The organism is Methylobacterium sp. C1 (genome assembly GCF_001854385.1).
In the GTDB taxonomy this organism is placed as follows: domain Bacteria; phylum Pseudomonadota; class Alphaproteobacteria; order Rhizobiales; family Beijerinckiaceae; genus Methylobacterium; species Methylobacterium radiotolerans.
The window spans coordinates 3,314,410-3,370,234 of sequence record NZ_CP017640.1 but is presented as its reverse complement, the minus strand read 5'-3'; the positions used below and the strand labels follow the sequence as shown (position 1 = coordinate 3,370,234).

Below are 55,825 nucleotides of genomic sequence, written 5' to 3'. Positions count from 1 at the left end.
CCGAGGCGGAGATCCTCGAGCGCGGATTGCTGACGCGCGCGCAGTGGCGGACCGTGTCCGAGGCGGCCCTGGCGCTGTTCGCGCGCGGGACGGCCCTGGCGGCGGAGCGCGGCCTGATCCTGGCCGACACGAAGTACGAGTTCGGAACGGATCCGGAAGGCCGGATCGTCCTCGCCGACGAGATCCACACGCCGGACAGCAGCCGGTACTGGTTCGCCCAGAGCTATCCCGAGCGCTTCGCCGCGGGTTCGGCCCCGGAGAGCTTCGACAAGGACTTCGTGCGCAACTGGGTCGTCGCCCGCTGCGACCCCTATAAGGACCCGATCCCGGAGATTCCGGCCGAGGTCGTCTTGGAGACCGCCGCGGTCTACATCCGCGCCTACGAGACGATCACCGGCGCGCGCTTCGTCCTGCCGGACCCGGCGGAGGATCCCCTGGAGCGGATCCGGCGCAACATCGCCGCCTACCTCGCGGCCTAGCTGCGATACGCGGAGAGGGGTGCGGCGCCCGGCGCCGCACCCGGTCGAGCGTGTCAGGCCGCGACGGCGATCGGGGCCGGCGACGGCGCGTCCATGGCGCGCAGGTAGACGTCGAGGAGCGTCTCCTGCTCGTCGCGCTCGTCCTTGTCCTGCTTGCGGATCTTCAGGATCTCCTTGAGCACCTTCACGTCGAGACCCTCGCCCTTGGCCTCGGCGAAGACCTCCTTCTTGGCCTCCATCAGGTCCTTGATCTCCTCCTCCAGCCGTTCCACGCGCTCGATGATCGAGCGGATGCGGTCGCCCGCGACGCCCACGGTGTCGGTCATGTCGGTCATGCAGTCCCTCGTCGGATGACGGCGGCACCCTCGCCGCGACACGGTAAGCGGCGGGTTAAGGCTGGGCCGGAGCCCGGACCCGGCCCTGGATCCAGCCGACGATCGCGTCCGCCACCGCGTCGCTGTTCGATTCCAGCATCATCATGTGGCCGTTGCCGCGGATGCCGTGCTCGGCGAGCGCCAGCCGGTCCGGTCGCGCCCCGGCCTGGGTCAGGAAGGCCGCCGTGCAATCGTCCATGGTGGCCCGGAACGAGGCCTCGGCGGTGACGATCACCGCCGGGACCCGGGCGAGGTTCGGCAACCGGCGCGCGGGCTCGGCCTGGAGCCAGCAGCGGATCTTGTCGGGCGCGGCGGCGCTCTCCGCCTGGACGACCGTCAGGTCGGCCGGACCGCTCACCGGCGGCTCGAAGTGCAGCGGCACCCGGGTGATGCCGTAGGGCCGCGCCCGGGACTCGCCGACGCGCTCGTACCACTCCGCACCGCCCTTGAAGCGGATGTCGTAGAAGGTCGGTCCGTTGGGCTCGACGGCCACGTGCGCCTTCACGAGGTCGGGCCGCTGATCGGAGACCGCCCAGCCGAAGACACCCGCCTGCGAGTGCGTCAGCAGGATCGCGGGGCCGATCGTCTCGAGCAGCACGATCAGCGCCGGATCGACCAGTTCCTCGCTCTTCAGCGCGCTGGCGATGTAGGGCACCTGGGAGAGGTAGAACTGGTCGAAGGCGGCGTTGCCGCGGACTCCCGCGCCGCCCGGCCACTGCGTGTGAAGCTTCGCCTGCGGGTAGAGCGCGAAGCGCTCCTGGCCGGTGAACACCGTCTCCAGATCCTCGGCGGGCAGGCGGGCGTAGGGACCGTAGGTGTCCGGGTCGCCGCCCGAGCGGCCGCGGCCGACCTGGTCGACGACGTAGACAGCGAAGCCCTTCGCGGCGAAACGGTCGGCCCAGCCCGGGCGCCCGTCCGGGGTGCCGAGGAAGTTGGTCCCGGTCTGCGCGGTGCCGTGCACCAGGACGATCGGGTAGGGCTGCGTCACCCGCTCCGGGGCGCGGTACTCCACGAACATCTGCCCGGACGCCGTCGTCTTGCCGCCCGCCGTGGCGTAGCGGCCGCCGACGAAGAGGTAGCCCGCGGGCCGCGTCGGCCTGAACGGCGCGTCGGCGGTTCCCGGCTCGGCGGCCCCGGAGCGCGCTGCGGTCGCGAGACAGAGCAGGGCCAGCGCCCCGACGGCGGCCTTCCTGAACATGGCGTCCTCCCGCGAGCGTCTGGCGCGCCCGGCGGGAGCCATATCAGCGTGAAAGGCCGGCCCGGTCCAGCCGGGCGGCCCTCGTTCAGGCGTGGGCGAGACGGGGCTTCTTGCCCAGCGCCTCCTCGACGGTGCCGGCGCCGTCGAGATAGCCGTGGACCTTGGGGTTCGGCATGATCAGAGAGGCCACGAAGGCGACCGCCATAAGGACAGTCACGTACCAGAAGAACGTGCTCTCCATGCCGTTGTCCTTGAACCACAGGGCGACGAACTCGGCGGTGCCGCCGAAGGTGGCGTTGGCGACCGCGTAGGACAGGCCGACGCCGAGGGCGCGGACGTTGGTGGGGAACAGCTCCGCTTTCACGATGCCGCTGATGCCCGTGTAGAACGACACCACCGCGAGGCCGAGGGAGATCAGCGCGAAGGCGAGGTAGGGGTCCTTGTTGGTTCCGAGAGCCGTCATCAGCGGCACCACCATGAGCGTGCCGAGGCCGCTGTAGAGCAGCATGTTGGCCTTCCGGCCGATCCTGTCGGAGAGCGCGCCGAAGAGCGGCTGGATGATCATGTAGACGAACAGCACCGCCGTCATCGTCTGCGACGCCGAGGTCTTCGGCATGCCGGCGGTGTTGACGAGGTACTTCTGCATGTACGTCGTGAAGGTGTAGAAGCTCAGGGAGCCGCCGGCCGTGTAGGCGACCACGACCAGGAACGCCCGCCAGTGCTTGGCCAGCGCCGAGAAGGTGCCGGCGGTCTCCTTGTCGCTGCTGTCCTTCGTCTCGGCCAGCGAGCGCCGCAGATAGAGCGCGACGACCGCCAGCGCGGCGCCGATGAAGAACGGGATGCGCCAGCCCCACGCGGTGAGTTCCTGACCGGTCATCACCGTCTGCAGCAGCACCAGGACCAGCGAGGCGAGGAGCTGGCCGCCGATCAGCGTGACGTACTGGAACGAGGCGAAGAAGCCGCGCCGGCCCTTGATCGCCACCTCGCTCATGTAGGTGGCCGAAGTGCCGTACTCGCCGCCGACCGACAGGCCCTGGAGCATGCGGGCGAGGAGCAGCAGCACGGGCGCCAGCGTGCCGACATGCTCGTAGGTCGGCAGGATGCCGATCAGCAGCGAGCCGAAGCACATCATCAGCACCGAGATGACCATCGAGGTCCGGCGGCCGACCCGGTCGGCGATGCGCCCGAACAGCCATCCGCCGATCGGGCGCATGAAGAAGCCCACCGCGAAGATGCCGGCGGTCTGCAGGAGCTGGCTGGTGGAATCGCCCTTCGGGAAGAAGGCCGGCGCGAAGTAGAGCGCGAAGAACGCGTAGCAGTAGAAGTCGTACCACTCGACGAGATTGCCCGAGGACGATCCGACGATCGCCCAGATCCGGCGCTTCCGGTCCGCAGCATCATCGAGGGCACTCGGTGCGATACCGATCGTATCGTCTCGAGAGGCGGACATGGCGTCTCCGTGGATCAATCTTGATGCCGGCCGAAACCGGTCTCTTCTTCGTGCGGCGCGACGTTACAGGTGACGCGCCTGATCGCAAGACCGTGATCCGACTTAGCCGAGGACAGCGCGGGCGCGTGTCACCGGCCGCGCGTCCACAGTGCCGCGGGACGGAACGGTTCGCCCCGAGGCCCCGTTGCGGCCCGGCGTGGGCGTCGATGGCGCTCCGACCACCCCAGGAGGAGAAGCCATGAAGCGGATTCTGAGAGACACGGTCGCGGCGGCCCTCGTCGTCGCCGGAGCGGCGACGGCGTTCGCGCAGGGCGGCCCGGGCGGCGCGGACCGCGGCGGCGGCGCGCGCGGGTCCCGTGGCGGCGGCCGGTGCGGCGCCGCGCGGCCGGTGGCGGTGCGGGCGGTGCGGGCGGCGCATGCGGGGGCGCGGCGGCGGGGGCGGGGCGATGCGCGCCCGCGGCGGGCGAGGGTGCGCCGCGCGCGCGCGAGCGGGCCCGCCGCGCGTACGAGGGCCGGCCGTCGCGGGCGCGCGCCGAGCGCAACGGACCGGCGGACCGGGGCGGCCGCGCGCAATCCCCGGCCGGCGATCGCGGGACCGGGGCGAGCGGGGTGGCGCGAGCCCGGCCCGGTCCGAGCGCGGCAACCGCGCGCGCGGCCGGTCCCGCGCGCGGCGATCGCGGTCCGGCCGCGGAACGGGGTGGCCGCGCCGGCGCCCGCGACCGCGGCGCCGTCCGCGGCGCTGTCGGCCGCCTCGATACCCGTCAGCGGACCGAGTTCCGCAGCTCGATCACGCGCCTGGGCGTCTCGCCGCTCCGGGACGTGGCCTTCGGTCTGGCGGTGGGCACGGCGATCCCGCGCTCGATCACCCTCCACCGGCTGCCGCCGGCGATCATCGAGCTGGTGCCGGAATACGAAGGTTACGACTTCATCCTCGTGCGGGACGATATCGTGATCATCGATCCCGACACCTACGAGATCGTGGACGTGATCCCGGCCTGAGCGGGCGGTCACAGGAAGATCGGTGCGCCGGGCGGATCCTCTGCCCGGTGCCCTCTACCGCCCGCCGTCCAGGAGCTTCGACACCACGCGCGCCGTGTAGTCGACCATCGGCACGATCCGCGCGTAGTTGAGCCGGGTCGGACCGATCACGCCGACGACGCCGACGATCTTCTGCGAACCGTCGCGGAACGGCGCCGCGATCAGCGAGGAGCCCGACAGCGAGAACAGCTTGTTCTCCGAGCCGATGAAGATCCGCACGCCCTCGCCGCCCTCGGCGCGGGACAGGAGATCGATCACGTCCTTCTGGGTCTCCAGATCGTTGAACAGCAGGCGGATGCGCTCGAGGTCCTCGACCGCGCGCAGGTCGTCGAGCAGGTTGGCCTGCCCGCGCACGATCAGCTGGCGCGCCTCCGACGGGCCGACCGGCGTGGCGAGCCCGGCATCGACGAGGCGCTCGGTGATCGCGTCGAGCTCCCGCTTCATCGCCTTGCGACCGGCCTCGATCTCGGCGCGGAGCGTGCCGAGCGTGCGGCCCTGCAGGCGCGCGTTCAGGAAGTTCGTCGCCTCCTGGAGCGCGCCGGCCGGCAGGCCCGGCGGCAGGTCCACGAGGCGGTTCTCCACCGAGCCGTCGTCCGAGACGAGGATGACGAGGGCCCGGGCCGGATCGAGGCGCACGAACTCGATGTGCTTCAGGTTGACGTTCGCCTTCGTGGTCAGGACGACCCCGGCGCCCCGGGAGACCCCGGACAGCATGGTCGAGGCCTCGGCCAGGGCCGAGTCGAACGTGTGGCCCGAGGCGGCGGCGCGCATCTGCGCCTCGATCCGCGCCTGCTCGTCCTGGCTGACGTCGCCGAGCTCGAGCATCGCGTCGACGAAGAAGCGCAGGCCCAATTCCGTGGGCAGGCGGCCGGCGGACGTGTGCGGGGCGAAGATCAGGCCGGAATGCTCCAGATCCGCCATGACGTTGCGGATCGAGGCCGGCGACAGCGCCATCGGGAGGATGCGCGCCAGGTTCCGGGACCCGACCGGCTCGCCGGTGGTGAGATAGCTCTCGACGATCTGCCGGAAGATCTCCCGGGCACGCTCGTTGAGGGCGGCGAGCGCCTGCATGGACTGGCCGTTCGGGAAGTTGGGACTGGGGTGTGTCACGAGGTCATCCTGTGGTCCGATCATGTCCAACCGTCCCGCGCGGATCAATCCGCACGGCGATGCTTGCCCGTGGTTGCGCGGCGGCCTAAGAGCGCGGCCCTCGACACTCTCGACAGAAGGGGCCCGCGATGCGGCCTTCCAAGCGTGCCGCCGACGAGTTGCGGCCCGTGAGCCTGGAGCGCGCGGTCTCGCGCTACGCCGAGGGCTCGTGCCTCGTAAGTTTCGGCAACACCCGGGTGCTCTGCACCGCGTCCCTGGAAGAGCGCGCGCCGCCGTGGCTGCGCGGTTCCGGCAAGGGCTGGGTCACGGCCGAGTACGCCATGCTCCCGCGTGCGACGCACGAACGCACCCGCCGCGAGGTCGGTTCCGGGAAACCGTCGGGCCGGACCCAGGAGATCCAGCGGCTGATCGGCCGGTCGCTGCGCGCCGTCACCAACCTGCCGGCCATGGGCGAGCGCCAGATCACGATCGACTGCGACGTGATCCAGGCCGACGGCGGCACACGGACGGCCGCGATCACGGGCGCCTGGGTGGCGCTGCACGATTGCTTCGCCTGGATGCGGACGCGCTCGATCATCTCCGTCGATCCGCTGCGCGACCACGTCGCCGCCGTCTCGTGCGGCCTGTACAAGGGCACGCCGGTTCTCGACCTCGACTACGCCGAGGATTCGGCGGCCGAGACCGACGCCAACTTCGTGCTCACGGGCCGGGGCGGCATCGTCGAGGTGCAGGGCACCGCCGAGATGGAGCCCTTCACGCAGGAACAGCTCCTCGAACTCCTCGGACTCGCCCGCGCCGGCACGGAGCGGCTGGTCGCCCTGCAGAAGGAGGCCATCGCGTGAGCCGCCGTCTGACCGGGAAGGTGGTGATCGCCACGCACAATGCCGGCAAACTCACCGAGATGCGCGAGCTGCTCGCGCCGTTCGGGATCGAGGCGGTGTCGGCGGGCGAACTCGGCCTGCCCGAGCCCGACGAGACCGGCACCCTGTTCGCCGAGAACGCGGCCATCAAGGCGCAAGCTGCGGCCGAGGCCACCGGACTGCCGGCCTTCGCCGACGATTCCGGCCTGTGCGTCGACGCCCTCGACGGGGCGCCGGGCATCTTCTCGGCCCGCTGGGCCGGCCCGACCAAGGACTTCGCCGGCGCGATGGCGCGGATCTTCGCCGAACTCGACCGGCGCGGCGCGGCCGACCGCCGGGCGCACTTCGTGTCCGCCCTGGTGCTGGCCTGGCCGGACGGACACACCGAGCTGTTCGAGGGACGGGTGTTCGGCGACCTCGTCGCCGCGAAGGGCTCCGCGGGCTTCGGCTACGACCCGATCTTCCGGCCGGACGGCCACGACCGCACCTTCGGCGAGATGACCGCCGAGGAGAAGCACGGCGTCGACTGGCAGAAGGGGCGGGGCCTGTCCCACCGCGCCCGCGCCTTCGTCGAGCTGAGCCGCGCCTGCCTCGCGCCCGGCGCCTGATTTGCCAAACGGGGCGCGGGCGCTCACATCCCCGCCATCATGTCATCGACCGGCCCGGACCATCCGACCCGCGACGCGGGCTTCGGGATCTACCTGCACTGGCCCTTCTGCGCCGCGAAGTGCCCGTACTGCGACTTCAACAGCCACGTCCGCCGCGCGGGCGTGGACGAGCCCCGCTTCCTCGCCGCCTTCCGCGCCGAGATCGCCCACAATGCCGCCCGCACGCCGGGCCGCACCGTCACCAGCATCTTCCTCGGCGGCGGCACGCCCTCGCTGATGCAGCCCGCGACCGTGGCCGGCCTGCTCGACGCGGTCGCGGCCCACTGGGCGGTCGCGCCGGACGCGGAAGTGACCCTCGAGGCCAACCCGTCGAGTGTCGAGGCCGGCCGCTTCCACGGCTACCGCGCGGCCGGGGTCAACCGTGTGTCGCTCGGCATCCAGGCCCTCGACGATGCCTCGCTGCGGACCCTGGGGCGCCTGCACGACACGGCACAGGCCCTGGACGCGATCGCCCTGGCGCAGTCGGCCTTCGCGCGGACCTCCTTCGACCTGATCTACGCGCGGCCCGGCCAGACGCCGGCGCTGTGGCGGGCGGAGCTCGCCGAGGCGCTCGCGCGGGCCGCGGAGCACCTCTCGCTCTACCAGCTCACCATCGAGCCCGGGACACCGTTCCACGGGCTCGCCGCCGCCGGCAAGCTGGTGACGCCGGACGACGAGGTCGGCCGCGCCCTCTACGACGTCACCCAGGATCTCTGCGCGAGGGCCGGCCTTCCGGCCTACGAGATCTCGAACCACGCGCGGCCCGGCGCCGAATCGCGGCACAACCTGCTCTACTGGCGCTACGGCGAGTACGCCGGCATCGGTCCGGGCGCCCACGGGCGGCTCGTGACGCCCGGGGGCCGGCTCGGAACCGTGACGGAGCGATCGCCCGAGGCGTGGCTCGCCCGGGTCGAGGCCGAGGGCCACGGGATCGTCGAGACCGAGATCCTCACCGCAGCCGATCAGGCCGACGAGTTCCTGGTGATGGGCCTGCGCCTGCGCGAGGGGATCGATCCCGACACCTACGCGGCCCTCAAGGGACGGCCGCTGAACGGCAACCGGATCGGCATGCTGATCGGGGACGGCCTGCTGGAGCGGCTGCCCGGCGGCCGCATCGCCGCCACGGCGCGGGGCGCGCCGGTGCTGAACGCGCTGGTCGCCGAACTCGCCGCCTGATCAGATCGCGGGCTTCGCGAGGACCCGGGGCGCGGGGCTGACGGGCGTCGCGGCGTTGTTGCGGATCTCGTAGACCGCGAGGGACCGGTCGCTCTGACCGTCCGGCCGGAACCGGAACGTCCCGTCGACGCCGGCGAAGCCCAGGCTGTTGGTCAGGGTGGCCTCGGCGAAGCGCTGCGAGCCGTACCGCCGCGACAGGGCCGCCGCGAGGAGCACCGCGTCGTAGGCGAGGGAGGCCACCCGGGGCGGGACGGTGCCGAACCGCGCCTGGTAGCGCGCGCTGAAATTCGAGAAGCCGACGCGGTCCGGCGAGGCGAAGCGGCCGCCCTGCAGGGCGGGCAGCGCGAAGAGTGACGGCTCGTTCCAGAGGGCAGTGCCGAGGGGGCGCACCCGGGCCGGCGAGAAGCCCGCCTTCGTCAGCGCGGCCGCCACGGTCGGCATCGCGTCGGCGGTCTCCGGGATGAACAGCGCGTCGGCGGTGGCGCCGGGCCCGGCGATCACCCGCGCGAGCCGCTCCACCGCCGGGACGGGCGCGCCCGCCGGGTAGCGCTCCACGGCGGCGACCCGCGCGCCCTTCCGGGCGACGACCTCCCGGAACTCCGCCTCGACCGCGTTGCCGTAGGCCGTCTCCGGGATCAGCGCCGCGAAGGACCGCTTCCCGCCGGCGACCGCGTCCTCGATGACGCGGTCCACCTCCGGCTGCGGCAGGAAGCTCAGCAGGTAGACGCCCGGGTTCGCCACGGTCGCGTCCGTGGAGAAGCCGATCACCGGCTTGCCGGCGGTCCTGGCGACGGCGGCGGCGGCCTGGACGCTGCCGGCGAAGAGCGGGCCGAGGACGATCTCGGCGCCCTGGCGCAGCGCTTCCTGGGTCGCCTCCCGGGCGCCGTCCGGACTGCCCCGGTCGTCCTCGACGAGGAGCGTCAGGTCGGGCTGCTGGGCCTCGTCGTAGGCGAGCTGCGCCGCGTCGCGCATGGCGGCACCCACCGTCGAACCCTGGCCGGTCAGCGGCAGCACCAGGGCCACCTTCACCGAACCCGCGCCGATGCGCCCGCCGCCGCCAGCGGCCGGCATCGGCGCCGGCGTGGGCGCGGGGCCCGGCGCGCCCGGCACGGCGGCCGGCGGGGTCAGCTCGGCCTGCGGCCCGGTCGCGCGCCGGGCGAGGTCGCTGCCGATGCAGCCACCGAGCGACAGCAGGACGGCGCAGAGCGCGGCGGTCGGGGCGGTGACACGCACGAGACGGTCCCGCGCGCTTGTCGGGCGCGCCATGGCGCGTACTCCTTCGGGCAGGCTCCGCAGCCTGACCGGCACGATCCCAAATGTAAACGCGGCGGCCCGGACTTGCCCCCGGTCGCGCGGCCCCGCCGCGACGAGAGGCGGCGGGTGTGGCAAGATCGCCGGCGATGACCCGCAGATTCGACGACCCGGGGCCCGCCGCCTCGACCCGAGCTCCGTCACAGAAGCTCGCCCCCGACCGGCCGCGCAGCACGACCTTCACGGCCTTCGGGCTCGCGAGCGAGACAGAGCCCCTGTCCCCGGGCCTGCACATCGTGGCGACCCCGATCGGGAACCTGCGCGACATCACCATCCGGGCGCTGGCCACCCTGGCGGCGGCCGACGCGGTCCTGGCCGAGGACACCCGCGTCACCCGGAACCTGCTGGCGCATTACGGGATCACGACGCCGCTCCTGGCCTATCACGAGCATTCCAACGACGCGGTGCGCGAGCGGATGGTGGCGCGGCTGCGCGCCGGCGAGGCCCTGGCGCTGGTCTCGGATGCCGGGACCCCGCTCGTCTCGGATCCCGGCTACAAGCTGGTCCAGGCCGCCATCGAGGCCGGGATCGCCATCACGCCCGTCCCGGGGCCATCCGCGGTGATGACGGCGCTGGTCGCGGCGGGCCTGCCGACCGATCGCTTCTTCTTCGAGGGCTTCCTGCCGCAGAAGGCCGGAGCGCGGCGCAACCGCCTCGAGGCGCTGCTCCAGGTTCCCGGCACGCTGGTCCTGTTCGAGTCGCCGCATCGCCTGCCCGACATGCTGGCGGACGCCGCCGCGGTGCTCGGTTCGGAGCGGCCCGCCGCCGTGACCCGCGAGCTGACCAAGCTCTACGAAACCATCCGGCGCGATACGCTGGGCAGCCTGAGCGCGCGCTTCGCCCAGGAAGGACCGCCGAAGGGGGAGATCGTGGTGATCATCGGTGCGGCGACGGCGCCGGAGCGGACCGCGGACACGGACGCCGCCCTCGACGCCCTGATCCTGGCGGCCCTGGAGCGGCACTCGATCAAGGATGCCGCCAGCCTCGTGTCCGACGAGACCGGGCAGCCGCGGCGCCTCGTCTACGCGCGCGCCCTGGCGCTGGCGCGGGACCCGGGATGACCGGGGCTCTGCCGGACGGGGCCGGCCGGCGCCGCGCCGCCTATCGGCTCGGCCACCGGGCCGAGTGGTTGGCGCTCGCCGCGCTGATGCTGAAAGGCTACTGGCCGATCGGGCGGCGCGTCAGCGTCGCGGGCGGCGAGATCGATCTCGTCGTCCGGCGCTGGAACACCGTCGTCTTCGTGGAGGTGAAGGCGCGAGCGAAGCGCGACGATGCCCGGGAGGCGATCGACGGCGCCAAGCAGCGGCGATTCTCCCGCGCGGTCCGGGCCTGGATCGGTCGCAATGCCTGGTGCGCCGGAGCGACGTTCCGGGCCGACGCCGTGTTCGTCGGGCATCGGGCCTGGCCCGCCCATGTCGAGCGGGTCTTCACGATCGAGGGGCTCTGACGCGGGGACCTCAGCCTGCCTGCGCGAACGCCCCGCTCTCAGTCGCGGGCCGCGCGGATCGCCCCGATCAGGGTGCGCTTCAGGTCGGCCTGGCTGAACGGCTTCTGGACCACGGGCCTGTCGCGGAACGGCTCGCGGATGCCGGCGCCGCCGTAGCCGGTCGAGAAGACCAGCGGCAGATCGCGCTTGGCGATGGCCTCGGCCACCGGGTAGATCGGCTCGCCCGCCACGTTCACGTCGAGAATGGCGACCTCGAACGCCTCCTGCGACGCCATCTCGAGCGCCGAGGAGAGACGCGCGGCCGGCCCGACCACGGCACAGCCGAAATCGAGGAGCATGTCCTCCAGCAGCATCGAGATCGCGGCCTCGTCCTCGACGACGAGAACACGGACGCCGTTGAGGACGTCGTCGTTGGGGTCAGCAATCACGCCGGGCCGTCTTCCCTTCGAATGCCCCCGTCGCCGGGGATCTTGCCATGCGGTTGGTCAGGCCTTGCGCACCGCGTGAGCAGCGTCCGGAAGGGTGAACGCGGCCCGAGGGTCAGCCCGCGAGACAACCTGAGGCGTCGCCCGTAATGCGCAATGTGTCAAGCGTTCCTGGCCCGTTCCGACACCCAGACCGGGCGGTATGTTAACCGATGATACATTTTTGTGCTGACGGCGCCGCGAGGGCGGCTTGGGGCCGCGCCGCGCAGCACCTCAGTCGTCCTTGAAGCTGACCTTGGCACCTCGTGTCACATGCGCGGCGAGGTCGCGGGCATTCCAGTTCGTCAGGCGGATGCAGCCGTGAGACTCGGTCTTCCCGACCTTCTCGGGCTCAGGCGTCCCGTGGATCCCGTAGCTCGGAATCGCCAGATCGATCCAGACCAGGCCGACCGGATTGTTGGGCCCCGACTGGATGGTGAACTTGTGCTGCGCTTTCACGCCCTTGAAAGCGTATTTCGGGTTGTAGGTGTAGTTGGGGTCGAACGCGACGCCCTTCACCTTGGTCTCGCCGCTCGGTGCCGGCTTCTCGGAACTGCCGATCGACGCGGGATAGTAGGCCAGGAGCTTTCCGTCGGCGCCGAACGCGCGAACGTCGCGGCTCGTCTTGTCCACCTCGATGCGCTCGACCTTCGGCTCCTGCGGCAGATCCTTGGCCTTCGGTTTGTCCGTCCCCATCGGCTCGACCGCCGCCACCGCGATGGTGGTGCCGGCCTTGTCGAGGGGCTTGCCGGGATTAAGCGCGCTGACGAGGTCGCGGCTCATGTGGAACCGCTCGGCCAGCATCTCGCGGGGGTTGGTGTAGCCCAGCGTCTTGAGCTCGGCCTGCTCCTCCATCTTGGGCGGGATCCGCTCGACATAGGGGCCCGCGGCGTCGCTCTCGGTGAGCGTGTAGTCCGTGACCGCGGGCTTATCGCTGGTCGCCTGGAGCTTGTCCCAGATCTCGGGCGTCAGATCCTCGCTGGCGGGCAATCCCTGAGCCACCGCGAAGGCCGAGAGGGCGTGCCGGTAGTTGTCGCCTTTCCGACCGTCGATCGCGCCGGGATAGAAATGCGCGCGATCGAGCAGCACCTGGGCTTTGACGATCAGCGGATCGGCCTTCTCATCGGACGACTTGGCCCGACGCTTCTTCGCGTCCGGCTTCGCGCCCTCGGTCTTCCCGGCGCCCGTCTGTGACAGGGTCGCGGCGTTCACCGCCTCGGCGGTCAGCGCCGGCGGCTCGGCCGTCTCGGCCTTCTGGCCTTTCCCGGTCCGCGCCGTCGCGCCGTGCGCGGCCAGACAACTCGCCAGCAGTGCCGCGCTGACCGACAGCCAAGGTTTCGGGATCATCGTCGTCGTCATTCCGGGGAGCGGAGGCGCTCCCGAGCCGAGAAATGCCGGATCTGCGGGAACGTTCCACGCGGCTCTACTGGCACAAGCGGTGACCGGCGTTGCGCTCGCGCTCGTCGAGATGGAAATGATTGGCGTGGGCGGCGTTCGATCCCGGGCCGAGGACGGTGCGGAAGAAGCCGCACGCCTTGGCGCGCACCGCGCCGAGGAACTGTGCCTCTTCGGAACCGTCCGGCATCGCCTTCACGGGGATATTCGCGCGTCCCGCGAAGGCGAAGCCCATGATGTCGGCGGCGTTGGCGAAGGCGTGCTCGCTGAGCTTGGCGTCGACGTCGTGGTTCTGCCCGCGGCAGACATAGGAGCCGCCGAGCTCGAGCGCGGTCACCGGATGCTTCAGCGTCCGCTCGGCCTCAACCTGAACCTCGGTGACCCAGCGCGCCAGCGCCTCGGCGGTCCGGCAAGTCAGCGTGGCGCCCTGCGGCAGGGCCACGCCGTCGGCGAACTTCGTCACCTTGAGCGGCAGCGGCGCGGTGCACTGGCCTTCTGAGATCGGCGGCAGCGGCTCGAAGTCGACGCCGAGGCGCTTGAGGCGCGTCCGGCAGGCGCTGTCGTCCGGCGGCGTCACCTTGAGGGCCAGGGCGGCCGCGCCCGACAGCTCCGGCGGCCGCTCGGGCGGTGCCGGCGGCGGTGACGGGATCTCCGGCTTGGCGGCCTCTCTGGCGGCGTCCTTGCCGGCGTCCTTCCCGGCGTCCTTCCCGGTTTCCTGAGCGGCGTCCGAGGGCTTCTCGCGGCCGGTCTCCCTCGACGGCTCCCGGACCGGTTCCTTGCTCGGCTCAGCCACGGCCGGTTTCAGCTCCGGCGGCCGCGCGGGCGGCGTCGGCGGCGCCGGATCGGCGACGGGCGGCTTCAGCGCCTCGGGACGCTCCGGCGGCAGGGGCGGGGGCGTCGGCACGGTGGCCGCCGGCGCCTCGATGGCGCGGGCCGGCGATACCGGGAAGGCGAGCCCTGCGGCGAGGGCACCGCCCGCGAGAACCAGCGCGGGTCGGAGGGTCGATAGGCTGCGTCCCGGCATGGGGCCTCGAAGCGTGGGCATTGGCCTCTACAACGAGCGAGACGTCATTCGGATCGCCCGGACCCGGTTGACGGCCGCGCCGATCGGACCACTGTCTTCCGGATCGCGCCGGCACACCCCATGTCGGCGCACCGGCGGCGCAGACGAACGCGCTGTCGCGTGGACGTAGATTTGAGGACTGCATGTCGGACGCAGCTGATGCCGGGCTCCCGAGCCTGCCGCAGGACAATCCCTTCCGCGAAGCGCAGTGGAGCACCCCGCACGGCCTGCCGCCGTTCGATCGGATCCGGCCGGAGCACTACGGACCCGCGTTCGAGGCCGCGCTCGCCGCGCACGATTCCGAGATCCGCGCCATCGCCGGCCAGACCGCGCCGGCCACCTTCGCCAACACCGTCGCGGCGATGGAGCGGGCCGGCCTCGCCCTCGAGCGCGTCGCCGGCGTGTTCTACAATCTGACCGGCAGCCACACCAACCCGGAGTTGCAGGCCATCGAGCGGGAGATCGGGCCCAAACTCGCCCGGCACGGGAGCGCCATCTACCTCAACCCCGAGCTCTGGGCCCGGATCTCGGCGATCGACGCCGGGGGGCTCGGTGCGGAGGAGCGGCGGGTCCTCGACCGGTACCGGATCCGCTTCCGCCGGTCGGGGGCGGATCTCGGGCCCGAGGACAAGGCCCGCATCGCCGAGATCGCGGCGCGCATGTCGGAGCTCGGGACGACGTTCAGTCAGAACCTCCTGGCCGACGAGAGCAGCTTCATCCTGCCGCTGCAGGGCGAGGAGGACCTGGCCGGCCTGCCGCCGTTCCTGCGGGCCGCGACCGAGAGCGCCGCGAGGGAGCGCGGCCTCGACGGGCACGTCGTCACCCTGTCCCGCTCGCTGATCGAGCCGTTCCTGGTCTGCTCGACGCGGCGCGACCTGCGCGAGCGCGCCTACGCGGCCTGGACCCGGCGCGGCGAGAACGGCGGCGCGACCGATAACCGCGCGATCATCGCGGAGATCATCCGGCTGCGCGCCGAGCGCGCGCGGCTCCTCGGCTTCGAGAGCTTCGCGCATTTCGCCCTCGACGACACGATGGCGGCGAGCCCAGACGCGGCGACCGGGCTGCTGCGGGACGTGTGGACGCCGGCCCGCGCGCGGGCGGCGGAGGAGCGTGATCGCCTCCAGGCCACGATCCAGGCAGAGGGCCACAACTTCGCCCTGCAGGCGCACGATTGGCGGCACTACGCCGAGAAGGTGCGGCGCGCCGAGCACGACCTCGACGAGAGCGAGATCAAGGCGTACCTGCCCCTCGAGCGGATGATCCAGGCGGCGTTCGACACGGCCGCCCGGCTGTTCGGCTTGACCTTCACGGAACTCTCCGACGTGCCGCGCTACCATCCCGATGTCCGGGTCTGGCGGGTCGGCAATCCCGACGGGTCCGAGGTCGGCCTGTTCCTGGGGGACTATTTCGCCCGCGCCTCGAAGCGGTCCGGCGCCTGGATGAGCGCCTTCCGCTCGCAGGAGCGCCTCAACGGGCCGATCACGCCGATCATCGTCAACGTCATGAACTTCGCCAAGGCGCCCGACGGCGAGGCGACGCTGCTGTCCTTCGATGACGCCCGCACCCTGTTCCACGAGTTCGGCCACGCCCTGCACGGGCTGCTCTCGGACGTGACCTACCCGCTCCTGTCCGGGACGGCGGTGTCGCGCGACTTCGTCGAGCTGCCCTCGCAGCTCTACGAGCACTGGCTCGAGCAACCGGAGGTCCTGCGCGCCCACGCGCGCCACCATCGCACGGGCGAGCCCATGCCCGACGCCCTGCTCAGGAAGCTGCTCGCCGCGCGGACCTTCAATCAGGGCTTCGCCACGGTGGAGTACACCGCCTCGGCGATCGTCGACATGACGCTGCACCTCTCGGCGGAGGGCGAGGGCGGTCTCGACGTGCCCGCCTTCGAGGCCGAGGCCCTGCGGCGGATCAGCATGCCGGCCGAGATCAGCATGCGGCACCGCACGCCGCACTTCGCCCACATCTTCTCGGGGGACGGCTACGCCGCCGGATACTACAGCTACCTCTGGTCGGAAGTGCTGGACGCGGACGCCTTCGACGCGTTCCGCGAGGCCGGCGACATCTTCGATCCGGCGACGGCGAAGCGGCTGCGGACCTTCGTGTACGGGGCCGGCAACCTGCGCGATCCGCGCGAGGCCTACACGGCCTTCCGCGGGCGGATGCCGAGCATCGAGCCGCTGCTGAAGAAGCGCGGGCTGGCGGCCTGAGCCGTCAGACCGCGGTAAGGGTTTCGTAAACAAACGTCCTTAACGAACGCTTGCAGCGCGAGGCCGCGTGCGGAGTTCGGGGCGATGACGAAGATCGAAGCCAAGCAGGCCGGGTCCCCGGGGGTCTCTCCGGCCGAACTGCTCAGGGCCGCGGTGACCGGCAAGACCGAGGCCGCGGCAGCCGCGAACGAGACCGCGGCCTCGCCCGCCGCCGCGAGATTCACGATGGCGTCGCTGTCGCGCCTCGATCCGAAACGGTTCGCGGTCCCGGGCGCGACCCTGGCGATCGGTGTCCTCCTGGGCGGGGGCGTGATGGCGCTCTCCCGCCCGGCCTCCGTCCGGCCCGACGCGCTCGCGGCCCTGGAGACGACGCTCGATGCCGGCCGCACCGAGACCGTGCGCCTCGCCGCCGATATCGCGCAGCTCCACACCGTGCTCGCCGACCTGCGCGCCTCGACCGACGGCGCGCGGAAGGAGGCGGCGAGCCGGAGCACCGCTCTCGGCGAGCGCCTGGCGCAGGTCGACAAGAGCCTGAACGGCAAGATCTCGGCCCTCGGCGAGCGGCTCGAGCAGGTCGAGCGCGACCATAACACCCGCCTCAGCGGCCTCGCCGCGCAGCTCGACCGCCGCGCCGCCGCGAAGGCGGAGCCGACCCAGACCGGGAGCATCGGGGAGCCCGCCCGCGCCGTCGAGGCGAAGCCCGAGGTCAAGGTCGCGGACGCCAAGGTGAGCGAGCCCAAGCCGAAGCCGGCCGCGTCCGACAAGCCGCCGGTGATCGAGGGCTGGGCCCTCCGCGACGTCTACGAGGGCACCGCGATCCTGGAGAACCGTCGGCGCCGCCTCGTCGAGGTCGCCCCCGGCGACGTCATCCCCGGCGTCGGCCGCGTCGAGGGCGTCGAGCGCCACGGACGGGAATGGGTGGTGGTGACCCGGCAGGGCCTCGTCACCGCGCAGGCCTGGTAGGCGTCGGCGCGACGGGCCGAGCCTCTCAGCGGCCCGTGAACCCGGTCGGCGCCAGCTCGCCGGGCGCGATCGGGAAGCGCGGCTCGATCGTCATCGGGTCGGCCAGGGCCGCCGCGCGCTCCGCCCGCCTGCGACCGTGCCTCAGGGCCCGGGTCTGCGCCGCGCGGGTCGGGTGCAGAATGGCAGCGAGCAGGGACTGCCCTTCGAACTCGCTGTCCAGGTTCTTGGCTTCGAAGACGGGCATGGCCGGCCTGCTTGAGTGCGGTACCGGACACTGCCAAAGGCGTCGATCCGGGCCACATCCCCAATAACGGGGATCGCGTGGACAGGTTCCGTCAAGCTTTCGCCTCGAAACCTCTTTTTTACTCTTCGTCCAGGCGTCACCCGAATGCAGTGCGGCCGCGCACACCGATCCGCGGTCAGACGAACTGGTTCAGCCCGGGGATGGAGCCGATGATCGGGCCCATCGCGTCCTCGCCGACCTTCTCGCGGCCGAAGGCGAACAGCTCCTGGCCGAGGGGCTGCATCTGACCCATCGGCACGCCGGCGGCCATCAGCTTCTGGCCGAGCGCCATGACGCCGCCGCCGCCCATCATGCCGCCGAGCATGCCCATCAGGCCGCCGCCGCCGCTCTCGCCGGCGTTCGACTCGGCGATCAGCGCCTCGGAACCCGGCAGGGCCGCCAGCAGCTGGCCGACCTCGGCGGCAGGACCTTCCTTCTGCAGGAAGGCCAGGATGTGCCCGATGGCGGTCTGAGCGGTCGCGGCGTCGAGCCCGGTGCGGGTGGTGACGCGGGCGAGCAGTTCTTCCATGGTGATGATCTCTTCGGAACGCTTCCAGACGTCCTTCGACTCTGGGGCGTCGGAAATCAAGCGCGCGGCATCGCTCCCCGGGAAAACTCCCCGGCTTCGCGCGGGCGATCGCGCGCGGGCCGAGGCCGGGCGCGGGGAGGCAGCGGCGACCGGTTACAGCGGGCACGGTGCCGCAGTGAGCGATCTCGCCAAGGATCGCCCCATCCGGTAGACCCTGGGCCAGTCTTGAACCGTTCCAGGCCACCGGGCCGGGTTAGCCAGGGAGTTGCCAGACCATGCGGGTCGGCCTGTTCGTGCCGTGCTACGTCGACGCCTTCGAGCCCGAGGTCGGGATCGCCACCCTCGAGCTCCTCGAGCGCCTGGGCTGCACGGTCGAGTATCCGTTCGACCAGACCTGCTGCGGGCAGCCGATGACCAATACCGGCTGCCACGCCGAGGCCGCCGCGACCGAGGCGCTGTTCGTCAAGAACTTCTCCGGCTTCGACTACGTCGTCGCCCCGTCGGGCTCCTGCGTCCACCAGGTACGGGAGCACCTGACGGCGATCCCCCAGACCGACGAGGTCAGCCACGTCCGCGCCAGCACCTACGAGCTCGTGGAGTTCCTGCACGACGTGCTGAAGGTCGAGGACCTGCCCTGGGCGAACTTCCCGCACAAGGTCGCCTATCACACCAACTGCAACGCCCTGCGCGGCATCCATCACGCGCGGCCGACCGAGCTGGTGAAGCCCGACTTCTCGAAGCCCCTCGACCTGCTGCGCCTCGTGAAGGGCGTCGAGCTCGTCGATCTCGCCCGGCCGGACGAGTGCTGCGGCTTCGGCGGCACCTTCTCGGTGTTCGAGCCGGCCGTCTCGGCCAAGATGGGCTACGACAAGGTCGCGGATCAGAACCGGGCCGGGGCGGACTACGTCGTGTCGGCCGATTCCTCCTGCCTGATGCACCAGAAGGGCTGCGCCGAGCGTCTGGGATTGCCGCTCAAGTACATCCACATCGCGCAGGTGCTGAACGGAGCCGCCGCATGAGCGTCGAGGATCTCAACCCGCGCGAGCGCGAAGGCGTCATCCACCCGGAGGTGCGGGCCGGCCACGACGAGAGCGAGCGGGCGCCGGACGGCCGGCGTCTCCAGCACGCGGAGGCCGCCTCGAAGCCGATCCGCGCGCCGCAGACCCGGGAGCCGCAGCCGCGCGGCGCGAAGATCCGGGGCGATCGCCCGATCAACCAGTCCGAGGCCGCCGAGCGTTTCCTCGCGGCGCCGCTGCACCAGGCGGCCCACGACGAGCGCCTGTGGGACCTGCGCAAGAAGCGCGACGCCTCCGCGCACGGGATCCCGGAATGGGAGGAGCTGCGCGAGCTCGCCTCGCAGATCAAGACCCACACGCTGAGCCATCTCGACCGGTATCTCGAGCAGTTCGAGGCGGCCGCGAAGGCCAACGGCGTCCACGTGCACTGGGCGAAGGACGGCGCCGATCACAATCGGATCGTGCTGGAGATCCTGCGGAGCCACGGCGCCAGGACGCTGGTGAAGTCGAAGTCGATGCTCACCGAGGAGTGCGGCTTCCGCCACCACATGGCGGCCAACGGCATCGAGGTCATCGAGACGGATCTCGGCGAGCGGATCCAGCAGCTCGACAACGAGGAGCCGAGCCACGTCGTGGCGCCGGCCGTCCACAAGACGCGGATGGACGTGGCCGAGGTCTTCGCCAAGACGCTCGGCACCGATCCGGACAACGACGACGCGCACTACCTCGCCGAGAGCCAGCGCGAGACCACGCGGCCCTACATCCTCAAGGCCGATGCCGGCATGACGGGATGCAATTTCGCGATCGCCGAGACGGGCACGGTCGTGACCTGCACCAACGAGGGCAATGCCGACCTCTCCGGCAACGTGCCGCCGCTGCAGATCCACTCCATCGGCATCGAGAAGATCATCCCGAAGGTCGAGCATCTCGGCGTGTTCATCCGCCTGCTGTCGCGCTCGGCACTGGGCTCGCCGATCACCCAGTACACCTCGCACTTCCGCGCGCCCCGCGCGGGCACCGAGATGCACATGGTGCTGGTCGACAACGGCCGATCCGAGCGCCTCGGCATGGAGGAGTTCTGGACCTCCTTGAAATGCATCCGCTGCGGCGCCTGCATGAACACCTGCCCGGTCTACAGGCGGTCCGGCGGGCTCTCCTACGGGGCGACCTATTCGGGGCCGATCGGGCTGATCATCGATCCGACCTTCAACAAGCGGAAATACTCGACGCTGCCGTTCTCCTCGACGATGAACGGCTCCTGCACCAACGTCTGCCCGGTGAAGATCAACATCCACGAACAGATCTTCGCGTGGCGGAAGGTGCTGGTCGAGGAGCACCAGATCCCGGCGCTCAAGCAGGGCATGATGAAGGCCGCGGGCGCCGTGCTCTCGCGCCCGGCCGCCTATCGGGCGGCGATCGGCGCGGCGGATTCCGCGCTGAAGGTCCTGCCGCGCTTCGCGGTCTACAACCCGCTCAACACCTGGGGGAAGAAGCGCGAGATGCCCGACGCGCCGCGCCAGACCTTCCACGCCTGGTACAAGCAGAACCGCATGAAGGACACCGGTCGATGAGCGCCCGCGACGCGATCCTCGACGGCATCCGCAGGAACCGGCCGGCCGGCGACTTCCCGCTGCCGGAGGTGCCGCTGTTCACACCGCTCGTCGGCGACGACCTCGTGGCGGAGTTCGGCGAGCGGCTGAAGCGCATGGGCGGACGCGTGGCCGAGCCCGGTGCCGGCGACGTGTTCGCGGGCGTGCGCGAGCGCCTCGACGCCGCCAAGGTCGTCGCCTCCGCGGTCCCCGAGCTGACCGGAAACCGCGATCTGCGGGGCGTGCGCGCGCCCGAGGAGGTCGAGGACGTCGACGTGGCGGTGGTCCGGGCGGTGTTCGGCATCGCCGAGACCGGCTCGGTGCTGTTCACCCAGGATGAGTTGATCGTCAACGCGGTCGGCTACCTCGCGCAGCACCTCGTCGTGCTGCTCGATCCGGCCGACATCGTGCCGAACGTGCAGGCGGCCTACCGCCGGCCGGAATTCGGCCGCTCGGCCTACGCGGTGCTGCATACCGGCCCGTCGGCGACCGCCGACATCGAGGGGGTCCTGATCCACGGCGCGCAGGGCGTCCGCTCGCTGACGGTGCTGCTGCTCCCGAGGGATGCCGCCGAGCGCGGCTAAGACCGGCTCCGTCGCCGCGGCCGTCCTCGCGAGCGGAGCGAAGCAATCCAGGGATGCGCCACGGCCGGCGATGTCGCGCTGCCCTGGGTCGCTTCGCTGCGCTCGCGATGACGGCGGCGCCGCCCGCCCGACGCGGCACCTGTGTCTTGCCCGCATCGCCCCGATCGAACGGCCATCGAGCCGGAACCGACGATCGGGCGCGCCCCTTGCTTGGACGACGGACGGGCCGTCATCCGGCAAGGAGATCCGATGCGCTACACCCTCGGTTGCAGCCTGTCCTACAACATCCTCTCGGATACCACCTTCATCTTCAATCTCGAGGTGGCGAAGCTGAAGAGCGTCGAGATCCTGAGCGAGAGCCTGGTCCTGACGCCGAACCTCAAGCGCGATCTCTACACGACCCCTGACCTCCAGAACCGCTATCTGGCGGTCAACGTGCCGACCGGTCAGTTCGCGCTGGAGTACAACGCCGAGGTCGACCTCACGGTGCATCGGGCCGACCCGGCGACCATCAACGAGACGCCCATCGGACAACTGCCCCTCGACATCCTGCCGTTCCTGCTCCCGAGCCGGTTCGTCTCCTCGGACCGGCTGACGCCCTTCGCGCTGGCCGAATTCGGCGCTCTGCCCAAGGGCCACGCGCGCGTGAACCAGATCTGCAACTGGATCCACGACCACATCGCCTACCAGCCCGGCACCAGCGACGGCGAGACGACCGCGGACGAGTCCCTGCTCAAGCGCGCCGGCGTCTGCCGCGACTTCGCGCATATCGGCGCCGCCTTCTGCCGGGCGCTCGGTATCCCGGCCCGGTTCGTGAGCTGCTACGCCCATGGCCTCGTCCCGAGCGACTTCCACGCCGTGTTCGAGGCCTATCTGGACGGGCGCTGGTGGCTGTTCGACGCCACCCGACAGGCCGACCTCGACGGGCTGGTGCGGATCGGCGTCGGGCGCGACGCCGCGGAGATCGCCTTCTCGACACCCTTCGGCAACATGCAGCCGGTCAATCAGCAGGTGCGGATCCAGCGGACGGATGGGCAGGGCAGCCCGATGCCGCGCACGGTGGACGCCATCTCGACCGAGATCCCCGCGCCCCACGCTGGAGCGGCCTGAGCGCAGGTCCGGCAGCGATCACGGCGTCGTGTGATCCTGTGATCCCGGACGCGCGGCGACGGACGGGTTGACCGTGCCGGTCGCCGCATGCCGCGTGCGGGCCAGCGGGAGCCGTCAGATCGGCGGCGGAGAGCGGCGCCGGCGCCGCTCGGTCTGGCCGGCCGCACCTCACGAACGGGCGCGGATCCCGCCGCTCCGCGGGCCCGGCGGCCTCGCGAGCCTCAAGCAACGGCGGGCGCCGGCCTCGTCGCGCCTGGATCGCGGCAGGTCGCTCGACGCGTGCGCCGGCGTATTGTCGGCGCCATCCCCGCGGACGGATAGTGATGCCGCGACTTTCCGGGCGCCGTATTGCCGCGTTTCTTGGGGATCGCGCCCGGGAGATCCTCGGCCTGCCTGAAGACAAGTTGCGCATCGTCGGAGCGCCCCATTCGCGCCCGGCCATTGTCCTTCATCTTGTCGCCGCCGGCGAATTCGCCGCAAGCGTGGCTGTGGCGGGGTCGCAACACCGTAAAACGATCCCCGCTCCGCCCCGAGACCTGCCCGTAAACGCCGCGATCCCGCCATAGTCCGGGCCCACCTCAACATCCGCGGTAAACGGCAATCTCGACAACGATTTACCGTTCGGAAACGAGGACTTCCCGAGTACGCGGACGGATTTCCCGGCGCTTCGCGAACGGCGACGCGCCGCGGTTCAACGCACCCTCGGGATCGGCTGCGAAGGCTTGGTCTGAAGTCATGGTGACGCGTTTGAACGACAAGTCGAAGCTGCCGAGCCGCCACGTCACGGAGGGGCCCGACCGCGCCCCGCACCGCTCCTACCTCTACGCCATGGGCCTGACCCGCGAGCAGATCCACCAGCCGCTGGTGGGTGTCGCCTCGTGCTGGAACGAGGCCGCGCCCTGCAACATCTCGCTGATGCGCCAGGCGCAGGCGGTGAAGAAGGGCGTCGCCGCCGCCAATGGGACGCCGCGCGAGTTCTGCACGATCACGGTCACCGACGGCATCGCCATGGGCCACGGCGGCATGCGCGCGTCGCTGCCGTCGCGGGAGGTCATCGCCGACTCGGTCGAGCTGACCATGCGCGGCCACGCCTACGACGCCCTCGTGGGTCTGGCGGGCTGCGACAAGTCGCTGCCCGGCATGATGATGGCGATGGTCCGCCTGAACGTGCCCTCGATCTTCATCTACGGCGGCTCGATCCTGCCGGGCTCGTTCCGTGGCAAGCCCGTGACCGTTCAGGACCTGTTCGAGGCGGTCGGCAAGGTGGCCGTCGGCGACATGAGCCTCGAGGATCTCGACGAGCTGGAGCAGGTCGCCTGCCCGTCGGCCGGCGCCTGCGGCGCGCAGTTCACCGCCAACACCATGGCGACGGTCTCCGAGGCGATCGGCCTGGCGCTGCCGTACTCGGCCGGCGCCCCGGCCCCCTACGAGATCCGCGACAAGTTCTGCGCGACTGCCGGCGAGAAGGTGATGGAGCTTCTGGAGAAGCGCATCCGCCCGCGCGACATCGTCACCCGCAAGGCCCTGGAGAACGCCGCCACGGTGGTGGCGGCCTCGGGCGGCTCGACCAACGCGGCGCTGCATCTGCCGGCGATCGCGCACGAGTGCGGCATCGAGTTCACGCTGTTCGACGTGGCCGAGATCTTCCGGCGCACGCCCTACATCGCCGACCTGAAGCCCGGCGGGCGCTACGTCGCCAAGGACATGTTCGAGGTCGGCGGCATCCCGCTGCTGATGAAGACGCTCCTCGACCACGGCTTCATGCACGGCGACTGCATGACGGTCACCGGCCGCACCATCGCGGAAAACATGGACCGGGTGACCTGGAACCCGGACCAGGACGTGGTCTACCCCGCCAACCGCCCGATCACCCCGACCGGCGGCGTCGTCGGCCTCAAGGGCAACCTCGCCCCCGAGGGCGCGATCGTGAAGGTCGCCGGCATCCCGGCCGAGAAGCAGGTCTTCACCGGCCCGGCCCGCGTGTTCGACGGCGAGGAGGCCTGCTTCGCGGCCGTGCAGGCGCGCAGCTACAAGGAAGGCGACGTACTCGTGATCCGCTACGAGGGTCCGCGGGGCGGCCCCGGCATGCGCGAGATGCTGTCGACCACCGCGGCCCTCTACGGCCAGGGCATGGGCGACAAGGTCGCGCTGATCACCGACGGGCGCTTCTCGGGCGCGACCCGGGGCTTCTGCGTCGGCCATGTCGGCCCCGAGGCCGCCGTGGGCGGCCCGATCGGGCTGCTCCGCGACGGCGACGTGATCACCCTCGACGCGATCCAGGGCACGCTCAGCGTCGCCCTGTCCGACGCGGAACTGGCCGAGCGCCGCGAGGCCTGGACCGCGCGGCCCAACACCGCGACCTCCGGCTACCTCTGGAAATACGCGCAGGGCGTCGGCCCGGCCCTGTACGGCGCCGTCACCCATCCGGGAGGTGCCAAGGAGACGCAGAGCTATGCGGACGTCTAGGACTGACCTCAGCCGGCGCCGGGCGCCGGCCGGGGCCGATCCCGGTCGGTTCCGGTGCGTCGGCGGGCTCGCGGTCGCGGCCTGGGCGCTCGCCCTGCTCGCGCTCCCGGTCACGCCGTCGCGCGCCCTCGACGCCAATGTCCGCACGCCCGTGCAGGTCCCGGTCGCCGACAAGAGCTACCGCTCGGCCAAGGACGCGCTCCGGGCCGGCATGCGGGAGTACAATGCCGGCGACAAGCAGGGTGCCGCCCGCGCCCTCGAGTACGCGGCCGGCCAGGGCCACGCCCTGGCGCTGTGGAAGCTCGGCCGGATGTATGCCGACGGCGACGGCGTCCCGCACGACGACCTGAAGGCGTTCGAGTTCTTCTCGCGGATCGCCGATGCCAGCACCGACGACGGGCCCGATCCGCAGAACTCGGCGGTCCTGGGCAGCGCCTTCACGGCGCTGGGCACCTACTTCCTGGAGGGAATCAAGGGCACCTACGTGCGCCCCAATCCCGAGCGCGCCTACGACATGTTCAACTACGCGGCGTCCTACTACGGGGACCCCAACGCGCAGTACAATCTCGCCCGGCTCTACCTCGACGGCACCGGCGTCGAGGCCGACCCGCGGCAGGCCGCGCGCTGGTTCAACCTCGCCGCCGAGAAGGGCCACCATCCGGCGCAGGCGCTGCTCGGCGACATGCTGGTCAACGGCCTGGGCGGCATCCCGATCCAGCGGGTGCGGGGCCTGATGTGGCTCTCCCTCGCCCGGGAAGGCGCCGAGAGCCGCAAGGACGACTGGATCGTCGCGCTCTACGAGAAGAACTGGGCGGCCGCCAGCGAGGACGACCGCGCCGAGGCGCAGACGCAGCTCCAGACCGTGGGCTCGATCCGCAAGCGGCGCTGAGCCGCCCTCAGCTCTTCGCCGCGGCGATCGCCGCGGTGAAGGACGGCCGCTCGAGCGTCGCCGCGACCCAGTCGGCGAGCTTCGGCCAGCGGGCGCCGTCGACCGCGACCTTGGCCAGCCGCAGGTTGTGGAACGGCGCCGCCACGGCGATGTCGGCGATGCCGAACCGGCCGCCGACGAGGTAGGGCCCGCCGATCTGCGATTCGAGGTAGTCGAACAGCGGCGGCAGCGCCGTGTCGACGGTCCGCTGCGCCAGCGCCTCGTCGCCCTCGACCTTGAACAGGCGCGGCTTCAGGAAGCGCTCGACGAACGGCACGAGCACCTGGCGGGTCAGCTCGCACTCGCCGAACTTGTCGAACCAGCGGGCGCGGGCGGCGTCCCGCGCGTCCTCGGGGATCAGCGCGGGCGCCGGATGCTGCCGCTCGAGATAGTCGAGGATCGCGCTCGAATCGGCGAGGCGATACCCGGCCTCCTCCATCGCGGGGATCTTCCCCATCGGGCTCGCGGCCCGGAAGTCCGGATCCGGCGCGTGGAAGCCGACCGGGCGATGCTCGAACGCGACGTCCTTCTCGTAGAGCGCCACGAGCACCTTGCGCACGTAGGGCGACACGCTGCTGCCGTAGATGATCATCGTCGTTTCCCCCGATCGCGGCTCTACCCGGCCGCCAGCTCCGCCGTGACCGGCACGTGGTCCGACGGCTTGTCGAGCCCGCGCATGTGCTTCTGGACCGAGGCCGAGACCAGGCGGTCGCCGGCCTGGGGCGAGAGCAGCAGGTGGTCGATGCGGATGCCGGCGTTCCGCTGCCAGCACCCGGCCTGATAATCCCAGAAGGTGTATAGCCCGTCGCGCGGATCGCAGGCGCGCAGGGCGTCGGTGTAGCCCTCGGCGAGGATCGCCCGGAACGCCGCCCGGGTCGTCCCGAGGAACAGGGCGTCGGAGCGCCACGCCTCCGGATCGGCCGCGTCGGCCGCCTCCGGGATGACGTTGTAGTCGCCCGCCAGCACCACCGCGATCTCGTCCTCCAGCAGCGCCCGGGCGTGGAGCCGCAGCCGCTCCATGAAGGCGAGCTTGTACGGGTATTTCGGGCTGTCCACCGGGTTGCCGTTCGGCAGGTAGATCGACGCGACGCGCACCGGGCGCGTGTCCGCGCCCGTGATCAGCGCCTCGATGTAGCGGGCCTGCGCGTCGTCCGCGTCGCCCGGGAGCCCGCGCCGGATCTCCGACATGGCGAGGGGCGCGCGGACTAGCAGGGCCACGCCGTTATAGGCCTTCTGCCCCAGCGTCTCGACCGCGTAGCCCGCCGCCTCGATGTCGGCCTGCGGGAAGGACTCGTCCTGGCACTTGAGCTCCTGCAGGCAGACCACGTCGGGCCGCGCCTCCTCCAGGAAGCCGAGCAGGTGCGGGAGCCGCTGCTTGATCGAGTTGACGTTCCAGGTGGTGATCCGCATCGCCTCGCTTCCGGTCGCCGCCCGGCCGTCATCCGCGCTTCGCGTCGCGCTGACAAGGCCATCCCGGCGCAAGGACGGGGAAGTAGGGTCGGCGGATGAACTGGTTCGAGCCGGTGTCGGCCTACTGCGAGCGGGGCGGGCCGGACTTCTGGGCCGAGCCTGCCAACGCGCTGTCGAACGCGGCCTTCCTGCTGGCCGCCGCCGCCGCGGCGCGGCGCGCCTCCGTGGCCGATCCGCCGGACCGGACCTGCCTCGGGCTGGCGGCCCTGATCGCTGCGGTGGGCGTCGGCTCGTTCCTGTTCCACACGCTGGCGGTCTACTGGGCGATGCTCGCCGACGTCGTGCCGATCGCGCTGTTCATCTACGCCTATCTCGCGCTGGCGCTGTCCCGGTTCCTGCGGCTGGCGCCGGTCCGGGTCGCGGCGGCGACCGGGGGGTTCGCCCTCCTCGCCTTCGCGCTCACGCCTCTTCTCGACGGCCTGACCGGCCTCGACGTCGCGCGGCTGACCAACGGCTCGGTCGACTACCTGCCCGCCCTCCTGGCGCTGTTCGGCGTCGCCTGGGCGGCCGCGCGCCGGCCCGAGGAGCGCTTCGTCGGGACCGGGCGGCGGCTCGCCGGCACCGGCCTGCTCTTCCTGATCTCGCTCGCCGCGCGGACCGCCGACCGGGCGGCCTGCGCACTGCTGCCGACCGGCACGCACCCGCTCTGGCACGTGCTGAACGCCGTCGTCCTGTACGCCCTCGCGGCGACGGCGATCCGTCACCGGGAGACGGCCGGGTGACACGCCCCGCGGTCCCGGGCCAATTCCTTGCGGGCGGGGCGGAATTCTTGCAGAAGTGCGCCGCATCGGGCGCCCGGCCCAACACGGTCGCCCGGGCACGGAAGGGGTCATGACAGTGAGCTTTCGCCTCGGGATCGCCGGACTCGGGACCGTCGGTGCGTCCGTGGTCCGGATGGTCGAGCGCCGCCGCGCCGCCTTCGCTGCGGCGGGCCTCGACATCCGCGTCACCGCGGTCTCCTCGCGCGACCGCGGCCGGGACCGCGGCCTCGACCTGTCCGGCATCGCGTGGTTCGACGACCCGGTGGCGCTCGCCCGGTCGGAAGCCGTCGACTGCGTGGTCGAGCTGATCGGCGGCGCCGAGGGGCCCGCCAAGGCGGTGGTCGAGGCGGCGCTCGAGGCGGGCAAGCCGGTGGTGACCGCCAACAAGGCGCTGCTGGCCCGCCACGGCGCCGCCCTGGCCGCGCAGGCCGAGGCGAAGGGCGTGGCCCTCGCCTTCGAGGCGGCGGTGGCCGGCGGCATCCCGGTGATCAAGACCCTGCGCGAGGGCCTGCCGGGCAACGCGGTCTCCCGCGTCTACGGGATCCTCAACGGCACCTGCAATTACATCCTCAGCCGCATGGAGCGCGAGGGGCTGACCTTCGAGGCCTGCCTGAAGGACGCGCAGGCCCTGGGCTACGCCGAGGCGGACCCGACCTTCGACGTCGAGGGGTTCGACACCGCGCACAAGCTCGCGATCCTGACGAGCCTCGCCTTCGGGACCGCGGTCGACGCGGACGGCGTGTCAGTGGAGGGCATCTCCCGGGTGCAACCCCTCGACCTCCGCATGGCGGACGAGCTCGGCTACCGGATCAAGCTGCTCGGCGTCGCGCAGGCGACCGAGGCCGGCATCGAGCAGCGGGTCCACCCGACCATGGTGCCGAAATCCTCGGCGATCGCGCAGGTCATGGGCGTCACGAACGCCGTGACGATCGACGCGGACGCGGTGGGCGAGCTCACCCTGATCGGTCCCGGCGCCGGCGGCGAGGCCACGGCCTCCGCGGTGGTGGCCGACATCGCCGACGTGGCGCGCGGCGTGATCCGCCCGACCTTCGGCGTTCCGGCCGCGGCGATGCGCGCCAGCGAGCGCGTGGAGATGCAGCGTCACGAGGGCGGCTACTACATCCGCCTCACCGTCCACGACCGCCCCGGCGTCGCGGCCGGCGTCGCGCAGCGGATGGCCGAGCGATCCATCTCCCTGGAGAGCATCCTGCAGCGCCGCGTCGAGGGGCCGGAGGCCGATCCGCGCGGCCGCTCCGGCCGGCCCGTGCCGCTGGTGCTGATCACCTACGCGGCGACCGAGGGCAACATCCGCGACGCGCTCGACGCCATCGGCGCCGACGGGCTGCTGGCGGAGCCGCCGCAGCTGATCCGGATCGAGCGTGAATAACAGTGCATACGGTAGCGTGACCCGCCACCGCTTGATGCAGGATAGTGGGCCTTAGCGAACCGGCGTATACGCTGCGCGGCCGTCATCCGACGGTATCCATCCGGGATCCGACCCCAAGATCGGACCCGGCCAGAGGCAGGAAACCATGGAAGAGGCCCCCAAGCCGGCATCGCGCGGCGTCCCGCGCACGCTCGCCCTCGAACTGGCCCGCGTGACGGAGCGTGCCGCCATCGCCGCCGCCCGATTGCGCGGCCAGGGCGACGAGAAGGCGGCCGACCAGGCGGCGGTCGACGCGATGCGCGACGAACTCAACGGCCTGCCGATCCGCGGCACCGTGGTGATCGGGGAGGGGGAGCGCGATCAGGCGCCGATGCTGTTCATCGGCGAGCAGCTCGGTCTCGGGGAAGGGCCCGAGGTCGACATCGCGGTCGATCCGCTGGAGGGCACGACCCTCTGCGCCAAGGACATGCCCGGCGCCATCGCGGTCATGGCCATGGCGGAGCGCGGCTCGCTCCTCGCCGCGCCCGACGTCTACATGCAGAAGATCGCCATCGGGCCCGGCTACCCGCCCGGGCTCGTCGATCTCGACGCCAGCCCGACCGACAACATCCTGGCGCTGGCCAGGGCCAAGGGCGTCGATCCGAAGCAGATCACCGCCCTGATCCTCGACCGGCCGCGCCACGCGGCCCTCGTGGCCGAGGTGCGGGCGGCCGGCGCGGCGGTGCGCCTGATCTCGGACGGCGACATCGCCGGGATCATCTTCACGGCGAGCCCCGAGGAGACGGGCATCGACCTGTATCTCGGGACCGGCGCGGCGCCCGAGGGCGTGCTGGCGGCCGCCGCGATGCGCTGCATCGGCGGCCAGATGCAGGGGCGCCTGATCCTAGATACCCCGGACCGGCGGCGCCGGGCCGCCGAGATGGGCATCGAGAATCTCGACCGGAAATACGACCTGACCGACCTCGCGAGCGGTGACGTCATCGTGGCCGCCACGGGCATCACCGACGGGGCGCTCCTGCGCGGCGTGCGCTTCAGGCCGGACCGGATCCAGACCGAGACCCTGGTCTACCGGTCCGAGGCCGGGACGGTGCGGCGGATCCTCGGCGAGCACCGCCGCGGGCTGACCTGATCCCGCGGGCCGCCGGTCCACGACCGGCGGCGTTCAGTCCGACGGCTCGGCCCGGCTTCAGTTCAGCACCACCACCTTGCTGCCGACGGGGACGCGGCTGAACAGGTCGATCGCGTCCTGATTGATCATCCGGATACAACCCGACGACACGCTCTTGCCGATGGAGAAGGGCTCCAGCGTCCCGTGGATGCGGAACAGCGTGTCCTTGTTGCCCTGCCAGAGGTACATGGCGCGGGCCCCGAGCGGGTTGCGCAGGCCGCCGGCGACGCCGAGGCCGCTCTGCAGCTTGTCGACCTCGCTGGCGAGCTTCGGGCTGCGGGCGATCATCTCCTTCGGCGGGTACCAGTCCGGCCAGGCCTGCTTGGAGTTCACCGTCGCGGTACCCGACCACGAGAAGCCCTGCTTGCCGACGCCGACGCCGTAGCGCCGGGCCCGACCGTTCGCCTCGACCAGGGTGAGCTGGTGCGCCCGCGGGTCCACGATGATCGTCCCCGGCTCGTAGGGCCCGTGATAGGCGATCTCCTGGCGGAGGAACGCGGGGTTCATCTTCTTGTAATTGAACGCCTGGACCGGGAACACGTCGTCCGTGATCGGGCCGTAAACCTTGGCGTAGTCGATCGGCTCGTTGTCGGGCGCGCGGAGGACGGCCTTGGCCTTGGCGGCCTCCAGGGGCGACAGGCCCTCTGCCGGCGGCACGCTGCCCGGGCGGGCCGGAACCGTCGGATCGTCCGTCTCCAGGGTGGCGGCCGGCGGCGGCGCGACCGGGGCCTGCGCGGCGGGGCGCGGCGGTGCCGGGCGCACGAAGTCGGTGCGGCCGGTATAGGGCAGGTAGCGGCCGCCGCGACGGACGTAGAGCGCGCCGTTCTGATCCTGGTAGAGCTGACCGTCATCGCCGAACCCGTCGATCCCGGCCTCGCCCACCGGGCCGCGGCCCTGGGCGTGCGCGGTGGAGGCGAGGGCGAGGACCGTGAAGCCGGCCAGGAGAAGGCGACGGATCGGGGCGGACATGGTTCGAATTCCTCGGGAGGCGTCGCCGGGGCTTGCCGCGACGCGCAGGCGAGCGGGCCCGCACGAAGTCGCGGCGCAGCTCATCCCGGGGCTTAGCAAAGGTCGCGCTTTACCGCCAAGTTGCCGACGTTGATCGAGGGCAACTTACAGGGTCTTCCGGGTCGTTTCTCCGCGCCTGTGTTGCCCTCGTGCAGCAATGATTTCGACGGCGTCGCTCACCGATCCGTGAGCGCGTCGGGCGGGCGCCCGTTTACTCGGCACGCCTGCCTCGCCGAGCGGCAGCGACTCGGCGGGAGGAGGTCCGGCCCGGAGACCGCCGGAGCCGGGCGGACCGCGCGGCACGCGTCCCGTGCGGTATGGCACGCTTGCTGCATTGCCCACTCAGCCGCGCCTGCTGCGGCGGCGGAGCAACGGCGCTCCAAACAGCGGACGGTGTGAGTCCGGATCCCCGGCATGAGCGACCGCGTGTCGGTTCGCCCACTTACGACGAGCACCAGCTATGGCCAGCTTCAAAACGGTGATGAAGTCGGGTCACCCCCCGACGCTGTTCGCGGCATTCCTCTACTTCGATTTCTGTTTCGCCATCTGGGTCCTGAACGGCGCCATGGGGCCGTTCATCACCGAGACCTTCAAGCTCTCGCCGGCCCAGACCGGCTTCATGATCTCGCTGCCGATCCTCGCCGGAGCGCTGATGCGCTTTCCGCTCGGCGTTCTGGCCCAGTATATCGGCCGGAAGAACGCCGCGATCACCGAGATGAGCGTGATCATGCTGGCGATGGCCTACGGCTATCTCTTCGTCTCCTCCTACAACGACGTCCTCGCCATGGGCGTCCTGCTCGGCATCGCCGGCGCGTCCTTCGGCGTCGCGCTGTCCCTCGGCTCGGGCTGGTTCCCGCCGGAGCACAAGGGGCTGGCGATGGGCATCGCGGGCGCCGGCAATTCCGGCACCGTGCTGGCCGTGCTGTTCGCCCCGCCGCTGGCCCAGGCCTACGGCTGGCAGACCACCTACGCCTTCGCGGGCGTCGTCATGCTGCTGCCCCTCGCGATCATGATCGTGCTCGCCAAGGAGCCGCCGGACTGCGAGCACCAGACCTTCAAGGAGCACGTCTCCTGTCTGTTCACCAAGGACGGCTGGGCGTTCTCGCTGATCTACGTCATCACCTTCGGCGGCTTCATCGGCCTCTCGAACTTCCTGCCGACCTTCTTCTACGAGCAGTTCGCGGTGACGAAGGTCGAGGCCGGGCGCCTGACCATGCTGGCGGCCTTCATGGGCTCGGGCATCCGGATCGTCGGGGGCTACTTCGCCGACCGGATGGGCGGGATCGCGGTCCTGTCGGTGGTGCTGCTCGCGGCGATCGCCACGCTGCTGTCGCTGACCGCGACCCCCTCCCTGGCGCTCACGACGCTCCTGTTCATGCTGTGCTTCGCGGCCCTCGGGGCCGGCAACGGCGCGCTGTTCCAGCTCGTTCCGCTGCGCTGGCCGACCAACACGGCCGTGGCCGGCTCGATGATCGGCGAGATCGGGGCGCTGGGCGGCGCGATCCTGCCGAACGTCATGGGCCTGTCCAAGCAGTATACCGGCTCGTTCTCGCTGGGCTTCGTCGGCTACGCCGCCTTCACGGCGGTCGTCCTCGGCTGCCTCGCGCTCTGGCAGCGGAAGTGGGTCGGGAGCTGGGTCGGGCCGCGCGGCAAGGCACTCGGCACCGCGGCCGAGGCCGAGCAGGGCCAGCTGCGGCCCGCGACGGCCTGACCGCCGCAGCGTCTCGTAGCGGCGAACGACCTGTGACGGGGACCCTGGGGTCCCCGTTTTCAGTTGCAGCGCGAACCAGGAATTCGCGTGCCGGATGCAGGTCGGCGGTTGCCTTCCGCCTCGCAACGCGTTTGAATAATGCATTACGAGAGAGCGCCCGGCCCCGACGCCGAGGCGCCCGGCGACCGCGAGAGGCGGCGCCCCATGGGAGGAACGGTCGATGTCGAAGCGCTTCAGCGCCACGAACGGCGTGCTCGGCCTGCTCTGTGTGATGTACTTCATCACCTATCTGGACCGGGTGAACATCGCCACGGCCGGCGCGGAGATCATGCGCGATTTCGGCATGTCGAAGACCGATTTCGGTCTGATCCTGTCGGCCTTCGCCTACCCGTACGCGATCTTCCAGGTGATCGGCGGGTCGGTCGGCGACAAGTTCGGCGCCCGGCGCACGCTGCTCGCCTGCGGGGTGATCTGGGCCTCGGCGACCATCCTGACCGGCATGGTCGGCGGTCTCGTGAGCCTGTTCCTGGCCCGGGTGCTGCTCGGCTTCGGCGAGGGCGCGACCTTCCCGACCGCCACCCGCGCCATGCAGAACTGGACGGCGCCCGGCCGGCGCGGCTTCGCGCAGGGCATCACCCACGCCTTCGCGCGGCTCGGCAACGCGGTGGCGCCCCCGATCGTCGCCTTCCTGATCTACCATTTCGGCTGGCGGACCAGCTTCGTGATCCTCGGCGCGGTGAGCTTCGTCTGGGTCGCGATCTGGTGGCTGTACTTCCGTGACGACCCGTCCGAGCATCCGGCGATCACCAAGGCGGAGCTCGACACGCTGCCGCCGCCCCGCAAGGTCGGCGCGAAGCAGAGCGTGCCGTGGGGCGCCCTGACCCGCCGCATGCTGCCGGTCTCCATCACGTATTTCTGCTACGGCTGGACCCTGTGGCTGTTCCTCGGCTGGCTCCCGAGCTTCTTCAAGGAGAACTACAGCCTCGACCTGAAGAACTCGGCCCTGTTCGCCTCGGGCGTGTTCTTCGCGGGCGTCGTCGGCGACACGGTCGGCGGCATGCTCAGCGACTCGATCCTGCACCGCACCGGCAACGTGAAGCTCGCGCGCCTGTCGGTGATCGTGATCGGCTTCCTCGGGGCCGCCGCCAGCCTCGCCGGCGTGTTCATGACGCGGGACCTGACGCTCGTGGCGCTGCTCCTGTCCTCCGGCTTCTTCTTCGCCGAGCTCGTGATCGGACCGATCTGGTCCGTGCCGATGGATATCGCGCCGAAATATGCCGGGACCGCCAGCGGGCTGATGAACACCGGCTCGGCCGTGGCGGCGATCGTCTCGCCGATCGTCTTCGGCGTCATCGTGGACGCGACCGGGAGCTGGACGCTGCCCTTCGTCGGCTCGATCGGCCTGTGCCTGCTCGGCGCCGCGCTGGCCTTCACCATGCACCCCGAGCGGGAGTTCGTGGATCCCGTCACGCCGCCGGTCGCCCCCGCGGCCACCGTGCCGGCCGGGGAGTAGCGCGCGATGGCGGAAACGATGAAGCGGTCGGGCCCGCTCGCCGGGATGCGGGTGATCGAGCTCGCCCACATCATGGCCGGGCCGGTCTGCGGGTTGATGCTCGCCGACATGGGCGCGGAGGTGATCAAGGTCGAGAAGATGGAGGGCGACGACACCCGTCGCACCGTCCCGCCCGCCCTCGAGGGCGAGAGCGCCGCCTACATGATGATGAACCGCGGCAAGCGCGGCATCAGCCTCGACCTGAAGGATCCGGACGGCGTCGCGGTCCTGCGCCGCCTGCTCAAGGGCGCGGACGCCCTGATCGAGAACTACCGCGGCGGCACGATGGAGCGCCTCGGGATCGGGTACGAGACCCTGAAGGTCGAGTTCCCCGAGCTGGTCTACTGCTCGCTCTCCGGCTTCGGCCGCACCGGTCCCTACGCCGACCGGGCCGGGTTCGACCTCGTGGCGCAGGGCATGAGCGGCCTCATGTCGGTGACCGGGGAGGGCCCCGGGCGACCGCCGATGAAGTGCGGGCCGCCGGTCACCGACATCACCGCCGGCATCCTGGCCGCCATGGGCGTCCTGGCCGCCTACGCGAACCGGCTCCGGACGGGCCGGGGGCAGGCGGTCGACACGTCGCTGTTCGAGGCCGGCATCACCCACACCTACTGGCAGTCGGCCATCGCCATGGCGACCGGGATCGCGCCCGGCCCGATGGGCTCGGCCCATCCGCTGAACGCCCCCTACGAGGCCTTCGAGACCGCCGACGGCTGGATCACCATCGGCGCGGCCAACCAGACCAATTGGCTGCGCCTGCTCAAGGCCATCGGCGCCGACGACCTCGCCGAGGACCCGCGCTTCGCGCTCAACCGCGACCGGATGGCCAACCGGCACGACCTCGCCGCGACCCTCGCGCCGATCTTCCGGGCCCACAGCTCGGCCGAGTGGCTCGCCCGGCTCGAGGCCGGCGGCGTGCCGGCCGGACCGGTCCTCGACGTGAACGCGATGCACCGCGACCCGCAGGCGCTCGCCCGCGAGATGGTGGTCGAGGTGGATCACCCGCGGGTCGGGCGCATGAAGACCCTGGGCCTGCCGGTGAAGTTCTCCGAGACGCCGGGACGCGTGCATGGGCCGGCCCCGTTGCTCGGCGAGCATTCCCGGGCGATCCTGGCCGAGGCCGGGTACGCGCCGGCCGAGATCGACGCGCTGATCGCGCGGGGCGTGGTCCGCGAGACCGCGGCCTGACGCCGCCACCCGGAGACGCCGCGCATGACCGCCAAGCCCGCGACCGACGAGCTGCTGTTCACCATCGACGAGGCCGGCATCGCCCGCATCGTCCTGAACCGCCCGCAGGCGCGCAACGCGCTCACCTTCGCGATGTATCAGGGCCTGATCACCTGCTGCGAGGCGATCGCCGAGAATCCGGCGGTCAAGGCGCTGATCATCACCGGCGCGGGCGACAAGGCCTTCGCGGCCGGGACCGACATCGCCCAGTTCCGCGACTTCAGCACCGCCGAGGACGCGCTGGGCTACGAGCGCTTCATGGACAAGGTGCTGGGCTCCCTGGAGCGGCTGCGGGTGCCGACCATCGCGGCGATCGCCGGGGCCTGCACGGGCGGCGGCGCGGCCATCGCGGCAGCCTGCGACCTGCGGATCGCCACCCGCGACGCGCGATTCGGCTTCCCGATCGCCCGCACCCTCGGCAACTGCCTGAGCCAAGGCAACCTCAAGCGCCTCTCCGGCCTGATCGGCCCGGCGCGGGTCAAGGACATCATCTTCACCGCCCGCCTCGTCGGCGCCGAGGAGGCGCTCGGCATCGGGCTCATCGGCGAGATGGTGGACGATCGCGCCGCGCTCACCGAGCGGGTGGACACCCTGGCGCAGCTGCTGGCCAACCACGCGCCGCTGACCATGCAGGCGACCAAGGAGGGGCTGCGGCGCCTCGCCGAGGAGGAGGCCGGCGCCGAGGGCGCCCCGCATCCCGGCGATGACCTGATCCTCATGTGCTACATGAGCCAGGACTTCCGCGAGGGCATGGAGGCCTTCCTCGGCAAGCGCACGCCCAACTGGACCGGGCGCTAGGACCGCTCCCGGTCGTGCCGCGACAGTCCGGAGGGAAGGCGTCTTCGGTAACGAGACAGTGGCGCCATGCCCCCTCTCCCGTGCGGGAGAGGGTTGGGGTGAGGGACGAGAACGTTCAGGATCAAGCGCGCGATCCTGCGTTGACCGCGCGCGCCTCGTCCGGACAGACCTGATCCCTCACCCTGTCCCTCTCCCGCACGGGAGAGGGGACCCGCGCCTCGTGCGGAGCGGGAACGGCGCTGACCAAGCCGCTCAGCCCGGCAGCGCGCAGACATCGACCCAGGCGGCGCCGGTGAGCTCGGCCATCCGCGCCGGCGCGATCCGCACCGAGCTGTGGGTGCTGCCGGCCGCCGGCACCACCTCGTCGAACGCTCTCAGCGAGACGTCGCAGTAGACCGGCAGCGGCGTCGGCAGGCCGAAGGGGCAGACGCCGCCCACCGGATGGCCGGTCACGGCCTCGACCTCGCCGAGATCGAGCATCCGCACCTTGCCGCCGAAGGCGGCCTTGGCCTTCCGGTTGTCGAGGCGCGCGTCGCCGCGCGTCACCACCAGGGCGACCTGCTCGCCGACGCGGATCGAGAGCGTCTTGGCGATCTGCGCCGGGACGACGCCGTGGCCCTCTGCCGCCTCGGCGACGGTCGCGGTGCTGGTTTCCAGGACGATGACCGCGATGTCGGGCGCCTTCTCGGCGAAGAAGGCGCGCACGGAAGTGAGGCTCATGGTTCGATCCGGAGCTCGAGATCTGCGCGGCGCGGCGCGCGCGCTGCCATAGGCGGCTCCGGGCGCGGCGGCCAGAGCGCCGACGCGGGTGGTAGCTGCGCGGAACGCGGCGCTCGCCCGACCGCGTCTCCTCACGCGGCGGGCCCCTCTCCGGGCGGAGAGGGGCCCGCCGCGCGGACTCGTTGCGCGTCTCGACCTACCGCGTCGTCGTCAGCAGCAGGTCCGGCAGCCACATCGCGATGCCCGGCACGAGGCACAGGATCAGGATCGCCACCGCCATCAGGATCACGAAGGGCAAGGTGCCCCAGATGATGTCCGAGAGCGGGATGTCGGGGGCGATGTTCTTGATGACGAAGATGTTCAGGCCCACCGGCGGGTGGATCAGGCCCATCTCCATGGTGATGGTCATCACGACGCCGAACCAGACGAGGTCGAAACCGGCGGCCTTGAGCGGTGGCAGGATGATCGGCGCCGTCATCAGGATGATCGAGACCGGCGGCAGGAAGAAGCCGAGCGCGATCACCAGCGCCAGGATGGTCACGAGCAGTACCCAGGGAGAGAGCTGCATCGCGACGATCGCGGCGGCGGCCGATTGCGAGATGTGCAGGTAGCTCATCACGTAGGCGTAGAGGAGCGACATGCCGATGATCAGCATCAGCATGGTCGATTCCCGCAGCGTCGCCGTCAGGATCGGCGTGACGTCGCGGAAGCGCCAGACGCCGTAGATCGCGGCGATCAGCGCCAGGGCCATCAGCCCGCCGAGGCCCGCGGTCTCGGACGGCGTGGCGTAGCCGCCGTAGAGCGCCACCATCACGCCGGTGAGCAGGACCACGAAGGGCAGGACCCGCGGCAGCGTCGAGAACCGCTGCGCCATGCTGTACTGCTCGTCGGCCAGGATCGGCGAGGCCGGCCCGCCGCGCTCCAGGGCCTCCTTGGCGGCGGCGTACTCGGAGCGGAACCGCACCATCGACCACGCGGCGAACAGGCCCACCAGCAGGAGACCCGGCCCGATGCCCGCGAGGAACAGGCGCCCGAGCGACTGCTCGGCCGCGACCGCGTACAGGATCATGGTGATCGAGGGCGGCAGCAGGATGCCGAGCGTGCCGCCCGCCGCGATGATCCCGGCCGCGAAGCCCGGCGAGTAGCCGCGCTTGCGCATCTCCGGGATGCCGGCCGAGCCGATCGCCGAGCAGGTGGCCGGGCTGGAGCCCGCCATGGCGGCGAACAGCGCGCAGGCGAAGACGTTGGCGATGCCCAGGCCGCCCGGGATGCGGTGCATCCAGGCATGCATGGCCGTGTAGAGATCCTGACCGGCCTTGGACCGGCCGATGGCAGCGCCCTTCAGGATGAAGAGCGGGATCGACAGCAGGGTGATCGAGGCCATCTCCTCGTAGACGTTCTGCGCCACCGTATCGAGGGAGGCGCCGGGCATGAACGCCACCATGAAGGCGAGCGCCACGAAGCCCAGCGCGAAGGCGATGGGGATGCCCGAGAGCATCGCCCCGAGGGTCGCGCCCGCGTACAGGAAGCCGATCGCGGCCGTGCTCATCGTTCAACCTTCGCGGAAACGGTCTGACCCAGCGGATCCGGTTCTCGGGGCGCGACCTCGGCCGCCCCGTGCATGTCGCGATTGACGTCGGCCCCGAGCCCGATCTTGGGCTGCGCCCATCCGGCGGCCCGCGGCCCGTAGGCGAGGGCCTCCGCGATCTGCAGGACGAACTGGAGGCACAGCAGGCTCATGCCGACGGACATGAGCGTGTAAGGGATCCACAGCGGCGGCCCCCAGGTCGATTGCGAGACCTGTCCGTCGACCCAGGCCTCGTGATCGAGGGACCAGCTCTTCCACGCGAAGAACAGGCAGAAGGCGAGGCTGACCAGGTCGGCCAGGAGGAGCCGCACCCGGTTCGCGGCCGGCGGGAGGAGACCGGTCAACGCCTCGATCGCCACGTGCCCCCGCTTGGCCTGGACGCCGGCCGCCGACAGGAAGGTGGCCCCGATGATCAGGAACACCGCCATCTCGTCCTGCCACTCCGTCGGCTCCTTCAGGAGGTAGCGGACGACGACGCTGTGGGTGAGCACGAGGCAGGCCGCCACGAGGCAGAGACCGCCCAGGGCCAGGATCACCCTGTTCAGGAGGCGCATGCCCCGGTCGAAGGCGCCGAGGAGGCCCGGCAGGCGCGGCTCTTCGGCACCGCGCGCCTCCGGAGCGGCCGTGGCCGCGTCGAAGCCGTGGCTCACGCGACCTGCTCCGCGAGCTTCAGCAGCTCCGCGCAGTTCGCGTTCTTGGCGGCGTAATCCTTCCAGGCGGTGTTGCGGGCGAGATCCCGCCACTGGCCGAGGGATTTCTCGTCGACCTGGACGACTTTGGCGCCGGCCTTGGCGAAGATCTCCTCGACCCGGGTGTCGTCCTCCTTCGCGCCGGACTGGCCGAATGCTTCGAGCTCCGTGCCGACCGCCATGATCAGGTCCTGCTGCTCCTTCGGCAGGCCCGAGAACACGATCTTGGACATCATGATCGGCTCGAGCATGAACCAGTAGGAGCGCTCGCGCCCCGAGGTCAGCGCCTTGGACAGCTCCTCCAGGCGGAAGGAGATCAGGCTCGTGGAGGAGGTGATCACCGCGTCGCAGGCGCCGGTCTGCATCGCCGCGTAGGACTCGTTCGACGGGATCGAGAGGGTGGCCGCGCCGGCCTCCTTCATCATCATGTCCATCTCGCGCGAGCCGCCGCGGACCTTCATGCCCTTGGCGTCGGCCGGCGCCACGAGGGCGCGCTCCCGGCTCGCGACGCCGCCGGCCTGCCAGACCCAGGAGACCAGGATGATGCCCTTCGCGTCCAGGATCTCGGTGAGCTTGCGGCCGACCGGAGCCGCCTTCCACGCCACCGCCTGGGCGTAGGACGTCACCAGGGCGGGCATCAGGCCGATGTTGAGCTCCGGGATCTCGCCACCCGCGTACGGGCTCGGGTAGAGCGACATGTCGAGCGCGCCCTTGCGCATGGCGCCGAACTGGGCGTTCGTCTTCATCAGCGAGGAGCCCGGGTAGACCTGGACGTCCAGGGCACCCTTCGAGCGCTCGCCGACCATCTTGGCGAACTTCCGGCACATGCGGTCGCGGAAATCGCCCTCGTCGATCGTGCCGCCGGGAAACTGGTGGGACAGCTTCAGCGTCGTGGCCGCCTGGGCGCTGTTCAGGCCGAACCGCAGGATGGCCGGTGCCGCGAGCGTGGCCGCGATCAGCGAGCGACGAGTGGGCGTCATGAAGCTCTCCCGCACCGCAAACAACGCGGCGTACTTTTGTGCGCCGCAATAGTGCGGCGCTTCGTTGTATGCATGGAAAACCGGCTTGTATATTTTGTCAATGCTCCAGCATAATGTTCGCGTGCGTCGAACATCCGCCGGCCTCAACGGGCGGGGCGTCGCGCGGCCCGATCATCGGGGAGGAACCGGGAGCATGAGCCACGCGCAGCGGCTGAGGCAGCGTATCGAGGACGAGATCGTCTCGGGCGAGCTCGCCCTGGGGTCGCGGCTCGACGAGAACCAGCTCGCGGCCCGTTTCGGGGTCTCGCGCACGCCGATCCGCGAGGCGCTGCTGCAGCTCGCCGTCACCGGGCTCGTGCAGACGAAGCCCCGGCGCGGCGCGATCGTCAGCGCCCCCGAGCCGCACCTGCTGCTCGCCATGTTCGAGACGATGGCGGAGATCGAGGCGGCGTGCGGCCGCCTCGCGGCGCGCCGCCTCGTCGCCGAGGACGCCGCCGCGCTGCGCGCCGCGCTGGAGGGCTGCCGCGCCGCCCTGGCGACCGAGGACACCGAGGCCTACTACGCCGAGAACTACGTGTTCCACACGGTGGTGTACCGCGCGAGCCGGAACGCGTTCCTGGCGGAGCAGGCGCTGTCGCTCCATCGCCGTCTCGCCCCGTACCGGCGGCTGCAGCTGCGCGTGCGCCAGCGCCTGCCGCAATCGCTGGCCGAGCACGAGGCGATCGTCGCCGCGATCATCGCGGGCGACGAGGCCGGCGCCGCGGACGTCCTCCGCAGCCACGTGATCGTCCAGGGCGACCGCTTCACCGATCTCGTGGCGGGTTTGCGGGCGCCGAGCGCCGCCTGAGCGGAGCAGCCGCAGCCGCGAGGCCGGTGCGGGCGGCCCGTCCGATCCGAACCGGGTCCGAAGGCCACGCTTTCATCGCGTCCTAACCCTGCGCGCAGGTCGGACTGCGTAGGTGTTCCGCCTGACTCGACCGTAAGTTGCAGTACCGGCATTGTTCGCCCGAACCGGGGACAGATCATGCTGAAGGACGTCGTCAGGAGCGCGGGCCGCCGGGCGGGAGTGGATATCTTCCGGGCGAGCCGGGAGGCGTTCCGCTGGAGCCACACGGTCCACGACTACTACCCCGTCGTGCCGTCGTCGCGCTGGACGCCGGGCCGGGCGCCGCACGGCCAGCTCAAGGCGGTGCTCGGCCGGTCCCACGCCGCCTACGATCGCTTCCTCACCGAACTCGAGGCGCAGGCGGACCTGCTGCACAGCGTCCCGCACGACGCCCCAATGGCCGGCGCCGCGACACCCCACTGGAACAACACGTGGTTCACCGCCCTCGACGGCGCCGCGCTGATGACGATGCTGGCCTGGAAGCGCCCCGCGCGATTCTTCGAGATCGGCTCCGGCTGCTCCACCTGCTTCGCGCGGCACGCGATCGATACCCTGACGTTGCCGACGCGGATCACCTCCATCGATCCGATGCCGCGCCGCGAGATCGACGCCCTCTGCGACTGGACCGTGCGCAGCCCGCTCGAAGCCTGCGACCTGAAGATCTTCGAGGAACTGAAGGCCGGCGACATCCTGTTCTTCGACGGATCGCACCGCTCCTTCGCCAATTCGGACGTGACCGTGTTCTTCTTCGAGGTCATGCCGCGCCTCGCGCCGGGCGTGATCGTGCAGATCCACGACATCTTCATCCCGGACGACTACCCGTCCGCGTGGAACTGCCGGCTGTACAACGAGCAGTACCTGCTCGCGGCGATGCTGCTGTGCGGCGCGCCGCCGTTCCGGGTAACCGTGCCGGTGATGTACATCTGCCAGGACCCTGCCATGAGCGCCCGGGTCAGGACGGTGTTCGCCGCCCGCGGCGCCGGCCCCGACATCCCGTTCCTCTACGCGAACGATTCGCGCACGCCGGGCGCGTCGTTCTGGTTCGAGATGACCGGGATGCCCGGCTGATCGCGCGCCTCCTCGATGGCGCCGGCCGCCCGCCGCGATTGAGGCGTTCAGGCCGTCTCGGCGGCACCGTAATTGGCGGCGATCACCGACTTCTTCCCGCGGATGTGCTCGCGCATCAGCACGGCCAGGGCGGCACCGTCGCGGGCGCGCAGCAGCGCGATCATCCGCTCGTGCTCGGAGACCGCGCGGGCCCACTGCTCCGGGGTCTGGTGGGCGGAGTAGCGCGAGCGCTGGATCCGGCCCGACAGGCTCTCGTAGATGTTGGCGAGGATCGTGTTGCGGCTCGCCGCCATGATCCCCTCGTGGATCCGGCGGTTGTGGCTGAAGTAGCCGGCCTCGTCGCCGGCCTTCCAGGCCTCGACCATCGCGTCGTGATCGACCACCAGGGCGTCGATGTCGGCGTCGGTGATCGTCCGGCAGGCGAGGTCGCCGGCCGTCGCCTCGAGGCCGGCGATCACCTCCATCATCTCCTCGAGCTCGCCGTCCGAGATGCTGGCGACGCGGGCCCCGCGGTTCGGGAGCAGCTCGAGGAGACCTTCTGTCGCCAGGATCTTGATCGCCTCGCGGAGCGGGGTCCGCGAGATCCCGAAGCGCTCGGTCAGCTCGCCCTCGTTGATCCGCGCCTTCGGCTCCATCTCGCCGGACCGGATCAGCTCGCGCATGCGCTCGGCGACCTCGTCGTGGAGGTAGCGGCGGCTGATTCCGATCCCGGGCTCGATTTTGTTCATGGTCCCCCGACACACGTCAGGTCAGTGCGACCTGTGGTCTATGTGTAGGTGCCCGGCAATGGAGTGTCGAGGCGCGAGGGCCCGATCCAGCACGCGAGCCACATGTTCCGCCTGGAGACCCAGCCCGTCGTGGATCTGATGGCGGCAGCTCGTCCCGTCGGCGACCACGAGATCGTCGTGCCCGGCGGCGCGCAGGGCGGGGAACAGCGACAGCTCCGCCATCGCGAAGGACGTCTCGATCGATTCCGGCCGGTAGCCGAAGGCGCCCGCCATCCCGCAGCAACTCGATTCGATGACCCGCAGGTCGAGCCCCGGGACCGCCCGGAGCACCGTCTCGACCGAGCCCATCGCGCCGAAGGATTTCTGGTGGCAGTGCCCGTGCAGATGCGCGACGCGGCCGCCCTGGTCGGCGAACGGCAGCGCGATCCGGCCCGCCGTCAGGTCCGCCGCCAGCAACTCCTCGAACAGGAACGACCGCTCGGCCAGCAGCGCCGAGTCCGCGCCCGGCAGCAGCGCTGCGAACTCGTCCCGGAAGGTGAGCAGGCAGGACGGTTCCAGGCCGACCACGCGGGCGCCCGCGCGGAGGAACGGCAGCAGCGCGTCGAGGGTGCGGCGCGCCTCCTGGCGCGCCCGGTCGGTCTGGCCGGCGGAGAGCCAGGTCCGGCCGCAGCAGAGGGGACGCCGGCCGCGGGACGGGTAGATCCGGTGCAGCCGGTAGCCCGCGGCCCGCAGCACGCGCTCGGCCGCCTCGAGGTTCTCCCGCTCGAAGGCGCGGTTGAAGGTGTCGCCGAACAGGATCACGTCGCGGTAATCCCCGACGACGTCCTGCGCGTGGGCGGGCTCGCCCTGCTCGCTCCAGGGCCGGCGCCAGCGCGGCAGCGAGCGCTTGGCCGAGAGGCCGGCGAGTCGCTCCGACAGGGCGGCGAGGGCCGGGTATCGGTCCCGCAGATTGAGGAGCGGCGCCAGCTTCGCGGCGGCCCCGGCATAGAGCGGCATCGCCGCGATGAGGCGCTCCCGCAGGGGAAGCCCGTGGCGGGCGTGGTAGTGGTGCAGGAACTCGATCTTCATCTTGGCCATGTCGACGCCGGTCGGGCACTCGCGGCGGCAGGCCTTGCAGGACACGCAGAGATCGAGGGTGCGCTTCATCTCCGGGCTGGTGAAGGCGTCCTTTCCGAGCTGGCCCGAGATGGCGAGCCGCAGCGAATTGGCCCGGCCGCGGGTCAGGTGCTGCTCCTCCCCGGTGGCCCGGTAGGAGGGGCACATCGCGCCGCCGGCGAGCTTCCGGCAGGTGCCGTTGTTGTTGCACATCTCGACGGCGGAGCCGAAGCCGCCCCAGTCCGACCAGTCCAGAGCGGTCTTCATCGGGGCCGAGACCGCGTAGTCCGGCTTGAACCGGAACAGGCTGCGATCGTCGAATTTCGGCGCCCGCACGATCTTGCCGGAGTTGAGTCGGTTGTCCGGGTCGAACGCGTCCTTCACGGTCTCGAAGGCGCGGGTGAGGGTCGCGCCGAAGAGCGGCTCCACGAATTCCGAGCGCGAGATGCCGTCGCCGTGCTCGCCGGAATACGAACCCTTGTAGCGACGCACCAGCTCGGAGGTCTCCTCCGCGATCGCCCGCATCCGCCGGACATCGCCGGCGTCCTTCATGTCGAGGATCGGGCGGACATGCAGGCAACCGACCGAGGCGTGGGCGTACCACGTGCCGCGGGTGCCGTTCTTGGTGAAGACCTCCGTCACCGCGTCCGTGTAGTCGGCGAGGTGCTCCAGCGGGACGGCGCAGTCCTCGATGAAGGAGACCGGCTTGGCGTCCCCCTTCATCGACATCATGATGTTGAGGCAGGCCTCGCGGACCTCCCAGACCGATCTCTGGCGGGCGGGCTCGACCACCTCCACGACGGCGTCCGGAAAGCCGTGATCGGCCATGCAGGCGTCGAGTCGCTTTAGGTCGCGCCGGAGGGTCGCGAGGTCGTCTCCGGCGAACTCGGTCAGGAGCAGGCAGTTCGGCTTGCCTTTGGTGATGTCGGCGAGCGTCGTGCGGAACAGCGGGATGTCGGCGCCGAGCACGAGGACGTTGTTGTCGACGAGCTCGACCGCCACCGGGTCCAGGCCGACGATGTGCCGCGTCGTCTCCATGGCGGCCCGGAAGGACGGGAAGTGGCACACGCCCATCACCCGGTGCGTCGGCAGGCGCGAGAGCTTCAGCGTCACCGCGGTGGTCGCGGCCAGCGTGCCCTCGGAACCGACGAGCAGGTGCGCGAGGTTCGGCTGGGCCTCGATCAGCGCATCGAGGTTGTAGCCGCCGACACGGCGCTGAACCTTGGGGTAGCGCGCCTCGATCTCGGCGCGGTGATCCTCGGCGAGGCCGCGCATCCGCGCGGCCAGCGCCGCGGCCCGATCCGATCCGTTCACGCCCGGATGAGCGTTGCCGGTCAGGCCGAAGCCGAAGGCCTCACCGTCGTGGAGCAGCGCCTCGATCGCCAGAACGTTGTCGCTCATCTTGCCGTAGCGCAGGGAGCGGGCCCCGCAAGAATTGTTGCCCGCCATGCCGCCGATGGTGCAGCGGGTCGCCGTCGAGGGCTCGACCGGGAAGAACCAGCCGTCGGCCTTCACCCGGGTGTTCAGGCGCTCCAGCACCATGCCGGGCTCGACCGTGATCGTGCCGGCCTCCGCGTCGTAGGCCAGGACGCCGTTGAAGTACCGCGAGCAGTCGACCACGAGCCCCGACCCGATCGGCTGGCCGTTCTGCGAGGTGCCGCCGCCGCGCAGGATCACCGGCGCGCCGTGCTCGGCAGCGATGCGCAGGGTCGCGGCGATGTCGGCGGCGGAGCGTGGCAGCACCACACCGGCCGGCATGATCTGGTAGATCGACGCGTCGGTGCTGTAGCGCCCGCGGGTGAACGCGTCGAAGCGCGCCTCACCCTGGAGCTGCTCCGCCAGCCTGCGCGGCAATCCGGCATCCAGCCGCGCCGCGGCACGCGGCGTCGGGGCATGCGCCCTCGCTTCCGTCACGATCGATCCCTCCCGGGATGGGACGCGCCCACCCGCCGGGAAATGTATTCAAAATTCACTGCGGAGCAAACCGGCCGCGGCGTCGCGCCGGGAGGTCTGCCGGCGCCCTGCGCGGCGGCATGCCCCGAAGGACGCCGCGATCGTCGCCCGGCGCGCGGCGTTTTTCAATTCCGCGGCGACCCGGCACGTCCGGCGCCGCGTCCGCCGAACCGATCGCGATTCGGAAACGGCCTCAGTGGTTGTCCCGCGGGACCCCGGAGGCCTGCGCGACCTTCTGGAACTTCACCGCCCCCTTCATCACCATACCCTGGTCGAGCTGTTCGACCTGATCGCGGTAGATCTCCTGCCAGGGCGTCTGAGTCGCCGGGTAGGGATAGCCGCCGCGCGCCGCCAGATCCGCGCGCCGGCGGGCGAGTTCCTCCGCCGGCAGCAGGATGTCGGCGCTCCGTCGGTTGAGGTCGATGCGGATGCGGTCGCCGGTCTGCAGCAGCGCAAGCCCGCCCCCTGCGGCCGCCTCGGGTGAGGCGTTCAGGATGGCGGGCGTTCCGGAGGTGCCGGATTGCCGGCCGTCGCCGATGCAGGGCAGGGAGGTGACGCCGCGCCGGATCAGGGCGCCGGGCGGCTGCATGTTCACCACCTCGGCGGCCCCCGGATAGCCGATCGGACCGGCCCCGCGCATGATCAGGATGGTGGTCTCGTCGATGTCGAGCGCCGGGTCGTCGATCCGCGTGTGGTAATCCTCCGGACCGTCGAACACCATGACGCGGCCCTCGAAGGCCATCGGGTCGTTCGGATTGCGCAGGTAGCGGGCTGCGAATTCCTCGGAGATCACGCAGGTCTTCATGATCGCCGAGTCGAACAGCGTCCCCTTGAGGTTCAGGAAGCCCGCGCGCTCCATCAGCGGCGCATCGTAGGCGCGGATCACGTCGCGATTCCAGCTGTGCCGTCCGCGGTAATTCTCGCCGACGGTCCGGCCGTTGCAGGTCAGGGCGCCCTCGTGGACCTTCCCGGCCTCGATCAGCTCGGCGAAGACCGCCGGGAGGCCGCCCGCGCGGAAATACTCCTCGCCGAGCCAGCGGCCGGCAGGCTGCATGTCCACCAGGAGCGGGATCTCGAACCCGACCCGTTCCCAGTCGTCGCAGCTCAGCGGCACGCCGATATGCTTGGCGATGGCGTTGATGTGGATCGGCGCGTTGGTCGACCCGCCGATCGCGGCGTTGGCCACGATGGCGTTCTCGAAGGCCTCGCGGGTGAGGATGTCGGACGGCTTCAGGTCTTCCCAGACCATCTCGACGATCCGCTGCCCGGTGGCGTAGGCGGCCTGGCCGCGCTCGCGGTACGGCGCCGGGATCGCCGCCGAGCCGGGCAGGGCGAGCCCGAGCGCCTCGGCGAGGGCGTTCATCGTCGAGGCGGTGCCCATGGTGTTGCAATGGCCGGTCGAGGGTGCCGACGACCCGACGATGTCCATGAACTGCTGGAAGTCGATGTCGCCCGCCGCGTGCCGCTCGCGCGCCTTCCAGACGATCGTGCCCGAGCCGGTCAGCTCCTTGTGGAAGTAGCCGTTGAGCATCGGCCCGACATTCAGCGAGATCGCCGGGATGTTGACCGTCGCCGCCGCCATCAGGCACGCCGGCATGGTCTTGTCGCATCCGGTCAGCAGCACGACCCCGTCGAGCGGGTAGCCGTACAGAACCTCCACCAGGGACAGGTAGGCGAGGTTGCGGTCGAGCGACGCGGTCGGCCGCTTCCCCGTCTCCTGGATCGGGTGACAGGGAAACTCGAAGGCGACGCCGCCGGCCGCCGTGATCCCCTCCCGCACCCGCTTGGCGAGCTCGATGTGGTGGCGGTTACAGGGTGAGAGGTCGGAACCCGTCTGGGCGATGCCGATCAGGGGCTTGCCCGACCGAAGCTCCTCCGGCGTCAGGCCGTAATTGAGGTAGCGCTCCAGGTAGAGGGCGGTCATGCCCGGGTTGTGGGGGTTGTCGAACCAGGCCTTCGAGCGCAGGTCGGCGGGCGTGATCCGGCGTTTGTCGCTCATGGTCGCTTCCTCGCATCCTGGGGCCGGCGCTGGCGATCCGGCTTCTGTGTTCCGCTGCCGCCGCGGGCGTCGCGACATCGGTCGCGGCGCCGCGGGCTCGATCTTGCAATACTCCGGCGGGTAATCAGCCGCAGCACCGTCGACGCTGGATTGATTTCAGGACAGCATCCGCGTGTCACCGTCGATGGAGATGGCCTGCCCCGAGATCGTCCGGCCGCGCGGCGAGCAGAGCAGCAGGATCTGGTCGGCGAGCTGCCGCGCCGTGACGTATTCCTTCACCGACACGAACGAGAACGCCCGCGCCTCCATGTCGGCGAAGCTCGTGCCCTGCTGCTGGGCCTTCGATTCGAGCACCCGGCGCTGGCGATCCCCGGCGACGAGACCCGGCAGGATCGCGTTCACCCGGATCCCCGCGCCGCCGAGCTCGATCGCCAGGGACTTGGTGAAGCCGATCACTCCCCATTTGGCGGCCGCGTACGGACTGCGCAGGGCGAATCCGAACTTGCCTGCGGCCGAGGAGAGGTTGACGATCGAGGCGTTGGCACTCTGGCGGAGGTGCGGCACCGCCAGCCGCGCGCAGTTGAATTGGCTGGTCAGGCAGACCGTGAGGCAGCGGTCCCAGTCCTCGGGGGCGATCTCCTCGACCCGGCCGGTCGGGCCGGCGATCCCGGCATTGTTGACCAGCACGTCGAGGCCCCCGAGGAACTCGACCGCCTGGTCCATCATCGCGGCGACGGCGTCGCGGTCGGCGACGTCGGTGCGGCTGCGCCCGACGGTGTCGGGCAGTGCGGCCAGGGCCTCAGCGTCGATATCGCAGGCGAAGACGCGCGCGCCTTCCTCCACGAACGCGTCGACGATCCCGCGGCCGATCCCGGCAGCGCCCGCCGTCACCACGACGCGCAGGCCGGCAATTCCCAGATCCATGGTCAGTCCTCTCCCTGAACGTCCCGCAGGCCGCCGCGGGTCAAGATGAACTCCGCGGCCTCCCGGATGTCGGCCGCGATCGCGGCCGCGGCCGCCGCGCCGTCCCGAGCCTCGATGGCCGCCACGGCCTCGGCGTGCCGCCGGAGCGCGAAGCCCTGGAGCAGGCGTTCCGGATGGGCGCGCAAATCCAGGTTGATCACCGGACCCGCCTTCAACCAGAGGCGGGCGATGATCTCCTGCAGGGGTCCGAGCCCGCAGGCGCCGTAGATCGCGAAATGCAGGTCGCGGTTGAGCTGAACGGCCCGCGCCCTGTCGGGCTCCGGCGCCTCGGCCTCGGCCCGGAAGGCCGCCTCGGCGCGCCGGATCGCCGCGAGCTCGGCCGCCGTCCGACGCTCGGCGGCCCGCGCCACAGCGATGCCCTCGACCGCGATGCGTGTCTCGACGAGGGCGCGGAAAGCCGGGGCCCCCATGACCGGTACCCGGATCACCCGATTCGGCGCCACTTCCAACACGCCGTCCGCGGCGAGCCGGCTCACCGCCTCGCGCACCGGCATGACCGAGACGCCGAGGGCCGCCGCGCTCTGGCGCAGGGACAGCCGGTCGCCCGGCGCCAGCCGCCCCGAGGCGAGGAGGTCCGACAGGGCCTCGTAGACGGTATCGGACAGGGTCCGCCGCGCGAGCTGGGGCAGTTCGGCGAGGGCCAGGGTGGAATTCATGTGCCGACACTAGACGGATCCGGCACTATCGCGCTAGTGATCTGTGATCACAGTTCGGGTGAGGGCCGTCAGAGCCCGCCGCAACAACCCGGCTGGAGGACACGCACGGGAGCGGAACGATGACGGACCGGTACGGGGATTCCCTTTCTCGCCGCAGCCTTCTGCGCGCCGGCGGCGCGGCGCTCCTCGCGCCGGCCTTCGCGAGCCCGGCGCTCTCTCAGGGACAGTCGGAGGTGATCCGGATCGGCCATCTGACGCCGCGCACGGGCTTCCTCGGCCCGCTCGGGGAGTTCGCCGTGCAGGCGGCCCAGCTCGCGGTGGAGGAGATCAACGCCGCCGGCGGCATCGCGGGCCGGAAGGTCGAGCTGCTCTCGGAGGACAGCGTCAATCCGCAGACCGCCTCGGCCAAGGCCGAGCGCATGGTCCAGCGCGACCGCGTGGCCTGCCTCGTCGGCGAGATCAACTCGGCCTCCGCGCTGGCGATCAGCCAGGTCGCCCAGCGGGAGAAGATCCTGTTCATCAACACCGGCGCCAACTCGGACGCGCTGCGCGGCTCCGACTGCAAGCGCTTCATGTTCCACGTCGAGTCGCAGAACACCATGATGGTGCGCGCCTGCGGGCGGGCGCTGCTCGACCGGGGCCTGATCAAGGGCCGCAAGGTCTACGCGCTCACGGCCGACTACGCCTTCGGCCACGATCTCCTGAAGCAGGCGAAGAAGTACTTCGCGGCCAACGACGCCACCCTCGTGGGCGAGGACCTGATCCCCACCGAGCTGACCGACTTCTCGCCGTTCCTGCTGAAGCTCCGTCAGGCCAAGCCGGACCTCGTGATCTGCAACCTCGCGGGCGCGCAGATCACCAACTTCCTCAAGCAGTACAGCGAGTTCGGCCTGCCGTTCCCGGTCGCCGGATTCGGCTTCGACACGGCGCTCGCCTGGGGCGCCGGGCCGGGCAACTTCCTCGGTACGTGGCCGGTGATCTGGCATCACCAGATCGACTCGCCCTCGGCCAAGAAGTTCGTCGCCGCCTTCAAGGCCAAGTACAAGAAGCCGCCGGAGAACCAGGGCTGGGGCGACTACACCGCGATGAAGATCGTCGCGCAATCCATGAACGAGCTGAAATCGACCGAGTCGATCAAGGTCGTGGAGCACCTCGAATCGGGCGCCAAGTTCGACATCGCGAAGGTCCGCGAGGGCTATTTCCGCCCCTGGGACCACGAGCTGATGCAGGAGATGTTCGCGATCACCGCCCTGCCGGCGGATCAGGTCAAGAACCCTTTCGACATCTTCACCTCGACCGGCCCGCTGCCCGGCCCCGGCGAGAGCCTGGAAGTGCTCGCCACCACCCGCGACGAGAACGCCTGCACCTTCCCGGCGTGAGGCGGCCATGCAGCTCGTCTTCATCCTGGAGCAGGTGCTCAACGGCCTGCTGATCGGCGTGCAGTACCTGCTGATCGCGCTGGGCCTGTCGCTGATCTTCAGCCTGGGCGGGATCGTGAACCTCGCCCACGGCGCCTTCTACGCGATCGGCGCCTACATGACCGTGCTGCTGACGCCGACCATCGGCTTCGGCGGCGCCCTCGTCGCCTCGCCGCTGGCGGTGGCGGTGCTCGGCCTGCTGATCGAGCGGTTCCTGCTGCGGCGCTTCTACCGCGGCGACCCGACGCTCGGCCTCCTCCTCACCTTCGGGCTCGCCATGGTGGCCGAGCAGGCGCTGCGCATGGCCTTCGGGGCGGCGCCGGTGCCGTTCGGGATCCCGCCGTGGCTGCGCGGGCAGGTCTTCATCGGCGACCTGATCTACTCGCGCTACCGGCTCTCGATCCTCGTGGTGGCCCTCGCCTGCGTCGCCGGCCTGTGGCTGCTGCTCACGCGGACCAGCTTCGGGCGCGTGGTCCGGGCCGGCGTGCAGAACCCCGACATGGTCGCGGCGCTGGGCATCTCGCTCCGGCCCTACATGACGGCGGTGGTGACGATCGCGGTGGGGCTCGCGGCGCTCGCCGGGACCATGATGGCGCCGGTCACGGGCGTGCAGCCCGCCATGGGCGCCGAGATCCTGACCTTCGCCTTCGTGGTGGTGGTGATCGGCGGTCTCGGCTCATTCTGGGGCGTGGTGCTCGCCGCGCTGATCGTCGGCGTGGTCCGGGGCCTCACCGCCTACGCCTACCCGCCGGCCACCGAGGCCGCCGTCTACGCCCTCATGGTGCTCGTCCTGCTGCTGCGCCCGCGCGGCCTGTTCGGCGAGCACATCGCCCGGTTCGAGTGAGCGGAGAGCGTCCCATGTCCGGAACCGCCGAGCCGCTGCCGCTCGCCCTGCCGCAGCGCGGCCTGATCCTGCGCGAGAGCCGCCAGCTCTGGGCCGCGCTCGCCGCGCTGATCGTCCTGCCCTTCGCCCTCGACGCGATCGGCCTGACGCTGATCACCGCCACCGACGTGGTGATCTTCGCCCTGGCGGTGCTGGGACTCAACATCCTGGTCGGCTGGACCGGGCTCACCTCGTTCGGCCACGGGGCGTGGTTCGGGATCGGCGCCTACGCGGTGGCGATCCTGCAGACACGGCTCTTTCCCGGCGACATGGCGCTGCCGCTCCTCGGCGCCCTGGCGATCACCGGATGCGCGGCCCTGGCCGCCGGCGGCCTGATCCTGCGGCGGCGCGGCGTCTACTTCTCGCTCCTGACGCTCGCCTTCACGGCGATGCTCTACGCCATCGCGTTCCGGTGGACCGACCTCACCGGCGGCGAGAACGGCATCGGCAACCTGCACCGCTGGGCGGCGCTGCAGGAGCCCGGCGCCTACTACGCCGCGGTGTCCGGCATCGCCTTCGCGGTGCTGGTCGCCCTGTGGCGCTTCCGGCGCTCGCCGATGGGCACCGTGCTGGTGGCGATCCGCGAGAACGAGCAGCGCGCGGGCTTCCTCGGCTACGCCACCAACCGCTACAAGCTCGCCGCCTTCGTGATCTCGGCGACGATCACCGGGCTGGCGGGCGCGCTCGCCGCCTACAGCCACCGCTTCACCTCGGCCGACCCGATCTCCATCGCCTTCTCGGGCGAGCTGCTCGCCATGGTGGTGATCGGCGGGATGCGCTCGTTCCTCGGACCGGCGCTGGGCGCGCTGTTCTACATCCTGTTCCGCGAGTTCCTGTCGATCTACACCGCCGACTGGCTTCTGTACTTCGGCCTGCTGTTCGTCGCCTTCATCGTGTTCTCGCCGGACGGCCTGGTCGGCATCGCGGCGCGCCTCATGAAGCCGTTCCGGCGCGTCCCGTCCGAGGGTGCGGCCATGTCGGCCCGTCGCGCCGGAGCCTCCGGTCGCGTCCCCGCCCGCTTCATCGCGGAGGGGCGCGGCAACGGCCCGGTTCTGGTCGCCGACGAGATCCGGAAGAGTTTCGGGCCCGTGAAGGCGGTGCGCGGCGTGTCCTTCGCGGTGGAAGACCGGACGCTCCACGCCCTGATCGGACCGAACGGCGCCGGCAAGACGACCGCCTTCAACCTGCTCTCGGGGATGTTCCGGCCGAGCGGCGGCAGCATCCGCCTCGACGGAAGCGAGATCGCCGGCCTGGAGCCGCACGCCATCACCCGGGCCGGGATCGGCCGCTCGTTCCAGATCACCAACCTGTTCCCGGGCCTCTCCGTGGAGGAGAACGTCCGCCTCGCGGTGCAGGCCCGGCACGCCGCGCATTTCAGCCCCTGGCGAGACGCGCTGGCCGTCCGCGAGATCGCCGACGACACCGCCGAGCTGCTGCGCTGGACCGGCCTGTCCGGCATCGAGCGGGCCGAGGCCGGCAGCCTGTCCTACGGCGGGCAGCGGCTCCTCGACATGGGTCTGGCGCTGGCCACGCGGCCGCGCGTCCTGCTCCTCGACGAGCCGCTCGCGGGCCTCGCGGCCGCCGAGCGCGAGCGCGTCGGCGATCTCATCAAGGCGCTGTCGGCCGACATTCCGGTGCTGCTCGTCGAGCACGACATCGACCGCGTCTTCCGCCTCGCCGACCGGGTGACCGTGATGGCCGACGGCGCCGTACTGGTCGACGGCTCGGTCGCGGACGCCCGGGACGACGACCGGGTGCAGGCGGTCTATCTCGGCTCGGGCACGGCGGCGATCGCCGCGAAGCCGCGCGCCAGCGCCGCGGAGGCCGAGACGCTGCTCGCCATGGAGGGCGTCGACACCTTCTACGGCAAGTCGCACATCCTCAACGGAGTGAATCTCGCGGTCCGCCGGGGCGAGGTCGTGGCGCTCCTCGGACGCAACGGCGCCGGCAAGTCGACCCTGCTCAAGACGCTGATCGGCACCGCGCCGCCGGCCGCCGGCCGGATCGTGCTCGGCGGCAAGGACATCGCCGGTCTGTCGCCCGACCGGATCGCCCGGCTCGGGATCGGCTACGTGCCGCAGGGGCGGGCCCTGTTCGCCGGCATGACCGTCGCGGAGAATCTGGGCCTCGGCCGCCTGCGGCGGCTCACCGGCGCCGGCATCCACTGGGACGAGGAGAAGGTCCTCGAGTTCTTCCCGCGCCTGAAGGAGCGGTGGACCGTCGACGCGGCCCGCCTGTCCGGCGGCGAGCAGCAGATGGTCGCGGTGGCGCGGGCCCTCTCGGGCGACACGCGGCTCCTCTTGCTCGACGAGCCCTTCGAGGGCCTGTCGCCGGCCGTGACGGAGGAACTGTTCGAGGCCTTCGACCGGCTGCGCCGCGAGATCGCGATCATATTGGTGGACCACCACCTCGACCTCGCGCTGGCGCTGTCGGACCGGACGGTGGCCCTGGAGCGCGGCAGCGTGCAGTGGACGGGCGCGTCGCGTCTCCTGCGCGAGGATCAAGAGCTGAGGCGGAAGGTGCTGTGGCTATGATCGAGAGCGTCGCGATCGTCGGCGCCGGCCTGATCGGCCGGGCCTGGGCGATGATCTTCGCCCGCGCCGGCTGGGACGTGCGCCTGTTCGATCCCGCGGCGGGCGTCGCCGAGGCCGCGATCCCGCTCTGCGCCGAGGGGCTGCGGACGCTCGCGGCGCATGATCTCTGCGCCGACCCTGCGGCCGCCGCGGGGCGCATCGGCGCGGCCGGCACCCTCGCGGCCGCCCTCGACGGCGTCACCTTCGTGCAGGAGAACGGGCCGGAGCGGCTGGAGGTGAAGCGGAGCCTCTTCGCGGACCTCGACGCCGCGGCGCCGCGGGATGCCGTCATCGCCTCGTCCTCCTCGGCGATCCGCTGCTCCCTGTTCACCGAGGATCTGCCGGGTCGGGCGCGCTGCCTGATCGGCCATCCGGTCAACCCGCCGCACCTGATCCCGCTGGTGGAGATCTCCGGCGCTCCGTGGACGGCCCCCGACGCGCTGGACCGGGCCCGGCAGGTCTACGAGCAGATCGGGCAGGTGCCGATCACCGTGCTGAAGGAGATCGAGGGCTTCATCCTCAACCGGCTCCAGGGCGCCCTGCTGGCGGAGGCGTTCCGCCTCGCCTCGGAGGGCTACGTCACCCCGCAGGATCTCGACAAGACCGTCGCGGACGGCCTCGGCCTGCGCTGGAGCTTCATGGGTCCGTTCGAGACGATCGAGCTCAACGCGCCGGGCGGCATCGCCGATTACTGCGCGCGCTACACGGGCTTCTACAAGAGCCTCGCCGCCGACCCGGCGCCGCCCTCGGTCTACGAGGCACCGGCCACCGAGGCCATCCTGGCCAACTGGCGGTCGCCGACCGATCTGCCCGCACGCATGAACCGCCGC

General features: G+C 71.1%; 50 protein-coding genes (2 of these 50 running past the window's edge). 28 read left to right on the top strand and 22 right to left on the bottom strand.

The window, feature by feature from the left end:
* Positions 1 to 479, top strand: the final stretch of a protein-coding gene (locus tag BKE41_RS15680; protein WP_012319900.1) for a phosphoribosylaminoimidazolesuccinocarboxamide synthase. It extends 499 nt beyond the left edge of the window; 479 of the gene's 978 nt are visible here — the last part of the coding sequence; its start codon lies beyond the left edge, outside the window; the stop codon is at positions 477 to 479.
* A 53-nt stretch (positions 480 to 532) separates the two neighbouring features.
* Here BKE41_RS15680 and BKE41_RS15675 read toward each other — a convergent pair whose 3' ends face one another.
* The 3 genes from BKE41_RS15675 to BKE41_RS15665 form a co-directional block, all read right to left on the bottom strand.
* Entirely contained in the window at positions 533 to 814 is a 282-nt protein-coding gene (locus tag BKE41_RS15675) for a DUF2312 domain-containing protein (RefSeq protein WP_012319899.1), read from the bottom strand.
* A gap of 55 nt (positions 815 to 869) precedes the next feature.
* Entirely contained in the window at positions 870 to 2,051 is a 1,182-nt protein-coding gene (locus tag BKE41_RS15670) for an alpha/beta hydrolase (RefSeq protein WP_059409999.1), read from the bottom strand.
* An 85-nt stretch (positions 2,052 to 2,136) separates the two neighbouring features.
* Positions 2,137 to 3,501 carry an MFS family transporter gene (locus BKE41_RS15665; RefSeq protein WP_012319897.1) on the bottom strand — a complete coding sequence of 455 codons (1,365 nt, stop codon included), beginning with the start codon at positions 3,499 to 3,501 and terminating at the stop codon, positions 2,137 to 2,139.
* Positions 3,502 to 4,320: 819 nt separating this feature from the next.
* On the opposite strand from BKE41_RS15665, the gene BKE41_RS32160 reads away from it, so the two are divergent.
* Positions 4,321 to 4,500: a DUF1236 domain-containing protein gene (locus tag BKE41_RS32160; RefSeq protein ID WP_245295787.1), complete on the top strand. Its 180-nt coding sequence runs from the start codon at positions 4,321 to 4,323 to the stop codon at positions 4,498 to 4,500.
* A gap of 54 nt (positions 4,501 to 4,554) precedes the next feature.
* Here BKE41_RS32160 and hrcA read toward each other — a convergent pair whose 3' ends face one another.
* Positions 4,555 to 5,610 carry a heat-inducible transcriptional repressor HrcA gene (gene hrcA, locus BKE41_RS15655; protein WP_085985315.1) on the bottom strand — a complete coding sequence of 352 codons (1,056 nt, stop codon included), beginning with the start codon at positions 5,608 to 5,610 and terminating at the stop codon, positions 4,555 to 4,557.
* Between the two features lie 167 nt (positions 5,611 to 5,777).
* Between hrcA and rph the strand changes: the two genes are divergently transcribed.
* The 3 genes from rph to hemW are packed head-to-tail and all read left to right on the top strand — an operon-like array spanning position 5,778 to position 8,332.
* A complete protein-coding gene (gene rph / locus BKE41_RS15650; RefSeq protein ID WP_012319894.1) occupies positions 5,778 to 6,491 on the top strand; it encodes a ribonuclease PH in 714 nt (237 codons plus the stop codon).
* A complete protein-coding gene (rdgB, locus tag BKE41_RS15645; protein WP_012319893.1) occupies positions 6,488 to 7,117 on the top strand; it encodes an RdgB/HAM1 family non-canonical purine NTP pyrophosphatase in 630 nt (209 codons plus the stop codon). Before rph ends, rdgB begins: the two co-directional genes overlap by 4 nt.
* 39 nt (positions 7,118 to 7,156) lie before the next feature.
* Positions 7,157 to 8,332 carry a radical SAM family heme chaperone HemW gene (gene hemW / locus BKE41_RS15640; protein ID WP_012319892.1) on the top strand — a complete coding sequence of 392 codons (1,176 nt, stop codon included), beginning with the start codon at positions 7,157 to 7,159 and terminating at the stop codon, positions 8,330 to 8,332.
* Here the strand turns inward: hemW and BKE41_RS15635 are convergent, their stop codons facing one another.
* Positions 8,333 to 9,598, bottom strand: coding sequence for a penicillin-binding protein activator (locus BKE41_RS15635; protein WP_070999805.1), 1,266 nt, complete (start codon positions 9,596 to 9,598; stop codon positions 8,333 to 8,335).
* A gap of 134 nt (positions 9,599 to 9,732) precedes the next feature.
* Here BKE41_RS15635 and rsmI point away from each other — a divergent pair, with 134 nt between their 5' ends.
* Positions 9,733 to 10,704 (top strand): 16S rRNA (cytidine(1402)-2'-O)-methyltransferase, encoded by a 972-nt coding sequence (gene rsmI, locus BKE41_RS15630; RefSeq protein WP_012319890.1) that lies wholly within the window; start codon positions 9,733 to 9,735, stop codon positions 10,702 to 10,704.
* The gene (locus BKE41_RS15625; protein WP_070999803.1) at positions 10,701 to 11,090 is read left to right on the top strand and encodes a YraN family protein; all 390 of its coding nucleotides are present in this window, start codon (positions 10,701 to 10,703) and stop codon (positions 11,088 to 11,090) included. Before rsmI ends, BKE41_RS15625 begins: the two co-directional genes overlap by 4 nt.
* A gap of 38 nt (positions 11,091 to 11,128) precedes the next feature.
* Here BKE41_RS15625 and BKE41_RS15620 read toward each other — a convergent pair whose 3' ends face one another.
* The 3 genes from BKE41_RS15620 to BKE41_RS15610 all read right to left on the bottom strand — a co-directional run bounded on the left by BKE41_RS15620 (position 11,129) and on the right by BKE41_RS15610 (position 13,973).
* Entirely contained in the window at positions 11,129 to 11,518 is a 390-nt protein-coding gene (locus BKE41_RS15620) for a response regulator (RefSeq protein WP_012319888.1), read from the bottom strand.
* A gap of 270 nt (positions 11,519 to 11,788) precedes the next feature.
* Positions 11,789 to 12,901, bottom strand: a complete 1,113-nt coding sequence (locus BKE41_RS15615) for a L,D-transpeptidase (RefSeq protein WP_071000694.1) — start codon at positions 12,899 to 12,901, stop codon at positions 11,789 to 11,791.
* 76 nt (positions 12,902 to 12,977) lie between these two features.
* On the bottom strand, positions 12,978 to 13,973 hold the full coding sequence (locus BKE41_RS15610; RefSeq protein ID WP_070999801.1) for an extensin family protein: 996 nt from the start codon (positions 13,971 to 13,973) through the stop codon (positions 12,978 to 12,980).
* A gap of 182 nt (positions 13,974 to 14,155) precedes the next feature.
* Here BKE41_RS15610 and BKE41_RS15605 point away from each other — a divergent pair, with 182 nt between their 5' ends.
* A complete protein-coding gene (locus tag BKE41_RS15605; RefSeq protein ID WP_070999799.1) occupies positions 14,156 to 16,225 on the top strand; it encodes a M3 family metallopeptidase in 2,070 nt (689 codons plus the stop codon).
* A gap of 84 nt (positions 16,226 to 16,309) precedes the next feature.
* On the top strand, positions 16,310 to 17,188 hold the full coding sequence (locus tag BKE41_RS15600) for a hypothetical protein (RefSeq protein WP_070999796.1): 879 nt from the start codon (positions 16,310 to 16,312) through the stop codon (positions 17,186 to 17,188).
* Positions 17,189 to 17,213: 25 nt separating this feature from the next.
* On the opposite strand, the gene BKE41_RS15595 is transcribed toward BKE41_RS15600, so the two are convergent.
* The gene (locus BKE41_RS15595; protein WP_012319883.1) at positions 17,214 to 17,432 is read right to left on the bottom strand and encodes a hypothetical protein; all 219 of its coding nucleotides are present in this window, start codon (positions 17,430 to 17,432) and stop codon (positions 17,214 to 17,216) included.
* A gap of 175 nt (positions 17,433 to 17,607) precedes the next feature.
* On the bottom strand, positions 17,608 to 18,000 hold the full coding sequence (locus BKE41_RS15590) for a DUF2267 domain-containing protein (protein ID WP_012319882.1): 393 nt from the start codon (positions 17,998 to 18,000) through the stop codon (positions 17,608 to 17,610).
* A gap of 275 nt (positions 18,001 to 18,275) precedes the next feature.
* On the opposite strand from BKE41_RS15590, the gene BKE41_RS15580 reads away from it, so the two are divergent.
* The 6 genes from BKE41_RS15580 (at position 18,276) to BKE41_RS15555 (ending at position 25,654) form a co-directional block, all read left to right on the top strand.
* The gene (locus BKE41_RS15580) at positions 18,276 to 19,019 is read left to right on the top strand and encodes a (Fe-S)-binding protein (RefSeq protein ID WP_058606850.1); all 744 of its coding nucleotides are present in this window, start codon (positions 18,276 to 18,278) and stop codon (positions 19,017 to 19,019) included.
* Positions 19,016 to 20,587: a lactate utilization protein B gene (locus BKE41_RS15575; RefSeq protein ID WP_024829627.1), complete on the top strand. Its 1,572-nt coding sequence runs from the start codon at positions 19,016 to 19,018 to the stop codon at positions 20,585 to 20,587. The genes BKE41_RS15580 and BKE41_RS15575 overlap by 4 nt, the downstream gene beginning before the upstream one ends.
* A complete protein-coding gene (locus tag BKE41_RS15570) occupies positions 20,584 to 21,189 on the top strand; it encodes an LUD domain-containing protein (protein ID WP_070999794.1) in 606 nt (201 codons plus the stop codon). The genes BKE41_RS15575 and BKE41_RS15570 overlap by 4 nt, the downstream gene beginning before the upstream one ends.
* A gap of 249 nt (positions 21,190 to 21,438) precedes the next feature.
* The gene (locus BKE41_RS15565; RefSeq protein WP_012319878.1) at positions 21,439 to 22,299 is read left to right on the top strand and encodes a transglutaminase family protein; all 861 of its coding nucleotides are present in this window, start codon (positions 21,439 to 21,441) and stop codon (positions 22,297 to 22,299) included.
* Between the two features lie 735 nt (positions 22,300 to 23,034).
* Positions 23,035 to 24,765 (top strand): dihydroxy-acid dehydratase, encoded by a 1,731-nt coding sequence (gene ilvD / locus BKE41_RS15560; protein ID WP_070999792.1) that lies wholly within the window; start codon positions 23,035 to 23,037, stop codon positions 24,763 to 24,765.
* On the top strand, positions 24,752 to 25,654 hold the full coding sequence (locus BKE41_RS15555) for a tetratricopeptide repeat protein (RefSeq protein WP_012319876.1): 903 nt from the start codon (positions 24,752 to 24,754) through the stop codon (positions 25,652 to 25,654). Before ilvD ends, BKE41_RS15555 begins: the two co-directional genes overlap by 14 nt.
* Before the next feature lie 7 nt (positions 25,655 to 25,661).
* On the opposite strand, the gene BKE41_RS15550 is transcribed toward BKE41_RS15555, so the two are convergent.
* On the bottom strand, positions 25,662 to 26,285 hold the full coding sequence (locus BKE41_RS15550; RefSeq protein WP_029357532.1) for a glutathione S-transferase family protein: 624 nt from the start codon (positions 26,283 to 26,285) through the stop codon (positions 25,662 to 25,664).
* 23 nt (positions 26,286 to 26,308) lie between these two features.
* On the bottom strand, positions 26,309 to 27,103 hold the full coding sequence (gene xth, locus BKE41_RS15545; protein ID WP_053620923.1) for an exodeoxyribonuclease III: 795 nt from the start codon (positions 27,101 to 27,103) through the stop codon (positions 26,309 to 26,311).
* A gap of 95 nt (positions 27,104 to 27,198) precedes the next feature.
* Here xth and BKE41_RS15540 point away from each other — a divergent pair, with 95 nt between their 5' ends.
* The 3 genes from BKE41_RS15540 (at position 27,199) to glpX (ending at position 30,440) form a co-directional block, all read left to right on the top strand.
* Complete coding sequence (locus BKE41_RS15540) at positions 27,199 to 27,885, top strand: ceramidase domain-containing protein (protein ID WP_070999790.1); 687 nt, start codon at positions 27,199 to 27,201, stop codon at positions 27,883 to 27,885.
* A 109-nt stretch (positions 27,886 to 27,994) separates the two neighbouring features.
* Complete coding sequence (locus BKE41_RS15535) at positions 27,995 to 29,311, top strand: homoserine dehydrogenase (protein ID WP_012319872.1); 1,317 nt, start codon at positions 27,995 to 27,997, stop codon at positions 29,309 to 29,311.
* Between the two features lie 145 nt (positions 29,312 to 29,456).
* Complete coding sequence (glpX, locus tag BKE41_RS15530) at positions 29,457 to 30,440, top strand: class II fructose-bisphosphatase (RefSeq protein WP_012319871.1); 984 nt, start codon at positions 29,457 to 29,459, stop codon at positions 30,438 to 30,440.
* Between the two features lie 57 nt (positions 30,441 to 30,497).
* Here the strand turns inward: glpX and BKE41_RS15525 are convergent, their stop codons facing one another.
* Positions 30,498 to 31,448 (bottom strand): L,D-transpeptidase, encoded by a 951-nt coding sequence (locus tag BKE41_RS15525; protein WP_012319870.1) that lies wholly within the window; start codon positions 31,446 to 31,448, stop codon positions 30,498 to 30,500.
* A gap of 499 nt (positions 31,449 to 31,947) precedes the next feature.
* Here BKE41_RS15525 and BKE41_RS15520 point away from each other — a divergent pair, with 499 nt between their 5' ends.
* The 4 genes from BKE41_RS15520 (at position 31,948) to BKE41_RS15505 (ending at position 36,775) form a co-directional block, all read left to right on the top strand.
* A complete protein-coding gene (locus BKE41_RS15520; RefSeq protein WP_012319869.1) occupies positions 31,948 to 33,198 on the top strand; it encodes an MFS transporter in 1,251 nt (416 codons plus the stop codon).
* 220 nt (positions 33,199 to 33,418) lie between these two features.
* Complete coding sequence (locus BKE41_RS15515) at positions 33,419 to 34,711, top strand: MFS transporter (protein ID WP_012319868.1); 1,293 nt, start codon at positions 33,419 to 33,421, stop codon at positions 34,709 to 34,711.
* A 6-nt stretch (positions 34,712 to 34,717) separates the two neighbouring features.
* The gene (locus BKE41_RS15510) at positions 34,718 to 35,938 is read left to right on the top strand and encodes a CoA transferase (protein ID WP_012319867.1); all 1,221 of its coding nucleotides are present in this window, start codon (positions 34,718 to 34,720) and stop codon (positions 35,936 to 35,938) included.
* 24 nt (positions 35,939 to 35,962) lie between these two features.
* Positions 35,963 to 36,775: an enoyl-CoA hydratase/isomerase family protein gene (locus BKE41_RS15505; protein WP_012319866.1), complete on the top strand. Its 813-nt coding sequence runs from the start codon at positions 35,963 to 35,965 to the stop codon at positions 36,773 to 36,775.
* Between the two features lie 252 nt (positions 36,776 to 37,027).
* On the opposite strand, the gene BKE41_RS15500 is transcribed toward BKE41_RS15505, so the two are convergent.
* The 4 genes from BKE41_RS15500 to dctP form a co-directional block, all read right to left on the bottom strand.
* The gene (locus BKE41_RS15500; RefSeq protein ID WP_012319865.1) at positions 37,028 to 37,495 is read right to left on the bottom strand and encodes a YbaK/EbsC family protein; all 468 of its coding nucleotides are present in this window, start codon (positions 37,493 to 37,495) and stop codon (positions 37,028 to 37,030) included.
* A 196-nt stretch (positions 37,496 to 37,691) separates the two neighbouring features.
* Positions 37,692 to 39,044, bottom strand: coding sequence for a TRAP transporter large permease (locus BKE41_RS15495; RefSeq protein WP_024829636.1), 1,353 nt, complete (start codon positions 39,042 to 39,044; stop codon positions 37,692 to 37,694).
* A complete protein-coding gene (locus BKE41_RS15490) occupies positions 39,041 to 39,733 on the bottom strand; it encodes a TRAP transporter small permease (protein WP_070999788.1) in 693 nt (230 codons plus the stop codon). Before BKE41_RS15490 ends, BKE41_RS15495 begins: the two co-directional genes overlap by 4 nt.
* Positions 39,730 to 40,752, bottom strand: a complete 1,023-nt coding sequence (dctP, locus tag BKE41_RS15485) for a TRAP transporter substrate-binding protein DctP (RefSeq protein ID WP_012319862.1) — start codon at positions 40,750 to 40,752, stop codon at positions 39,730 to 39,732. Before dctP ends, BKE41_RS15490 begins: the two co-directional genes overlap by 4 nt.
* A 193-nt stretch (positions 40,753 to 40,945) precedes the next feature.
* Here dctP and BKE41_RS15480 point away from each other — a divergent pair, with 193 nt between their 5' ends.
* Together BKE41_RS15480 and BKE41_RS15475 are read left to right on the top strand one after the other, a co-directional pair.
* A complete protein-coding gene (locus BKE41_RS15480; protein WP_012319861.1) occupies positions 40,946 to 41,599 on the top strand; it encodes a GntR family transcriptional regulator in 654 nt (217 codons plus the stop codon).
* Positions 41,600 to 41,776: 177 nt separating this feature from the next.
* Positions 41,777 to 42,706: a class I SAM-dependent methyltransferase gene (locus BKE41_RS15475; protein ID WP_012319860.1), complete on the top strand. Its 930-nt coding sequence runs from the start codon at positions 41,777 to 41,779 to the stop codon at positions 42,704 to 42,706.
* Between the two features lie 47 nt (positions 42,707 to 42,753).
* On the opposite strand, the gene BKE41_RS15470 is transcribed toward BKE41_RS15475, so the two are convergent.
* The 5 genes from BKE41_RS15470 to BKE41_RS15450 form a co-directional block, all read right to left on the bottom strand.
* Positions 42,754 to 43,434 (bottom strand): GntR family transcriptional regulator, encoded by a 681-nt coding sequence (locus BKE41_RS15470; protein ID WP_012319859.1) that lies wholly within the window; start codon positions 43,432 to 43,434, stop codon positions 42,754 to 42,756.
* Positions 43,435 to 43,455: 21 nt separating this feature from the next.
* Positions 43,456 to 46,443, bottom strand: coding sequence for an FAD-binding and (Fe-S)-binding domain-containing protein (locus BKE41_RS15465; RefSeq protein WP_070999786.1), 2,988 nt, complete (start codon positions 46,441 to 46,443; stop codon positions 43,456 to 43,458).
* Positions 46,444 to 46,675: 232 nt separating this feature from the next.
* Positions 46,676 to 48,481: an IlvD/Edd family dehydratase gene (locus tag BKE41_RS15460; protein ID WP_012319857.1), complete on the bottom strand. Its 1,806-nt coding sequence runs from the start codon at positions 48,479 to 48,481 to the stop codon at positions 46,676 to 46,678.
* 156 nt (positions 48,482 to 48,637) lie between these two features.
* A complete protein-coding gene (locus tag BKE41_RS15455) occupies positions 48,638 to 49,405 on the bottom strand; it encodes an SDR family oxidoreductase (RefSeq protein WP_029357525.1) in 768 nt (255 codons plus the stop codon).
* A gap of 2 nt (positions 49,406 to 49,407) precedes the next feature.
* Positions 49,408 to 50,121 carry a GntR family transcriptional regulator gene (locus tag BKE41_RS15450; protein WP_012319855.1) on the bottom strand — a complete coding sequence of 238 codons (714 nt, stop codon included), beginning with the start codon at positions 50,119 to 50,121 and terminating at the stop codon, positions 49,408 to 49,410.
* A gap of 119 nt (positions 50,122 to 50,240) precedes the next feature.
* On the opposite strand from BKE41_RS15450, the gene BKE41_RS15445 reads away from it, so the two are divergent.
* The 4 genes in view from BKE41_RS15445 to BKE41_RS15430 are tightly spaced (at most 14 nt apart) and all read left to right on the top strand, a layout consistent with a single transcriptional unit that may run on beyond the window.
* Complete coding sequence (locus BKE41_RS15445; protein WP_070999785.1) at positions 50,241 to 51,500, top strand: ABC transporter substrate-binding protein; 1,260 nt, start codon at positions 50,241 to 50,243, stop codon at positions 51,498 to 51,500.
* Positions 51,501 to 51,507: 7 nt separating this feature from the next.
* Positions 51,508 to 52,383 (top strand): branched-chain amino acid ABC transporter permease, encoded by an 876-nt coding sequence (locus BKE41_RS15440; protein ID WP_012319853.1) that lies wholly within the window; start codon positions 51,508 to 51,510, stop codon positions 52,381 to 52,383.
* Positions 52,384 to 52,397: 14 nt separating this feature from the next.
* On the top strand, positions 52,398 to 54,956 hold the full coding sequence (locus BKE41_RS15435) for a branched-chain amino acid ABC transporter ATP-binding protein/permease (RefSeq protein WP_070999783.1): 2,559 nt from the start codon (positions 52,398 to 52,400) through the stop codon (positions 54,954 to 54,956).
* Positions 54,953 to 55,825 carry the 5' portion of a 3-hydroxyacyl-CoA dehydrogenase gene (locus BKE41_RS15430; protein WP_083374364.1) on the top strand. Its footprint extends 51 nt past the window's final position, so the window shows 873 of its 924 coding nt (coding positions 1-873); the start codon lies at positions 54,953 to 54,955; its stop codon lies off the right edge, out of view. Before BKE41_RS15435 ends, BKE41_RS15430 begins: the two co-directional genes overlap by 4 nt.

Excerpts from the sequence above, each read along its gene's own strand:
- BKE41_RS15675 (WP_012319899.1), bottom strand. The coding sequence starts at position 814 with ATGACCGACATGACCGACACCGTGGGCGTCGCGGGCGACCGCATCCGC.
- BKE41_RS15670 (WP_059409999.1), bottom strand. The coding sequence starts at position 2,051 with ATGTTCAGGAAGGCCGCCGTCGGGGCGCTGGCCCTGCTCTGTCTCGCG.
- BKE41_RS15665 (WP_012319897.1), bottom strand. The coding sequence starts at position 3,501 with ATGTCCGCCTCTCGAGACGATACGATCGGTATCGCACCGAGTGCCCTC.
- hrcA (WP_085985315.1), bottom strand. The coding sequence starts at position 5,610 with ATGCAGGCGCTCGCCGCCCTCAACGAGCGTGCCCGGGAGATCTTCCGG.
- rph (WP_012319894.1), top strand. The coding sequence starts at position 5,778 with ATGCGGCCTTCCAAGCGTGCCGCCGACGAGTTGCGGCCCGTGAGCCTG.
- hemW (WP_012319892.1), top strand. The coding sequence starts at position 7,157 with ATGTCATCGACCGGCCCGGACCATCCGACCCGCGACGCGGGCTTCGGG.
- BKE41_RS15635 (WP_070999805.1), bottom strand. The coding sequence starts at position 9,598 with ATGGCGCGCCCGACAAGCGCGCGGGACCGTCTCGTGCGTGTCACCGCC.
- rsmI (WP_012319890.1), top strand. The coding sequence starts at position 9,733 with ATGACCCGCAGATTCGACGACCCGGGGCCCGCCGCCTCGACCCGAGCT.
- BKE41_RS15625 (WP_070999803.1), top strand. The coding sequence starts at position 10,701 with ATGACCGGGGCTCTGCCGGACGGGGCCGGCCGGCGCCGCGCCGCCTAT.
- BKE41_RS15615 (WP_071000694.1), bottom strand. The coding sequence starts at position 12,901 with ATGATCCCGAAACCTTGGCTGTCGGTCAGCGCGGCACTGCTGGCGAGT.
- BKE41_RS15610 (WP_070999801.1), bottom strand. The coding sequence starts at position 13,973 with ATGCCGGGACGCAGCCTATCGACCCTCCGACCCGCGCTGGTTCTCGCG.
- BKE41_RS15605 (WP_070999799.1), top strand. The coding sequence starts at position 14,156 with ATGTCGGACGCAGCTGATGCCGGGCTCCCGAGCCTGCCGCAGGACAAT.
- BKE41_RS15600 (WP_070999796.1), top strand. The coding sequence starts at position 16,310 with ATGACGAAGATCGAAGCCAAGCAGGCCGGGTCCCCGGGGGTCTCTCCG.
- BKE41_RS15595 (WP_012319883.1), bottom strand. The coding sequence starts at position 17,432 with ATGCCCGTCTTCGAAGCCAAGAACCTGGACAGCGAGTTCGAAGGGCAG.
- BKE41_RS15590 (WP_012319882.1), bottom strand. The coding sequence starts at position 18,000 with ATGGAAGAACTGCTCGCCCGCGTCACCACCCGCACCGGGCTCGACGCC.
- BKE41_RS15580 (WP_058606850.1), top strand. The coding sequence starts at position 18,276 with ATGCGGGTCGGCCTGTTCGTGCCGTGCTACGTCGACGCCTTCGAGCCC.
- BKE41_RS15575 (WP_024829627.1), top strand. The coding sequence starts at position 19,016 with ATGAGCGTCGAGGATCTCAACCCGCGCGAGCGCGAAGGCGTCATCCAC.
- BKE41_RS15570 (WP_070999794.1), top strand. The coding sequence starts at position 20,584 with ATGAGCGCCCGCGACGCGATCCTCGACGGCATCCGCAGGAACCGGCCG.
- BKE41_RS15565 (WP_012319878.1), top strand. The coding sequence starts at position 21,439 with ATGCGCTACACCCTCGGTTGCAGCCTGTCCTACAACATCCTCTCGGAT.
- ilvD (WP_070999792.1), top strand. The coding sequence starts at position 23,035 with ATGGTGACGCGTTTGAACGACAAGTCGAAGCTGCCGAGCCGCCACGTC.
- BKE41_RS15555 (WP_012319876.1), top strand. The coding sequence starts at position 24,752 with ATGCGGACGTCTAGGACTGACCTCAGCCGGCGCCGGGCGCCGGCCGGG.
- BKE41_RS15550 (WP_029357532.1), bottom strand. The coding sequence starts at position 26,285 with ATGATCATCTACGGCAGCAGCGTGTCGCCCTACGTGCGCAAGGTGCTC.
- xth (WP_053620923.1), bottom strand. The coding sequence starts at position 27,103 with ATGCGGATCACCACCTGGAACGTCAACTCGATCAAGCAGCGGCTCCCG.
- BKE41_RS15540 (WP_070999790.1), top strand. The coding sequence starts at position 27,199 with ATGAACTGGTTCGAGCCGGTGTCGGCCTACTGCGAGCGGGGCGGGCCG.
- BKE41_RS15535 (WP_012319872.1), top strand. The coding sequence starts at position 27,995 with ATGACAGTGAGCTTTCGCCTCGGGATCGCCGGACTCGGGACCGTCGGT.
- glpX (WP_012319871.1), top strand. The coding sequence starts at position 29,457 with ATGGAAGAGGCCCCCAAGCCGGCATCGCGCGGCGTCCCGCGCACGCTC.
- BKE41_RS15525 (WP_012319870.1), bottom strand. The coding sequence starts at position 31,448 with ATGTCCGCCCCGATCCGTCGCCTTCTCCTGGCCGGCTTCACGGTCCTC.
- BKE41_RS15520 (WP_012319869.1), top strand. The coding sequence starts at position 31,948 with ATGGCCAGCTTCAAAACGGTGATGAAGTCGGGTCACCCCCCGACGCTG.
- BKE41_RS15515 (WP_012319868.1), top strand. The coding sequence starts at position 33,419 with ATGTCGAAGCGCTTCAGCGCCACGAACGGCGTGCTCGGCCTGCTCTGT.
- BKE41_RS15510 (WP_012319867.1), top strand. The coding sequence starts at position 34,718 with ATGGCGGAAACGATGAAGCGGTCGGGCCCGCTCGCCGGGATGCGGGTG.
- BKE41_RS15505 (WP_012319866.1), top strand. The coding sequence starts at position 35,963 with ATGACCGCCAAGCCCGCGACCGACGAGCTGCTGTTCACCATCGACGAG.
- BKE41_RS15500 (WP_012319865.1), bottom strand. The coding sequence starts at position 37,495 with ATGAGCCTCACTTCCGTGCGCGCCTTCTTCGCCGAGAAGGCGCCCGAC.
- BKE41_RS15495 (WP_024829636.1), bottom strand. The coding sequence starts at position 39,044 with ATGAGCACGGCCGCGATCGGCTTCCTGTACGCGGGCGCGACCCTCGGG.
- dctP (WP_012319862.1), bottom strand. The coding sequence starts at position 40,752 with ATGACGCCCACTCGTCGCTCGCTGATCGCGGCCACGCTCGCGGCACCG.
- BKE41_RS15480 (WP_012319861.1), top strand. The coding sequence starts at position 40,946 with ATGAGCCACGCGCAGCGGCTGAGGCAGCGTATCGAGGACGAGATCGTC.
- BKE41_RS15475 (WP_012319860.1), top strand. The coding sequence starts at position 41,777 with ATGCTGAAGGACGTCGTCAGGAGCGCGGGCCGCCGGGCGGGAGTGGAT.
- BKE41_RS15470 (WP_012319859.1), bottom strand. The coding sequence starts at position 43,434 with ATGAACAAAATCGAGCCCGGGATCGGAATCAGCCGCCGCTACCTCCAC.
- BKE41_RS15460 (WP_012319857.1), bottom strand. The coding sequence starts at position 48,481 with ATGAGCGACAAACGCCGGATCACGCCCGCCGACCTGCGCTCGAAGGCC.
- BKE41_RS15455 (WP_029357525.1), bottom strand. The coding sequence starts at position 49,405 with ATGGATCTGGGAATTGCCGGCCTGCGCGTCGTGGTGACGGCGGGCGCT.
- BKE41_RS15450 (WP_012319855.1), bottom strand. The coding sequence starts at position 50,121 with ATGAATTCCACCCTGGCCCTCGCCGAACTGCCCCAGCTCGCGCGGCGG.
- BKE41_RS15445 (WP_070999785.1), top strand. The coding sequence starts at position 50,241 with ATGACGGACCGGTACGGGGATTCCCTTTCTCGCCGCAGCCTTCTGCGC.
- BKE41_RS15440 (WP_012319853.1), top strand. The coding sequence starts at position 51,508 with ATGCAGCTCGTCTTCATCCTGGAGCAGGTGCTCAACGGCCTGCTGATC.
- BKE41_RS15435 (WP_070999783.1), top strand. The coding sequence starts at position 52,398 with ATGTCCGGAACCGCCGAGCCGCTGCCGCTCGCCCTGCCGCAGCGCGGC.